Below are 56571 nucleotides of genomic sequence, written 5' to 3'. Positions count from 1 at the left end.
ACCGCGATCCAGCCCAGATCCACCGGGTTTGAGCTGGCGGGGTCATGTCCCGCGGGGTGGTGTAGTCACGGCAGCTGTTTCGGTTCCGGTTGTGGGGTGATCTGCGGTTCAGGTTTGGTTGGCTTGGTGGTGAAGAGCTCGGCCATGGAGGCTTCCGACAGGTAGCGGCGGTCGAAGACCTGCCACTCGTCGTGGAGTTCGGCTCCTGGACACCCTGCTGAACCTGCACGCCGGCGTGCGGCCGGAGATGGTCGCCACCGACAACGCCTCGTACTCCGACATGGTGTTCGGGCTGTTCTCGCTGCTCGGCTACAACTTCTCGCCCAGCTTCCGGGACCTGGACGATCAGCGGTCCTGGCGGGCCGAGCTGCCCGGGGTGGCCACCGGCGGGTACGGGCCGCTTGAGCCGCCGGCCCGCAACCGGGTCAAGCTGGGCAAGGTGGTCTCGCACTGGCCGGACATGCTGCGGGTGGCCCGCTCCCTGGTGACCGGGCAGGTCCGCGCCTACGACCTGCTGCGGATGTTCGGCCGCGAAGGCCGCCCGACCCCGCTGGAGCAGGCGTTCGCCGAGTACGGGCGGATCGGCAAGACCCTGCACCTGCTGCGGGTGGTCGACCCGGTGGACGACACCTACCGGCGGCAGATGAACCGTCAGCTCACCGCCAGGAGTCCAGGCACAGGCTCGCCCGCGACATCTGCCACGGCAAGCGTGGGCAGATCATGCAGGCCTACCGGACGGGGCAGGAGGACCAGCTCGGCGCGCTCGGCCTGGTGCTGAACGCCGCGGTGCTGTGGACCACCCGATACCCGGATGCCGCCCTCGCCGGGCTGCGGGCCCTGCCCGCCGACCAGCGCGAGCACGAGGTGCTGGACGAGGACGTGGCCCGGCCCTCCCCACTGCGGCACGCCAACCTGAACGTGCTGGGCCGCTACAGCTTCCGCGGCTCCACCCCGGCCGGCGGCGTGCTTCGGCCTCTGCGCGACCCGGCCGAGGCCTCCGAGGAGGACGGCGAGGGCTGACCCGGACACCGGTGCGCCGGTCAGCACCACGGCACGGCGTCGTCGCCGTGCTCACCGGCCTCCCGTCCGGTCCGTGCCTCAGCTGCCGCACGCGCAGCCGGCGGCGGCCTTCGCCTCGGCCGGGCTCTGGGCCGGGTCGAGGGCTTCCTCGTCCGGGGTGCAGCAGGCGGTGGTACCGCAGCATGCCTCCGGTGCGCTGTCGGCGCTCTTGCCGAGGGTGTCGGCGTCGGCCTTCACGACGTAGACCTCCCAGGGCTCCTTGCCCGGACCGGTCACCCACACCTTGTCCTGCAGCGCGTAGCAGCAGGAGGTGTCGTTCTCCTCGAAGATGGCCAGGCCCGCGTCCTTGAGGCGGGTGGTGGCGGCAGTGACCTGGCCGGTGGTCTCGACCTCGACGCCCAGGTGGTCCAGCCGGGTCTCCTCGCCGACGTCGCCCTCGATCAGGACGAGCTTGAGCGGCGGCTCGGCGACGGCGAAGTTCGCGTAGCCGGGGCGGCGCTTGGCCGGCTCGGCGCCGAACAGCTTGGAGTAGAAGGCGACGGAGCCTTCGAGGTCGGCGACGCGCAGGGCGAGCTGAACACGGGACATGGCGGTCTCCCCGATCCGAGATCCTTGTTTCGACATCTGTCGATACAGCGAGCTTGCCTCTCCGAATAGATGACTGTCAACATAGACATATGTCGAATCTGGAACTGCCGGTGCTCGGCCAGGACGATGCGGCGGCATGCTGCTCGCCGATGGTCCGCGAGCCGCTCGGCGAGGAAGCCGCCGCCGATCTGGCGAAGATGTTCAAGGCCCTGTCGGACCCGGTGCGACTGCGGCTGCTGTCGCTGATCGCCTCGCACGAGGGCGGCGAGGCCTGCGTCTGCGACCTGACCGGCCCGTTCGACGTCTCCCAGCCGACCATCTCCCATCACCTGAAGGTGCTGCGTGAGGCCGGGCTGGTCGGCTCCGAGCGGCGCGGGACCTGGGTCTACTACTGGGTGCTGCCCGCCGCACTGGCCAAGCTGTCCGCGTTGCTGCAGGCCCCGGCCAGCACCGTCCCCGCGGCGTCCGGCGGTGCGAGATGACCGAGATAGCTCCTCTCGGGCGCCGGGCTGCGGTCGAGTTCGTCGGGACCGGCGCGCTGGTCGCCGTCGTGGTCGGCTCCGGGATCCAGGCCGCCAAGCTGTCCCAGGACGTGGGCGTGCAGCTGCTCGCCAACTCCCTGGCCACGGTGTTCGGCCTCGGCGTGCTGATCGCCCTGCTCGGCCCGGTCTCCGGAGCGCACTTCAACCCGGTGGTCACCCTGGCCGCGTGGTGGAACGGGCGCCGCGACGGCGGGGACCTGACCCTGCGCGAGGTCGCCGCCTACATGCCCGCCCAGATCGGCGGCGCGATCGGCGGGGCGGTGCTGGCGGACGCGATGTTCGCCGAGCCGCTGGTGCGCTGGTCCGGCCACGCACGGTGGGCACCGCACCTGTGGCTGGGCGAGGTCGTGGCGACCGCCGGCCTGGTGCTGCTGATCTTCGGTCTGGCCCGGGCCGGCCGGGCGCACTTCGAGCCGGTCGCGATCGCCTCCTGCATCGGCGCCGCGTACTGGTTCACCTCCAGCACCAGCTTCGCCAACCCCGCCGTCACGATCGGGCGGGCGTTCACGGACACCTTCGCCGGCATCGCGCCCGCCTCGGTGCTGCCGTTCGTCGCCGCCCAGCTCGCCGGCCTGGTGGTCGGCGTCGTGTTGGTCGCGGTGCTGTTCGGCCGCCCGGCCCCGGACGCCGCCGAGGACGTCGTGGTCCCGCACGGCGAGCACCACCCGGCCGCCGCCGACCGCTGAACCCCGCCGCGCCCCGTTCCTGCCCCGAAGGAAGAACCCCGTGAGCACTCGCGCCGTCCCCTCCGTGCTGTTCGTCTGCGTGCACAACGCCGGCCGCTCCCAGATGGCCGCCGCCTTCCTCACCCGCCTCGGCGGCGACCGGGTCGAGGTCCGCTCGGCCGGCTCCGCCCCGGCCGACACCGTGAACCCGGCCGTGGTCGAGGCCCTGGCCGAGGTCGGCATCGACATCTGCGCCGAAGTGCCGAAGGTGCTGACGACCGAGGCGGTGCAGGCCTCCGACGTGGTGATCACCATGGGCTGCGGCGACGCCTGCCCGTACTTCCCCGGCAAGCGGTACCTGGACTGGAAGCTGGAGGACCCGGCCGGCCAGGGCGTTGCCGCTGTCCGCCCGATCCGCGACCAGATCGAGCAGCTCATCCGGGGCCTGCTCGCCGAACTCGGCATCGAGCCGGTCGCGTGACCGCCGCCCCGGTGGCCTGCACCGCGATGCTCCCCGGGTATGCCGAGCAGGTGCTGGCGATCTACCAGGCCGGCATCGGCGGCGGCGACGCCACCTTCGAGACCACCGCACCGACCTGGGAGGCCTTCGACGCCTCCTGGCTCACCGGGCACCGCCTGGTCGCCCTCGACGGCGGTGGCCGGGTGCTGGGCTGGGCCGCGGTCGTACCGGTCTCCGAGCGGTGCGCGTACGCCGGGGTGGTCGAACACTCCGTCTACGTCCACCCCGACGCCCGGGGCCGTGGTGTTGGCCTGGCGCTGCTGGAGGCCCTGCTGGCTTCGACCGACGCCGCCGGGATCTGGACCGTGCAGTCCGGCATCTTCCCGGAGAACACCGCCAGCCTCGCCCTCCACGCCAAGGCGGGCTTGCGCGTGGTCGGCACCCGCGAGCGCCTCGGCAAGCACGGCGGGCGCTGGCGCGGCGTCGTCCTCATCGAGCGACGCAGCCCCGTCGTCTCCTGACTCGCGGCCCGCTGCGGCGGCGTCAGCACCAAGGTCCGGTCGAGCCCGCGTCGTCCGGCGCGGGCTCGACCGGATCATCGTGGCCGTCCCCGTCGGTCCAGGTGCCGAAGAGCGGGCCGGGCACCCCGGGCTCCTCGGCACCGAGCTGTGGGGCACCGCCCTTCATCCGGTGCGGGCCCGGGGTCACGGGGCGACCTCCTCGCGGCCGGCGGCGGTCAGCACGGCGCGCTGAACAACCAGCCGCTCGCGCAGCTCGGTCTCCTCGGCGGTGAGCGGCTCGTCCGGCCGGTGGAGCCGCACGGGCGTGGGCCGCCGGGGCAGCTCGTCGTCGGCCTCGGCCGCCGCGGCGGCTTCCTCTGCCTCGGCGAGCGCCCGGCACACCGAGGCCACCGACGGGTGCTTCCCCGCGTTCTTGCCCTCCTTGATGACCGGCTTCGCCGCGATCTCCGGCACCGGGACACCCTTGGCCTTCAGCGCCAGGGCGAAGGCCAGCGAGTCGTCGTCGATCACCTTCGGCCGGCCGCCGCGGTTGCCCTTGGCCGCGGCGACCTGCTGGCCCTCCAGCGTCTTCTCCCGGATGTAGTTGCGGTCGAGCTGGGCGGCCACCGCCAGGACGGCGAAGAACATCGCGCCCATCCCGGTGGGGTCGTGCCGGTGAGCGGGCCGGTCAGCAGCTCCGGCAGGATGTCCGCCCGCTGCAGGTCGGACGACAGCTGCATCAGCTCGGCCGCGTTGTGCCAGCCGCTTCATCTCGTGCACGGTCAGGATGGCCACCTGGTCCGGGGCGGCCTCCTTGATGGCGTTGGCCAGCGCGAGCGCGGCCTCCATCTTTGGGCGCCGGCGGGCCCGGGTGGAGATCTTCTCCTGGAACACCTTCGTGCAGTCGGCCTTCTCCAGCGCGACGAACCGGCTGGCGATCTCCTGCTCGGCCATCGAGCAGCGGGCGTACCCGATCCGGATCGGCACTGCCGCCGCCGCGTCGGCGGGCCGGGCTGGCAACGGCGGGCGCTCGACCACGGCCGGCCCGGTCCCCGGTCGGCGGGCACCAGCACCTCCAGCTCCTCGCGGAGCTTGGGTACCAGGGTGAAGCGGGCGGTGCGGTACTTCGGGGCGGTCTTCCCGCCGAGGGTCCGGCACGGGCTCCCCGCCGGAGCCTCGCATTTGGGGCAATCGTGGTGCTCTACCGCATCTGCTGCCTGATCGGGTGTCAGATCCATGGCGGAAATCTCGCAGAAGTACCTCTCGGAACGCCGGAGTTCTGAGAGATGTTCTGCGAACGGAGACCCGGACAAACTGGACGCGCCCCGGGGGGCTCGCAGAACTCTCACAACTGAACACTTATGAGGATGACCGTGTGTGACGCACGGTCGGCGGCGGAGAGGTCCTCCATCATTTCTCCGCGGTGGTGAGGGTCCGCCCGCGATGGCGGCTGTGAAAATCGCTGTCCGATTGCCGGAACGCAGTGATAGAGAGTCAGGGTGACAATGACACTCGAGTTCCCCGTTCTGCTGCGACTGATCGACGAACGGTCGACTGCCTTCCGCGCCGCGATCGCCTCCGCGCCCAGCCTCGACGTACAGGTGCCGACCTGCCCCGAGTGGACGCTGTTCGATCTGGCGCAGCACATCGGCGAGGGGCGCCGCGACTGGGCCGCCACCGTCGCCGCAGGGCCTGCTCCGGACAAGTCCGCAGCGGAGGGCGCCCCGGCCGCGCCTCGGGAGCCCGAGGCCCTGCTGGCCTGGTTGGCGGAGTCCACGGAGCAACTGCTGGACGCATTGCGGAAGGCCGGCCCGGATCGCGGCTGCTGGACGTGGTGGGAGACGTTGCAGTCGCCGCACACCTCCGGTGCCGTAGCTCGGCACCAGCTCCAGCAGATGGCGGTGCACACGTACGACGCCCAGATCACCGTAGGTGCCCCGCAGCCGCTGCCGGACGAGGTGGCGCTCGACGGTGTCGACGAGTTCCTGTCCACCTGCGTCGCAACGACAAGTGCCTGGCCGCACAAGCCCGCTGCCGTCGACTTCCACGCCTCCGAGGGCCGCTCCTGGCGCCTCTCGCTCTCCGCCGACGGCGCACGGAGCGCCCGCCTCCCCGGGGCCGGCACCATGCCGGCCACCGCTGCCGGCCAGGACCCGGACGCGGCCGCCGCCTTCTTCTCCGCTCGGGGCACGGCCAGCGAGCTGGTCCTCAGCCTGTACGACCGTATCCCGGTCAACTCCCTGGAGCTCGACGGCGACCGACGTGTCTTCGAGCAGCTCAGCGCCTGGGACCCGGATGAGTAGGACGTGACGATGCGCCACCTCGTACGGCCCAGGGCATGCCTCCCGCCCACGGCTACAACCACGCCGTGGTGGCCTCGGGGCCGCGGGGGGGAGCAGACCGTCACGGCTGCGAAGCGGCTGACCAAGGCGGCGGCTCACAAGCCGATCGGTGCGCCTGGTCGGGACCTGACGCCGTCAGTTCTCAGCGCCGTCCTCGTCGTCATCGAGTCCGGCCGCGTCCGGGTCGCGCAGCGGGCGCGGGGTGCCGCCCGCCGGCTGGGTGGGGGTGAAGCTGCAGCGGCCCAGGACGTTGAGGTTCTTGTGCTCGAGCGGGGACAGCCGGGCCACGTCCTCGTCACGGATCTCATGACCCTCCGCGCGAAGCTGGACGACGGCGGCGTCGATGTAGCGGTTCGTCCAGAGCACCACGGCGTTCAGGACCAGGCCGAGTGAGCCGAGCTGGTCCTCCATCCCGTCCGTCCCGGTACGCCTGGTGGAGGGTGCCCTTCTTCCCGTGGCAGATGTCGCGGGCGAGCTTGTGCCGGGACTCCTGGACGGTGAGCTGCTTGTGCATCTGCCGCCGATAGGTGTCGTCCGCCGGATCTACCACCGCCAGGAGGTGGAGGGTCTTGGCAATCCGCCCGTACTCGGCGAACGCCTGCCCCAGCGGGGTGGGGTGGCCCTCGCGGCCGAACATCCGCAGCAGGTCATACGCCCTCACCTGGTTGGTGACCAGGGAGCCGGCCACCCGCAGCATGTCCGGCCATGCCGTGAGAACCTTCTTCACATTGACCTTGTTGCGGGCCAGCGGCTCCAGCGGCCGCCCTGGGACGTCGAGGTGGCCGCCTGGGCCGAGCGACGCCGCCTGACGGCCCGCGCGAACCGAGAGGCAGTCGGGCACGACCTGCCGCAGAGGGCGATCCCGCCGGACCCGCTCGGGGCGATCGGGCTGGCCCGCTTCCGCCGCACCCTGGCCTGGCACATCGCCCGCCGGCCAGGCGGGCTGGTCGCGCTCGCCGTCCAGTACGGTCACATGCGCACAGTCCTCGACGCCCGGACCTCCACCGGTTACGGCGACCGGGGCCGTCCCGGCGTCCACGTCGTCCTCGATATAGAGACGGTGCGTGCGGCCGCCGACACCGCCGCGAGCCTCCTGGGCCGAACTGCGGCCGGGGAGAAGATCTCCGGTCAGGCGGCCCGCCGCGCCCTCACCGGAGCCCTCAAAGCCCCGTGCTTCAAAGGGACCCTGACCACCCGACAGGCCGCCACGAAAGCTGCGAAGTTCCTCGCGCGTGACGGGGTCGTCCTGTTCGACAACCCCGACTCGTTCCTGATCTTTGCTTTCAAGCGAGACACGGCTCTGTGTGACCTGGAACCGACGGCGACAGCCCTCAACCAGTTCGCCTGCCAGCTCGGCTGCGGCAACGCAGTGCGCACCGATGCCAACGCCCACGCCCTGCGGGACCGCGCCGACTACCTCGACCGCCAGGCGGCCCTCATGCCCAGGCCGGTCGGCGACCGGCTCCGCAGCAACGCGAACCGGCTCCGCGGCATCGCCGGTACCCACGACGCCACCGCCAAGACCGCCGAGGAAGTCCTCACATGAACGAGCAGTCACAGGATGAACGCGCCCGTATCGGCGACGCCATCGACCGGCTCCTGGCCGGCAAGCCCACCCGCTCCGACGGCAGCCTCACCGTCGTCGCCCTCGCCATCGAAGCGGATGTCCACCGCATGGCACTGCAAAAACGGCACGCCGACCTCGAGGAAGCCTTCTACGCCCGCGTCCGCGCCGAGACCCCAGAAGTCGAAAAGCGTCTGCGCAAGGACGTCGCCCAACTGAAAGCGAGCCTGAAGACGGTACGTGACTCGGAAGCCGAGGCTTGGAGTCGGGCCGAGCAACTCGTCCTGGCCGCCGCCGTCCTCACCCGCCGACACGGCACGCAGGGGCCACCCGCGGCCCTACCCGACAACGTCGTCCCGATGCCCGGGCTGGAACACTGATCAACCGAAACCGGACCGGGACGAGTGGAAGCCGCGTACTCGGTTAGCGCCTGCTTGTCATGCATGAACGACAAGCGAGGTTGCCTGTCGCCGATAACTGGTCAGGATTCGTGCGCTGGCGGGGCAATCGGTAGGGTGCCAGGTCACGACCGCACCCTGCCGGATGGACGTGCTTGTCAGGGCCCTGCTGCAGCGCGTGGCACTTCCACGACTGCCATGTCGGCTCCTGCCTGCTCGGACCTTCAGACATGGGGAGCGATCTTCACGGCCGGGCAGTCGGGCTCTGGCCGACGGGTCAGGAGGAACAGTGGCACAGATCATGGCCGAGGTCTCGCGGACGTTCAACGAGTTTCTGCTTCTGCCGAACCGGACCCGAACCGACTGCTCGCCCGCCACGGTTGACCTGCGCACGCCCCTGGTTCGGCACCTTGTGGGTGAGACGTCGGCGATCGAGCTGCACTCCCCGTTCACGTCCGCGATCATGCAGGCCGTCAGCACACCGGAACTCGCGATTGCTCTGGCACGCAACGGCGGCCTGAGTTTCCTGCACCACAACCAGCCGATCCACGACCAGGCTGCGGCGGTGCGCGAGGTGAAGAACTTCAAGGCCGGGTTCGTCACCAGCGACACCAACGTTCGCCCGGACGACAGTCTGAGCGAGCTGGTCGATGTCATGCGCCGCACCGGTCACAGCACCGCGGCCGTCACCCATGACGGGACCGGCACCGGTCGTCTGTTGGGTCTGGTGACCTCGCGTGACTTCCATCCCCAGCGTCACGACTTGGACGGGCCGGTCAGCGGTCGGATGACACCCATCGCCGATCTGCCCCATGCCGGGGCTGATACCACGCTCTCCGAGGCCAACGCGCTGTTGTGGGACCAGCGGCTGGACTGCCTGCCCATTCTCGACGCCGAGGGCTCTCTGCAGCATCTGGTGTTCCGGTCCGACTACGCGGACAACAAGCGGTTCCCGAACCAGGTCGTGGACGCCGCCAAGCGACTGCGCGTGGGCGCCGGCGTCAACACCCATGACTATCGCGAGCGCGTTCCCGCGCTGCTGGAGGCGGGTGCTGACGTCCTGTGCTTCGACTCCTCCGACGGCTACAGCGACTGGCAGGCACAGGCCCTCACATGGGTGAAGAAGCGCTACCCGGAGATCCCGATCGGCGGCGGCAACGTGGTCGACGGTGAGGCGTTCACCTTCCTCGCCGAGGCCGGTGCCGACTTCGTCAAGGTCGGCGTGGGCGGTGGCTCCATCTGCATCACCCGCGACCAGAAGGGCATCGGACGCGGACAGGCCAGCGCTGTACTGGATGTGGCCGCGGCCCGCGACGCCTTCGCGGAGCGCACCGGCGCCTACGTGCCGATCTGCTCCGACGGCGGTCTGGTGCACGACTACCACGTGGCCCTGGCGCTGGCGATGGGAGCCGACTTCGTCATGATGGGGCGCTACTTCGCCCGCTTCGACCAGGCCGCCGGCGCGAAGCTCCCTACCCGCGACGGCTTCGTGAAGGAGAACTGGGGCGAGGGCTCGAACCGGGCCCGCAACTGGCAGCGTTACGGGCAGGGTGGGCAGGGGCTGATCTTCGAGGAAGGCGTCGACGGCTACGTCCCCTACGCCGGTGACCTTAACGAGGGCCTCGCCGTGACCATCGCCAAGCTCAAGACCACCATGGTCTCCTGCGGCTCCGCCACATTGCCGGAATTCCATTCCACCGCCCGACTCACTCTGGTCTCGGACCAGAGCTTCCAGGAGAGCCACGCCAACGTCACCCTGCGGGACACTCCCACCACGGTGGCCTGACATCCCTTCACCTGAAGGTGTCGAGGTCAGGCAGGGCATGCCCTGAGAGGCGGCTGCCCTGCCGCCACCGGCAGCGGGGCTGGGCCTCGGGGCGGTGGACCTGGGGCCCGGGGAGTCCGGGCGGGTGAGGACGCCTCGTCAGGCTGCGTCGAGTGCCAGACAGTAGGTGGAGACCTCGGAGCGGGGGCCGTCTGTCGGGCTGGCTTGCGCGTGAGGCGGCAGGTCATCAGGGTGACTGCTTCGACCTGGCTGGTCCTGTCTCAGGACGCCCGCCGGGAGACCCGAGAACTCTGCACAGAAGAATTTGACAGGGAACGCGCCGGTGACGACCACGGTCATCCCGGCCAGTGATCCGCCCGCACGCTCGGTGTTCTCGTCGTAGTCGCCGGTGTCGCCGTCGCATGGGGTGGGTGAGGTGGCGCCGGGTTCCGTCATGTTCATCCCGGCGGCGGCGAGTTTGTCGATGAGCGGGGCGAGTTCGGCGACGATCGAGGGGGCCGTCTCGGTGCCGATGCCCTCGACCTGCTGCATCGCTTCCGCGTCCGCGGCGCGGATGTCGTCCATGGCGGCGAAGTGCCGGGCGATACGGCGGGACATTGGTCCAACGTGAAGGAGTCACTCGCTGAGCTTGAGATGGACGAGCAGGACCAAGCACAGGAGGCGATGGTGACCATCCGCAAGAGTCGGGCCGTCATGCTCGGTATGCCCCGCGTCGGCCAGCCGGTGCCAGACGTTCGACCGGAGAGGCCCTGACCGATGAGCAAGCCCGGCTCCCGTCGCACGGAAGCGATGGTCCTTGGCCGCCAGGCCGACACCGAGCGCCGTCGCGCTCGGGTTGGCCAGGCGATTTTCGATCTCCAGGCCTCTGGTGAGGAAGTGTCGGTGACTGCAGTGGCCCGGCGAGCGGGTGTGGACCGCACATTCCTTTACCGCCATCGCGACCTCCTGACGCAGATCCATGCGGTCGAGCAGACGCCAGCCGGAGGCGCCGCGATGGGAGCGGCGGTCTCGCGGGCCTCGTTGATGGCCGACTTGGCCGCTGCGCATGAGCGCAATACGCGACTGACGGGCCGGACTACTCTCCTGGAACAACGTCTGTCGGAGTTGATGGGCGAGCAGACCTGGAGGGATTCCGGTCTGGGTGCCCCCGACGGCATCGAACAGATCCAGAAGAGAGTCGTCCAGCTTGAACAAGAGAAGGGCGACCTCAAGCTCAAGCTCGAGGAAGTACTGGAGGACCTGGAGGCCTCGCGAGCGGCAAATCGCGAGCTGACCAGGGCCCTCAACCAGCCTGGCTGATACTCCAGCCGGACTTCTGTATTTCTTCTGGTCAACGGCCTGGCGGTGGGGAGTGTAGCGGGGGTTGGGCATGCGCGGGACGGTCTTGGACAGGTCGTCCCACCAACGTGTGTCCGCGCCGCATGTAATGACAGCGCCGGGCACGTGCCTGATGACGGCGGCGCCATCGTGACCAGTTCAGCACGTGGTCACGGCGTGCAGGACGGTGGCGGGGTTGAGTTGCCAGCAGACGACGGATTTCGGCTGGTGTGAGGTCCACGAGGTCGGGTGTGTCGGCCTCGGCACCCCTTTTTCACGTTCCTGCACGGCCATCACCGCGAGGAACGCGTGGGCGAGCAAGAGCCGCACCCAAGTAGCCGTTGCCCAGGGTGCACAGACTCCCGCAGGCGTTCCTCGGCGGGGTCGTAGCCCACGTACTCCCACAGCAGTCCCGGCACTCGGGCGGTTCCCCTTCCGGTGTCCCTCCTCGCGGTCGTCACCGTTCGGCCAGCAGGCCGGTGAGGACGCGGTCCGGGGTGAGGGGGAGTTCGCGGAACCGGATGCCGGTGGCGTGGTGGACGGCGTTGCCGAGGGCGGCGGCGGTCCCGACGATGCCGATCTCGCCGATGCCCTTGCTGCCCATGGGGTTGAGGTGCGGGTCGTCCTCCTCGATCCAGTCGGCCTCGATGCCGGGGACGTCGGCGTGGGCGGGCACGTGGTAGGAGGCGAGGTCGGCCTCGGTGAAGTCGCCGAACGGGGCGTCCATGGTGCTGCCCTCGGTCAGGGCCATGCCCAGGCCCATGATCATGCCGCCGACGAACTGGGAGCGCGCGGTGCGGGCGTTGAGGATCCGCCCGGCGGCGAAGACGCCGAGCATCCTGCGGGCCCGTACCTCGCCGGTGACGGTGTCGACGGCGACCTCGGCGAAGTGGGCGCCGAAGGCGTGCCGGGCGTACGGGGAGTCGGCGTCCGCCCGGCCGGCGGTGTCGGAACGGACCAGGAGACCCTCGGCGGGCAGCGGACCCGGGTGCTCGGCGAGCCGGGCCGCCAGGGCGGCGCACGCCTCGTGCACGGCCCAGCCCCATGAGGCGGTGCCGGAGGAGTCGCCGGCCAGCGACGCCGGGGGCAGGTCGCTGCGGCCCACCTCGGTGCGCACCCGGTCCAGGGGCGCGCCGAGGGCGTCGGCGGCGACCTGGGCGAGGACGGTGCGCGCGCCGGTGCCGATGTCGGCCGCGTTCACCCTGATGAGGAAGGTGCCGTCGGGCAGGGCCTGGGCGGTCGCGGTCGACGGCCGGATCAGGACCGGGTAGGTCGCCGCGGCCACTCCGGTGCCGATGAGCAGTGGGCCCTCGGTCCGGGAGCGCGGGCGCGGGTCGCGCCGGTCCCAGCCGAAGCGGCGGGCGCCCTCGCGTAGGCACTCGGCGAGGTGCCGGCTGCTGAACGGCTTGCCGCTGCCGGGTTCCCTCTCCGGCTCGTTGCGGATCCGCAGCTCGACGGGGTCCACGCCGAGGGCCCCGGCGAGTTCGTCGACCGCCGACTCCAGGGCGTACATGCCGGGGGCCTCGCCGGGCGCGCGCATCCAGGACGGGCTGGGGACGTCCAGCGGCACCACCCGGTGGGAGCTGAGCAGGTGCTGGGCGGTGTACATGACGCGGGACGGCACCGCGGCCTGCTCCACGTACTCCCTGACGTGCGAGGTGTGCGTGGTGACCTCGTGCAGCACCGCGGTGAGGTGTCCGTCGGCGGTGGCGCCGAGGCGCAGCCGGTGCAGGGTGGGGGCCCGGTGGCCGACGACGGTGGGCATGTACCGGCGGGGGTAGGCCACCGTGACCGGCCGGCCGGTGTGCCGTGCGGCCATGGCGGCGAGGACGACGTCGGGGCGCGGGGTGCCCTTGCAGCCGAAGCCGCCGCCGACGTGCTCGGCCACCACGGTGACGTGCTCCTCGGGCAGGTCGAAGAGACCGGCGAGCACGGACTGGACGGTCGTGCTGCCCTGGCTGGAGGTGTACACGGTCAGCCGGTCGCCGTCCCAGTGCGCGGTGCTCGCGTGCGGTTCCATGGGGTGGTTGTGCAGGGGCGGCACCCGGTACTCGGTGTCCAGGCGGACGTCGGCGGCGGCGAAGGCGCCGTGCGGGTCGCCGTGTTCGAGGCGGCCCGGCTGAGCGCCCCCTTCGGGCTCGTAGGCGTCCGGGTGGTCGGGGCGGAGTACGACGTCGTGGTGCTCGGTGGCGTAGCCGACGCGGACGGCCCGGGCGGCGGCGCGGGCCGCCTCCAGGGTCTCGGCGACAGCCAGGGCGACGCACCAGCCCCGGTGCGGCACGTGGCGGTTCTGCAGGACGGCGAGGGTGGCGTCGTCCGTCTCGCCGAGGCGTGGGGCGTCGCCGGGGGTCAGCACGGCGAGGACGCCGGGCAGCGCGAGCGCGGCCGAGGTGTCCACGCCGGTGACCCGGCCCCGGGCCACGGCCGCCGGCACGGGCCAGGCGTGGACGCGGCCGGGCACCGGGTACTCGGCGGCGTAACGGGCGTTACCGGTGACCTTCTCCCGCCCTTCCCGCCGCCCGGCGGGCGCCCCGAGGGCGGTGCCGGTGCGCGGGGTGGGGTGGGGGTCCTGCTCCAGGGCGCCGGTACGGGGCTGCCGGCCCTCGCCGGACTCACCCGAGGCGGCGGAGGCGGCGCGGGTGACGAGGTCGTCGTGCGGCAGAGCGGCGCCGGCCCGCGGATCGTCCCGGGCCGGTCCGGTGGCCGCCATCGGATCGTCGTGCGGCAGATCGGTCCCGGGCAGCGGGCCGCCGTGCTCCAGTGGGTCGTTCGCCATCGGTTCTCCTGGGGTCGGCCGGGTCCGGAAGAGGTCAGGCCGTCGCGGGTGCGGGGGCGAGGCGGTTCAGGACGTCCAGGGCGAGGTTGCGGGCGAGGGGCACCTTGTAGGCGTTGTCGCGCAACGGCTCGGCGCGGTCCAGTTCCAGGGCCACGGCGCCCTCGAAGGCCTCGGGGGTCGCCGCCGCGCCCAGCAGCGCCGTCTCCGCGTGGTGGGCTCGCCAGGGCCGGTGGGCGAGGCCGCCGAAGGCGAGCCCCACCTGGTCCACGACGCCGTCCGCGACCCGCAGGACGACGGCCACGGAGGCCAGGGCGAAGGCGTACGAGGCACGGTCGCGGGCCTTGCGGTAGGCGGAGGGCACACCGGCCCGGGCGGCCGGCAGCAGGACGCCGGTGATCAGCTCACCCGGGCGGATCTCGGTGTCCCGCTCCGGACGGGCCCCGGGCAGCCGGTGGAAGTCGGCCACCGGGATGCTGCGCTTGCCCTCGGCGCCGTACAGCTCGACCCGGGCGTCGAGGGCCGCCAGGGCGACGGCCATGTCGGAGGGGTGGGTGGCGATGCAGTGCGGGGAGTGACCCAGCACGGCGTGGTCGCGGTGCACGCCGTCGCGGGCACCACAGCCGCTGCCCGGCTGCCGCTTGTTGCAGGGTTTGTCGAGGTCCTGGAAGTAGGGGCAGCGGGTGCGCTGGAGCAGGTTGCCGCCGGTCGTGGCGGCGTTGCGGAGCTGTCCGGAGGCGCCCGCGAGGAGCGCCTGGGACAGCACCGGGTAGCGGTCGCGGACCAGCGGGTGGGCGGCGAGATCGCTGTTGCGGACGGTGGCGCCTACGCGCAGCGCGCCGTCCGGCAGTTCCTCGACCGAGTCCAGCGGCAGCCGGCCGACGTCGATGAGGACGCCAGGGGTCTCCACGCCGAGTTTCATGAGGTCGACGAGGTTGGTGCCGCCGGCGAGGTAGTGGGCGCCAGGGTGGGCCGCGTAGGCCTCGACGGCCTCCTCGACGCCGGTGGGCCTGAGGTATCCGAAGCCTTTCACCCGATCACGTCCTCCACCGCCTCGACGATGCGCGGATAGGCGCCGCACCGGCACAGGTTGCCGCTGAGCCGCTCGCGGATCTCGGTCCCGTCCAGCGGCACGGGCCGGCCGGAGGGCTCCGCCGGGTCGGTGACGTGGGACGGGTGACCGGCAGCGGCCTCGGCGATCATGCCCACGGCGGAGCAGATCTGCCCGGGTGTGCAGTAGCCGCACTGGAAGGCGTCGCGTTCCAGGAAGGCCCGCTGGAGGGGGTGCGGTTCCTCGCCGTCGCCGCCGAGGCCCTCGATGGTGGTGACCTCGCTGCCGTCGAGGGTGACGGCGAGCAGCAGACAGCCGTTGACGCGGCGCCCGTCCACCAGGACGGTGCAGGCGCCGCACTGGCCGTGGTCGCAGCCCTTCTTGGACCCGGTGAGGCCCAGGTCCTCGCGGAGCAGGTCCAGCAGGACCCGCCGGTGGTCGACGAGCAGGGTATGGGGTTTGCCGTTGACCCGGAGGGTGATCTCCGAGTGCGGGTCGAGCGGTTTTTCGCTGGTCATGGCAGGGAGGGTCTTCCGGACGGGTCGTGGTATCCGTGCGCACCGCGTATCCAGGCTGCGACGCCTCACACGTCCCGTCCACTCCAGGGCACCCCGCGGCCCCCGTCGCCGGGCCGGTCGGCCGGTCCGGCGACGGGGGCGGGAAGGGCTCGGTCATCGTCCAGCAGCGACGCGGCGGACTCGACCTCGTCCCTCGGCCCGATCTCCGTCTCCAGCGCCCGCCACATCGCCGCCGCGTCCAGGTCGGCGCCGTGCTCGGTGACGAGGTTCAGCTGCTCGCTCCACAGCCGGTAGACCGCCGTGACCGTACGGGACGCCTTCGCCAGCCGCGGCTTCGCCGCCAGCCAGTCCTTGTCCGTGGCCCGCTTCGCCACGCTGATCAGCTTCACCTGCATCAGCAGCGCGAACAGCTCCAGCGCGTCATCGATCGCGGACGCCTCCAGATGCCGGACCACCGACGCCAGCGGCGCGGTGCGCTTTGGCTCCGGGGTGCGCTCCAGGTTCGGCGCCTTCGACCCCAGCCCCGTACGGGCCAGCGCCGCCAGCCGGTTCGGCGGGACCTTGTCGACCTTCACCCGACCCAGGTGGAAGGAGGAGATCTCATCGACCCGTTCCAGGGCCTTCGCCATGCCCGTGCCCGTCGTCCGCGTCGGAGGCCGGCGCAGCCGCTCCAGCTCCGAAATCCGACGGCCTTCCGGAACGTCCAGCAACGCCACCAGGTCGCCGGGCAAGGAGGCATCCGCGCGGCGCGCGGCCCCCGCCACCGTGGCGTACAGCCGCTTCTCCGCCGTCCCGCGCACCTCCGCCACCTGTCGGGCCAGCACCGAAACGCCGGGCAGCAGTACCCGGTTGCGGCGCAGCCAGCCCACCGCCTGGTTGAACAGCGCCACCGGCCCCTCGGCGTGCGTCCACGCCCTACCGTGCAGGAACGCGCGGAACTTCCGCCCCCACTCGTGGTCCTCGAACTGGTGGTAGCCGTAGGCGTCCCGGATCTCCCACGCGTGCTCGTACGCCGTCATCTGCCGCTCGGTATACCGCTTCACACACGGGGCGTCCTCCACGCCCAGGTGCTCCGCCAGGTACTCGACCACCGACCACGGCACGTCCAGCGGGTCCTCCAGGAACAGCCCGAGACAGCGGACGGTGCACATCTGGAGCGCGAAGCCGAGACGGTTGTGATCCCCTCGCCGCTTCCCGATCAGCTTCCGATCGACATCGTCGAGGTAGAAGAACCGCTCCAGCTCCGGGCGGGTCGGCTCCTCCACGAACCGCCCGTACGCCTCGCCCTGCTCATCAGTCAGAAATTCCACCGGCACGCGGCGGAAGGTAGCCCCGGAGCCGCATCCCCCAAGCGATCTTTCAACACTGCCACCAACCCGGCATCCGGTTGGCTCTTCCCCGGCCACCGGGCGGGTCAGCCGTTCCGTCCCGACCACCTGTCCGCGCTCCTGAACGAGGTCGGGGTCCCGGCCGCCGCCGCCCGCGGTGCCGCCATCCGCCAGCAACTCCTCGAACTGCCCGCCCCCGTCGTCGCGGACGCCCTCGGCTACCACGACAAGACCACCACCCGACTCCTCAAGGACACCGGCGGGACATGGAGCCGTTACGCCCGAGGCGACCACTCACGGTGACACTGCACACGCCCAGACCTGCGCCCGTGGGCAAGTGAACGGCAGGCCCGCGCATTCACCTGCTAGAGTGCCCGTCAGCAGTGAGCCTTCCTGGCGCGGATACAGCATACGCCGGGGAGGCTTTTTTCATGCCCCAGGTCCCGCTCATCCGGGGCCCAGCGCTGATCATACGGATGTCCTCCCGAGACCTGGCGCTGCCGATCCGCGTATGCGGCGCTCGCCGGTTGACCACCTCTGCAAAGGAGTCTCGTGCCAGACGTATCCATTCGCCTCGCAGGCATTGCCGACCGCCCCATAGTGGAGCGGCTGTGGCTGATGTTCCGCCATGACATGTCGGAGTTCGACGGTCTGCTGCCCAACGCGGACGGAACCTTCCGCAGCGACCGGCTCCACATGGCCTTCTCTGAGCCCGACTGGGCGCCATACCTCCTCACAAGTGGTGACAGCCCTGCTGGGTTCGCTTTCGTCCGCAGTTTGAGCGCCCCGACGCGCGTGCTGAACAGCTTTTTCGTGGTGCGCGGCGCACGGCGGACAGGGATCGGGCTGCACGCTGTTCAGGAGATCGCGGCCAGGCACCCAGGCTCGTGGGAAGTCGCGTTTCAGGATGCCAACATCTCCGCTGTGCACTTCTGGCGTCGCGTCGCCACGGAGATCGCCGACGACGCATGGACAGAGGAACATAGATCGATACCAGGTCGGCCCGACTTGCCTCCTGACGTCTGGATCGCGTTCAACACCCCCTCGCTGACTCACGACTGAGCAACAAAGCAGGGAAGCCGCCGAGCACACTCGGCGGCACGGCCCACGCCGGCCTGGGCAAGACATTGGGCCCACCGAGCCTTTTGCGGCTACACACCGTCGGCATCGCCCTTGCTTCCCCCGAGAGCTGGCGACAGTTGAATACGCGAGCCCACCAGTACCGAGGCCGGAGTCAGGGCTGCTCGGCCCAGCCGTCCTCACCCCTCAGGCCAAGCCACAAGTTCCGTTCTTCTTGGTCGAAGGCCCCGTCCACCAGAGCTTTCACCGCGCTGTCAGCCCAACTGCCGCGTCACTCCGGCACGTTGGAAAAGGCTCACTTGCACCACACTTGTTGCACGCGATACCGTCAGCAACATAAGGCATCTGAGCTGCACTTCTTGAGAGTTGACGAGTCTCGCAGAGCCGACTCTCCCCTACGGAAGCAGGGCGGCGTAGGTGATGGTGGCGCCGTCGATCTCGACCGGTTCCAGGATGGCGCGCGGGGCGATGATGCCGGTGCGGCCGACGTTCCACTCCACCTCGAGCAGCCGGGTGATCTTCTCGACGGCCGGCAGCTTGTAGGCGATCGCCCAGCGCGGGGCGCGCGAACCCGATCCTGCCGTCTGCTGGTCGGCGGCCAGGTCGGCCTTGATGACGATCCCGTCGATCCCGAACGGCAGCTCGGCCCGCAGGGTGGCGATCTCCTGCACGCGGGCCAGAACCTGCTCGACGGTGTCGGCGGTGGTGCCGGGCACCGCGGTGGTGGCGGTGGTGTTGATCCCGTACGCGGCGGCCTGAACCATGAGGTCGCTGTGCGCGAGTTCGCCCAGCCGCGCGGCGAGCGCCGTCTCGGTATTGGACAGGGGCAGCAGGCCGTAGCCGAAGAACGTCATCGGCACGGTGTAGGCACGCTCCCTGGCGCGCAGGGTGCCCGCGGCGGCGCCTCGCGGGTTGGCGAACGGCCGCCCGCCGTGCGCGGTGCGCACCTCGTTGGCGTGCTCGAACTGAGCGGTCGTCATCAGGACTTCGCCCCGGACTTCCACGGTGACCGGCTCGGCGAGTTCGTCCGGCAGGCCCTCGATGGTGCCAATCGCGTGCGAGACATCCTCCCCGGCCGTCACCTCCCCGCGTGTGATCAGCTGTCTCAGGCGGCCGCCGGCGTAACGGGCGGCGACCGCGAGCCCGTCCAGCTTCGACTCGACGCTGAACCGCTCGACCTCGTGGCCGATGCGCCGGGCCAGGGAGGCGGTCCAGGCGGTGAACTCCTCCGGCGAGAACACGTTGTCCAGGCTCAGCATCGCCACCGTGTGCGGGACATCGCCCTCCACGGCGCCGTCGGCGACCTTTCCCGTCGGAGAGCCGGGCAGCACCTGATCAGGATGTTCGGCCTCCCACGCGGCGATACCTCGTACCAGCCGGTCGTAGGCGTCATCGTCCAAGGCCGACGTCCCACCCGCGTAGTAGGCGGCCGACGCCTTCACCGCGTCCTCGACCGCCTGCGCGTAAGCGGCGGCATCCGCGATCACAGCTGCAGGTGTTGTCATGCCCGTCATCCTGCCTGCCACCACTGACATTGCCCGATGCCGCCCGTGAGCGGCCGAAGCGGTGCTGTGGGTTTCGGTGAGCCGTGTCCCGGGGCGGTTCGGTGACCTGCGTTTTCACGGCTCAATTCCGCGCTCGTGTCGGTGAAGCAGTCCCGTCTTCGTGTCGTTTTCTCACTGGATGAGGAAGTCACCGGCCGCCACCCGCTGGCGGCGGTGCTACTCGGCGGGCTCCGGTCCGCAGCGCAGGAGCCGCCCGCCGAGTAGCACCACGCAGGCCCCGACGGTCAGCAGCCCGCCGGCGAGGAAGGTGCCTCGTACGTCGGCGAGCGGCAGGATCAGTCCCCCGAGCGCGGCGCCCGCCGCGATACCGGCGTTGTATGAACCGCAGTTCGCCGCGAGGGCGATGTCCGTGCGGCCCGGTGCGCAGTGCAGCATCGCGTTCTGGCTCGTCATGAACACTGGCCCGAGCGCACTACCCATCAGCACGGGGAACAGCACTGCCGCCACTGGATGGGTGCCGGCCGCGTACAGACCGAGCAGGCCCACCGCCTGCGTGGCAACGGCAGTGGCCAGCGCGGCCTGCGGGAAGCGCTCCAGAAACACCCTGGTGATGCTCACCCCGGCCAGACACGCAACGCCGAAAGCCACGAACAGGGCGCTGACCGTGCTCGGGGAGAACCCGCTCACGTCGCCCAGGAGCTTCACGATGCAGGTGTATCGCGTGAAGGCCCCAGTGGCGGACAGGGTCCCGGCTGCCAGCACCGTCCCGAACCGGCGGGGGTCTGGTCTGGTTCCGTAGGCGGCGCGTTCTTCCTCCGGACGTGAGGTCGGCAGCAGAGCGGCGATCGTCACGAGAGATATGAGTCCCAGACCCGCCAGCATGGCGACGGGCACCTGCCAGTCACTCTGCTGGCCCAGCCAGGTCCCGGCGGGAACACCGAGCACGAGGGCGAGCGAACCGGCGACGGACAGCGCCCCGACCACACGACCGCGAACCTCGGGCGCGAACGGGCCCACCGCGACCGGCCCCATCACGGCCCAGAACAGTGCCTGGGCGAGTGCCGTCAGCAGCCGCGCCACGAGGAGCATCCAGTAGGAGGTTGCCAGGGCCACGACCAGACTGGACACGACCAGCGAGGCCAGCAGTCGCACCGCGGCAGGCGGAGGATCACCGGCAGCCGGACAGGAATCCTGTGAGGCTGTGACGATGTGCTGGTGGCTTACCGTGCGGGCTCGTACGTGGGCTGCTGGATCAAATCGTGCAAGGCCACGATGACCTCTCGGCCCATCGGGGTGGTGAAGTTGCGCACCAGGTCGGTGGCGAAGCTGACGACGCTGGTGATGCGGCCTCCGGCCGCCTCGATCTGGCGGAAGGCGGCCTGCTCGGTGCGCGGCGACAGTCCACCGCAGGCGTCGAGGAGCACGGAGACCTCAAAGCCTGCCGCGATGGCGTCGAGTGCCGTGTGCAGTACGACGATCTCGCTGGTCACGCCGCAGATGGCAAGGTTCTTTCGTCGCTGCGCGGTGATGGCCTGACGGGTGGCCGCATCGTCCCAGGCGCACGGTCCGCTGCGGACGAAGACGGGCTCTGTGGGGAGGGAAGCCTCCTTGATGACCGCGGTGCCGCCGGGGCGTGGCGCCGCGGAGACGGTGACCGGGGTGTCCAGGAGTTGGGCCAGGTGGGTCAGGAAGCCGATGGATTGCCTGATCGTGGCGGGCGGAGTCGTGCCGCTGAGCTCGATGATGCCTTCCTGGAGGTCAGCGAAGTGCAGTTGGACAGTGGCAGGGTCAAGCATGACGAGCCCCTTCGGTCACTAGCAGAATCATTCAATATCTGAATGGTTCGCCTAATGTAGCATTGTCTTTGTGGCTCAGAGCAAGGTGAACTCCAGCGTTGTTTTCCGTCTCGGCGTACTCGGGGCGATGGCGGCCGATCTCTTCGCGGCCCGTATCGAGCCCCTCGGGCTCAAGCCGAAGCACGTCGGCTTGCTGGTGGTGCTGGACACCCGGAGGGCCTCGTCGCAGCTCGAGATCGCCGGGGTGATGGGAGTGGCGCCGAGTTTGGTCGTGGCGTTGGCCGACCACCTCGAGAAGCTGGATGCGATTCTGCGGGTCAGGGATTTGGCCGACCGCCGGCGGCAGGTGCTGACGCTCACCGAGCACGGCCGGGAACTACTCATGGCCTGCGGAGAGCTGGCACACTCCGCCGACGCCGAATTGACTGCGGGACTGACCGCCAGGGAAACCGCACACCTCACCGGTCTGCTTGACCGGCTGGCCGCTCGCCAGGGCCTGCCGACGGAGGCCACCGAGCACCAATGATCTCCGTGTGATGGGCCGCCGCGGACGCTCGTTCCCGCAGTTGAGCGCGAACGATGCCGACCCGCGACATCACCCGGCGAAGGTCAGTAACGGCCTCGTTCAGGTTATGCGGTCGAGGACGAGACGGTGTCGCCGGAGACGATCGGCACGGCCCTCGGGTCGAGCCCGGCCAATGCCCGCTCCCGTGTGACCGCTTACCTTCTCCGCGGCTGACCGCACACCACTGCGGTCGGGCCCCTACCGCGGTCAGACACCCCCTTCTCCCGCCGCGTGTCGGCTTGTCGCTCCGGTTTGTTTCGATGCTCGGCGATCTATGTGACAAGGGTCGTCGGTGCGTCGTCACTCTGTGGGTGACGCACCGAGGTTGCGACGCATTGTGGTCCTCATCGCGCGGAGCATGTCCCAATCTGTGCTTGATCCTGGGCCGCAGTGGCCATCGTCTTCCCTGGCTCGGGTGCTCCTCGCTCAAGGCGTTCACCTGGCCATAGACCTTGTTCAGGGCTTGATTGACCACGCTCGCACGTGCGAGTACCTCGTCAGGGGCGATCATCTGTGCTGCGGAGTAACGATCACGATGAGCTCTCTTGGCTTCATCGAGTGCATCCCTGTCGGTTTCCTCGACACCACCTTCCCGCATGACATGCAGATGGTGGTCGAGCCCTGGGGTGAACTGGCGTGCATCGCGGTTGAGTTCCACATAGCAGGTGCGTCGGAGGAGCAGGTTCTCGCGGATCGCTTCTTGGCCGCGGACCAGCTCGAGCTCGCGACGTTTTGCCCGTTCGGCGGCTCGTGGGTAAGAAGCGATCCCCCCAGTGTTCCAGCCACGCCGGCCACAGCGGTGATCACTGCGCCGAGATCCACAGAGCCCCCTTGAAGCCGCTTGGGATCCCATCACCGCTGTTCGTTGCCGCGTTGTCAAGCGTCCGTGACGACACGTTCCGTGGCGTGATGGGGGTGTTTCACGGCCTGGTCGGCCGCCCCCGCATGCGCGGCCTCCGCGACTGGAACATGTGCGTGTGGCACCCTTCGGAGTTTCACAACGGCCCGGCGCGCGTCCTGTGGCAGTGGAAGGTCAACCAGCTGCTAAGCGAAGCCGGCATCGAGTAGGGACTGACGGCCGAAGGCGAGGGACTGGGGCCACCTCTAGGGCCCAATCTGCAAAGGGTTCTTCGCGAAGAACCCTTTGCGAAGAGTCCTTTGCGGTCTAGAGTGCCCGACATGACTGACATGGGCGCGGGACCGGATGGCCCGCACGTCGACGCGGACGCGGTTGTTCTGGATGCCAAAGGGCTGCGCGCCCTGGCGCACCCGGTGCGTGTGCAGTTGGTCGGGCTGCTGCGGAAGTACGGCCCGTCCACGGCCACCCGCCTCGCGGAACGGCTGGGCGTCAACTCCGGCACGGCCAGCTACCACCTGCGCCAACTCGGCGCTGCCGGCTTCGTGGAGGAGGACGCGGAACGCGGCAACGCACGGGAGCGCTGGTGGCGTTCGGTGCATCGGATGACGGAGTTCAACGACCGGGACCTGGCTGATCGAGAGCCCGAGGCCGCGCTGGCCTACCTGCAGTCCGTCGCCGCCGCCTACACCCTGCGCACTCAGCGGATGCTGAACGAGCTGCAGACGATGCCCCGTGCCTGGCGGGACACCTTCGACATGAGTGACTGGGCCCTGCGGCTCACGCCCGAAGAGGCCCTCGCGTTGCGTCAGGAGTTGAGGGCCGTCATCGCCCGGTACCGCAGTGATACGCCGGAGGAGGCGGCGAGTGCCCCCGAGGGGGCCGAGCGGGTCGCCGTGGTTACGCACCTCCTGCCCGAGCTGGATGCGCCCTCCCCGTCAGCCATTCCTTCCGGTCCTCAGGAAGCGACAGGAACGGAGACGTCGTGACGGAGAAGGTCCCGGACGCTGACGGCATACCTGGTAAGCGATCCTTACGTCCGCTGGGCGGGGTGCTGGCGGCCATGGCCGTGTCGCTGACCGGCACGCGGATCTCGGCCGTGGCACTGCCCTGGTTCGTTCTCGTCACGACGGGCAGCGCCACCCAGACCGGCCTGGTTGCCTTCTGCGAGATGGCTCCCTACGTGGTGGTCAAGGCGTTCACCGGGCCGCTGGTGGACCGGATCGGCCCGCGGTCCGTGTCCTGGACCACGGACCTGGCCAGCGCAACCGCCGCCGCTGCGGTTCCCCTGTTCCACGCCCTGCACCTCCTGCCCTTCCCCCTCCTGCTGGCCTTGGTCGCGATGATCGGCGCCGTCCGCGGCCCCGGCGACCTGGCCAAGGAGGTCATGGTCCCGGAAGCCGCTGAGCTTGGCGGGGTACCACTGGAACGGGCAACCGGGCTATCCGGCGTGATCGAGCGGCTCGCCGGCACCGTTGGCCCGGCGGCCGGCGGCTCCCTGGTGGCGCTGTTGGGCCCCCTGACGGGGCTCGTCGTCAACGCAGGCTGCTTTGCTCTCGGATCGCTGGTCATCGCACTGGCGCTGCCTCGCGGCATGGGGCACGCAGTAGAAGAAGCCTCATCGCAAGCCGGGGAGACGGGGCCGGGCTACTGGCGGCGGTTCGGCGAGGGCTTCACCTTCCTGCGCGGCGAGCCGTTGCTGCTCACCGTCATCGTCATGGTGGGGATCACCAACCTGCTGGACGCAGCGTTCGCCACGGTACTCATGCCCGTCTGGGCCAGAGTGTCCGGCAACGGGCCGACTGCGATCGGCCTGACGGGCAGCGTGATGGGAGCCGCGGCGGTCGGTGGCAGCCTGATCGCTGCGGTGGCCGCACACAGGCTGCGGCGCCGGATGGTGTTCTTCACGGGGTTCCTGTTGGCCGGGGCACCGAGATTCCTGATCCTCGCCTCGGATGCCCCGTTGTGGGCGGTGCTGGCCGTCTTCGCCATCAGTGGATTCGGATCGGGCTTCCTCAACCCGGTGCTGGGGGCCGTCCTCTTCGAACGGGTGCCGCGCCGGATGCTGGGCCGGGTCAACGCGCTCGGTGACTCGTTGGCCTGGGCCGGTATCCCTCTCGGTGGACTGATCGCCGGCTCCGCGGTGGCCTCTGTCGGACTTGTGCCGGTGCTGCTCGCCTGCGGGAGTGCGTACTTCCTCACCACGAACCTGACTGGACTGCGGCCGGAATGGCGCGAGATGGACCGTCCGGGTGGGCGAGGCGTCCTGAAGCGGCACGCTGAGGAAGACGCTTCACAGAACAGCGCGCAGGTCTCACCATGACGGCTCATGGGAGGGAGAAGAACCGTCTGGCCGTCCACTCCCTCCGCTCCTTCAGTCCTGGGCTGCCGGCTGCTGGTCTCCAAGAGCTCGGGGGCTGACCGCGGCGGCACCCACGGTGCGTTCCTGGCGGAGCTGATGACCGATCCCGACAACCAGGCTCGTGCCACCCTGTTGCTCATCGCGGTCATCGCCGGTTGCGACAGCGCGGAGAACCGGGCCGTGGTGCGGGCGGTGCTGCCCGCTCCGCGCCATCTGCATGACGATCCGCTGCCGTCGATCCGGTGGGCGGCAGCGGGGCTGCAGAAGCACTGCGCACCGCGGCCGGGGGGAGGAGTAAGCGAGCCGGTTCAGTCCCGTCGTGCGGCGTGGGGCGCGGACGGAAGAAGACCTGGTCCGCGCGAAAGCCCGGCCCCGGGCAAGGTCGTCAGCCCGCGTGACGTCTGCCCCGACACCGGGTTCGCTCCGCTGTCATACGGTCAGGCCCGTGCCCTGCTTGACGAGCACACGGCCGTGTGCGGGCCCGGGACGGGCCGGGATCTGCACGAGTACCGGCACTCCTCCCTGACCCATCTCGGCGAGCAGGCCGCGTCTCTGTTGATGCTGATGGCGAAGTCCCGGCACAAGAAGCCGGAGAACGTCCGCCGCTACTTCAAGCCGTCCCCGGAGGCCATCGCCGAGCTCACCAGCCCCTTGCCCCAGGCGACAGTCGACGATGAGACACATTCCTGCGCTGCGTGGGAGGGGGACGCCCCGCCGTCAGTTCATCTCTGGCCCGAACCGCTCCTTGTATGCCGACGGAGTGATGCCGGTCGCGCGGCGCATCAGCGTGCGCAAATTGGCAGCGGTGCCAAGCCCGCTGCGCCGCGCGACCACCTCAAAGCGGTACTCACCTCGCTCGATCAACCGGCATGCCAAGGCGAGTCGTTCCCCCGTGAGCCACGTCAACGGTGTCGTTCCCAGCTGTGCCCGGAAGCGGCGATGCAGCGTCGCCGCACTGACCGCCGCACGTGCCGCAAGGTCAGAGACCGTGAGCGGTGAGTCCAATCGCTCTTGGGCCCAGGCCAAGACAGGCGCCAGGGACTCGTCCGGCAGGTCGGGCATGGGGCGCTCCACAAACTGCCGCTGCCCGCCGTCCCGGTGCGCGGCGAAGACCAGCCGCCGGCTCACAGAATTGGCGACCTCCGCGCCGTAGTCGCGGCGCAGCACATGCAGCCCAAGATCGAGTGCAGCTGCGCTCCCCGCAGCGGTGAGGATGTCGCCGTCGTCCACGAACAGCACGTCTGATTCGAGGTGGACAGAGGGGAAGCGGGCCCGGAAGGAATCCGCCCACTGCCAGTGCGCGGTGGCCCGTCGGCCGTCGAGGACTCCGGCCTCGGCCAGTGTGAAGGCGCCGCTGCAGAAGCCGATCAGGCGCGTACCGCGTGCGTGCGCCCGTCGCACGGCATCGAGCACGGCGGGGCGGCGGGGCACCTCGATGTCCGGGCGGTTGGGGACGATCAAGGTGTCCGCTGCGTCGGCCGCTTGCAAATCGGCGACTCCCGTGAGCGTGAAGAACCCGTCTCGCATCAGGGTGCGGGGCTCGGGGGAGCAGAGCCTGAAGTCGTAGAGATCACGACCGATCTCCGGTCTGCGTAGACCGAAGACCTCGGTTGCGCAGCCAAGCTCGAAGGGGTTCGAGTTTTCGTCCACGATCACGACGACCCGGTGTAAGCCCACCGCCTGAACTGCGTGCGAGGATTCTTTCGCCATATGCAATTCCTAGCACTCACACCGCCCGTGCGGAACGGCTCAGGATGAGCCCATGAGTAACGAACCCATCCTGCTCAGCAAGGCTCTGGCCTCCTTCGATGCCCTGTGGAGCCCCCGCATCGTCACGCGCGTCAACGACTATGACGTCCGCATCGCCAAGGTCGAGGGGGAACACGTCTGGCACGTCCACGACGACACCGACGAGTTCTTCCTGGTGCTCGATGGAGAGCTGCACATCTCTTTGCGCGAGCCCGATGGCGAGCGCACGGTCCTGCTCCCGCAGGGGGCGGTCTTCACGGTCCCCCGAGGCACGGAACACAAGCCGTACGCTCCCTCCGGCGCCGCAATCCTTATGTTGGAGCCCACCGGGACACTGACCGTAGGCGATCGCCAAGACGAGATCCCGGGCCACGTGGACTCAACGACCGGACATGCACTCAACGCCTGAGCCGACAGGCTTCGGGCATGCCCCATCCAATGGCATCAGCCCGTCACTGGGCAGTTCCGTGCACCGACTGCCCGGCCAAAGCGGCGCGGGACTCAATCCTCGGCGGTGTCCGCATCGCGCAGGGGCCGCATTCCGCCGGGCAGGTCGGGGAGCTGGAAGGAGTACCGGCCGAGCATGTTGATGCGGAGCCGGACGAACGGGGGGAGGCGGGCCACGTCCTCGTCGCCGACATCGAATCCGTCCGCGCGCAGCTGATTCACCGCAGCGTCCATGTACCACGTGTTGAACAGCACGAGGCGTTGAGGACCAGGCCCAGGACGCCGATCTGGTTTACGCGGGCACGGCGCCGGAGTGGATCGAGACGATCAACTCGGGGCGCTTGCCGCCGTCGCGGTCATAGAGGACGTCCAGCGCGTACAGCGAGTCTCGTGGGGTGCCAGCCTCCACCTTCCCGCCCAAAACCGCCGCTTGGTCGTTGTCATGTTGAGAGGTGGCGCCGCCCCGGCGCCCGAAGTACTTCAAGTTCGGCCGGGCGTACACCGACGGCACCGGGACGACCTGCGGCTCCTCAAGCAGCGTCACACGCCTTCAGCCGACACCAGGACCGACCCCCAAGCCCCGAACGACGCGGACGATGGATGGGGTGACTACTTCTGCAACGCCTGGTGCGCGTACGCGCAGGAGCACGGGGCTTCCCCCGATGCCGCCGCCCTCGCCACGTACGTCTACGAGCGGAACCGGATCACCGGCGGCAACGGCCAGCCCATCACCGGCGCAGAGCTGGAGTACTTCGCCTCCACCTTCCAGCAGCGCGAGTTCGACGAGAGCAAGCCGCCCGCCGACGAGGAAGCCACCGAGCCCGCCGCACAGGTGCCCTCTGACGAGCCCCTCCCGCACGAGGAGGAGCGTGAGGAGGCTCCGGCCGCCGCGGGCGCGCACCCAGCCAAGGAGACGCGCAGTCCCGGGGTGAGCGCCGCCATCGAGGACCAGCCGGGTGAGGACGACGCGACGGGGGAGCCCGCCGCGCTCACCACCGTCGACCGCTGCTACCTCGCCTGGATCGAGTACCAGAGCGAGCACGGCGAGGAACCCAAGGCCGAGCGGCTCTCGACCTACCTCGCAAGCGAGAAGGGTATGACCGGCCGCGGCGGAAAGCCGGTCAGCCCGTCCACCCTGCGTCGTTACCTCTTGCCGTTCCGTGTCTACAACTTCTGGGCGGAACAGCGGGTGCGCAACGAAACCCCGTCGCTCGACGCCATTGCGCAGGAGTGCGCATCCCACGGGATCACCGCGCAGCACAACACGCCCCTGACCGCCGACTACATTGCCGAGCAGGCCGTCGACTTCGAGCGGCGCTGGCAGGCACTGACCCGCCACCACGTGCAGCAACAGCAGTGAGGAGCCGCGCCCTGCCCGTCACTGCGCACCCGCGATCCACTCAGCGCCAACAGCTGCGCAAACCGCGCGTCAACCCGGGATTGCGCAGCCAGTGCGCACACCGGCCACGCAGCGGCAGCATGCTGCCCGGCGGCTTACTCGGCCTGCCCGGAGTGTGCCGCGTCCTTGACCGGTGTGCTCCTCTGCTCGGCGGGGTTGGGGGCGGTGTAGAAGACGGAGGCGCCTTGCTTGGTCCGCTTGGCCTGGTTCTTGGCCACGAGTCCTTCGAGGGTGGTGCGCACGACGGTGGTCTTGATGCCGCGCTCGGGATGGGCCTTGTCGAGTGCGGTGGCGACTTCGGCCGCGGAGCGTGGCTCGCTCTGCTCGGTGAGGTGACCACGGACGAGTTCGACCAGCGTGGGCTGGGCCGCCTTCGCGGCTGCGGCCTTGTCCGTGGGCTTCTTGGCCGCCGACTTCTTGCTGGTCGTGACGCCCTGCGTGTCGGCCGCCTTCTTCACTCGCGTCCGCTTGCGGACTCCGGACTCGGCAGAGGCCTTCTTGCGCGGAGCAGGTGCCGCGGCGCCGTCCGGACTGGCTGCAGGCTGAACGGGCGCCGGCGCAAAGCCAAGGACCTGTTGCACCTGGATCAGCACGGAGTGGTCATGCTGCAGCGCGGTCAGCTGCTCCTGCAGCGCGGTGATCTCCGCACTGATCCGTTCCTGCTCCTTGGCATTGCGTTCGAGGTCGCTGGTCACCTGTGCGGCGTACTGCGATGCCAGTTCAGTGCCAACAGTCGTGGTTTCGGACATGGGCCGACCTTTCTCTCGGTTTCCTGACCGGGCGTGCAGAACCTGTGACGCACGCGCCCGAGCGCCTGTGTTCTCGGGCTGGGATTCGAGCGGCAGTGGAGATGACTGCTGCGCGTGGCCCGGCGTAGAGATAGTACGGATAGGTGGAGTCTGTTGTTCCTCTTGAGTGAGGTCTCTTTCTCAACCTGGGCGTTCACGATCACAATGAGTGACGCTGATGGCGCCTGCGGCGGGATGACTTGGAGCTGGTTGGTGGGGGAGTTGCCACAGGACTTCGTCGGTGTCTTGGGTGTGCTGCCAGGCGGTCAGGGTGCGGCTGCCCGTCAGTCGGTCCAGCAGTTCCGCGGTCTGGGGAGGGGAGTGTCCGCACAGGCGGGCGGGGACGTCCATGTCGGTGCTGTGGTGGACCTGGGTGAGGGTGTGTGCGTCGAGCGCGAGCGCGGTCAGCCGCAGAGCATGCGGTGCGGTGGGCGGCACGAGCAGTTGGGCGGGGCGCAGTGCCCAGTGCGCGGCACGACGGCGTGCGCAGCGACCGGGAGCCTAATCCAGGACCGCCGCATCGAGCAGCCGCACCCTCAAATGGGCCGGTCTGAGAGGGTGGTACGTGACTTGATGTCCGTCTCGGGCTTTCGGGAGGAGTGTGCGGACCGGCCGTGACGTCGCCTGGCGGTTCCGGCCGCGGCTGGGTGAACAAGCCCTGCTCGGTCTCGACCAGGATCCCGCGCTCGGCGAGCCGCTTGAGTTTCAGGCGGGTGTTGTTGATGTTGTCGGGTGCGATCTCCAGGTCCATCGCCTCGCACACCTGCCGCGCTCGTAGCGGCATGTCGGCTGCGGCGAACCCCGTCATGATCTGCTGGTAGGCCGGATGGTCCGGCAGCTTCGGCGCCGGCGGCCCGGGCGGCTGCGGATCGGGCAGCGCCAGCAGTGTCTTGCGGGTGATTGGGACCTCCTCGGCGGCCCGGCCGAGTTCGTCCAGCCGTGCGGTCAGCTGCGCGATCTGCTCCCTCGTCGCCTCGGCCTGCACGGCGAGCTCCCCTTTCCTGCTCTTCCAGCCGCGCCAGTACCGCCCCGAGAGTCAGCTCCCCGCCGGTCATGTGCTGCGCCGGGCCGCAGCGGTGGCCCCGGTCAGCCGGCGCAGTATCACCGCGGTCATCGCCCAGTACACCCGCGACTCGGAACTGCGCGGCAGGTGCTCGTAGTCGCGCACCAGCCTGCGGTGCAGCATCAAGATCCCGTAGGCGCGCTCCACGATCCACCGCTTGGGGATGGGCACGAACCCGGTCTGCGCCGGGTTGCGCTCGACGATCTCCACCTCGATGCCCACCTTCTGGCCGTGCGCGACGACGGTGTTCTTGAAACCCTGGTCGACCAGGGCTTTCTGAACGGTGTCGGTGTCGGCGGCGACCTTGTCCAGCAGCGCGATGCCTGCGGCGTTGTCGTGCACCGACGCGGCGAGCACCACCACCGCGATCACCGGGCCCAGCACGTCAACGGCCAGGCCGCGCTTGCGGCCCGGTACTTTTTTGCCGCATCACACCCCCGTCGACTGTGCAGGCACCCCAGCCGCCGCGTGCACGCTCTGGGTGTCGAGCACCACCAGACTCGGGTCCGCCTTCCGCCGCGCCTTCTCCCGCACCTGTCAGCGCAGCAGGTCGTGGATGATCCGGTCGGTGCCGTCATCGCGCCACTTGGTGAAGTAGTACATCACCGCACCGCGCGGCGGCGGGTCGTGCGGAAGCAGGTCCCACTGGCAGCCGGTGCGGCCCTGGTAGAGGAGCGCGTTGACGATCTCCCGCATCTCGTACCGGCCCTGGTGACCGCTGACCGAGCGGTGTGCGGCCTTCCATGCGGCGATCACCGGCTCGACAAGCGCCGACTGCTCGTCGGACAGGTCGGTCTTGTAGGGCTTGCGCTCGCTCACGGTGCTCAGCCCAGCACGCCCGAGCCCGCCGACCGGCCGGGATACCGTGCTGCCACACGTTCAGGTGACGGCAAATCGCCTATGCACTTACATACCGCCCTCCGAGGAGTCCAATGAGTCGGTGGCGCGAGGGTGACATCGTCACCCCTCTCGACGACCCGGAGCAGGAAGACGACCCCGTCGGCGTCGTGGTGATGGTTACGGCCGACGGGGACGTGCTGGTGGACTTCCCCCTCGGAGGCGGAGGTTCATACCGGTCGGAGGAGCTGAGGGCAGCCGACCGGTCCTCCCTCCTCAAGGAGTGCCCGTGGACCCTCGGTGACACAGTCGCGCCTGACTCGGTATATGGGCACCCCGGCGAGGTCACGGATCCCGACGACCCCGAAGGCTGGACGCCTTGCCCGGCCGACCACACGGTCGGGCAGGTGATTGGGGTCAGCGAGTGGGGATATGCCACGGTTCAGTTCCCATGCGGCCACCACCAGGTTTATGCGCCGGAGTCCCTGTCGCCCCCGGGATACCGCCGGTAGGCCGCGAGGAGGATCTGCCGCCGAAGAAGGTCGAAGCCGGCCCGGCCGTACCCGCCCTGCGGTCGTCCTTGCGGATCGCCCTTACTCTTCCCGCTCGACCCGTGGGCGCCTCCGTCGACGCGGCATCCGTGCCGTTATCCCGCAGCCCGCCGACCAGATCGGCCACCGTCTGCGGCGAGGCCGCGCCGGAGGCCGCCCGCCCGGCTTCGACGGTCAGACCTACAAAGAGCGCAATGCCGTCGAGCGGTGCATTGCTCGGATCGAGCAGTGGCGGGGCCTTGCAATGCGGACGGACAAGCTTGCTGTCGCCTACCAGGCCGCACTGCACCTGGCCGCCATCCTTATTTAAACGGCAGGCCGTGCTCGGTGGGCCTGGACTTGGCCATCTTCTTGATCTCGCGGCGCTCGGGCAGGGTAAAGGTCTTCGGCCGGCCACCCTTGTACTTCAGGTAGAGCGAGGCGAAGCCGTCGGTGTTGAAGTTGTGGATCACGTCGCGGACCCGGTCCGTGCTGGTGAACGACACCTCGGCGATCTTCGCCACCGGCATCCTCTGGGCTGAGAGCAGCACCATCTGGGCCCGCCGCCAGGTCACCACCGAGCCGGTGCCGCGGCGGATGATCCGCAGCAGGCTCCGGCCCTCCTCATCGTCAATCTCGCGCACGCGCACCGGTTCAGCCACCAGGCCAGCATGGCCGATGCGCGCCGCCCACCCCTGCACCCACCGCACGTCACATCCGCCTGGCGCCGCTTACATTCACTTCGGACTCACCCGGTGGGGGCCGAGGTCCTCGATGACCTGCCGCATCTCCTCCTCATCGGCTTCGTAGACCGTCTCGCCCAGGCGGGGGTCACGGGCATGAAGGGTGTGGATGAGCGGTCCGTTCGCCGTGCCGAGCTGGACCAGGGAGGCCGAAGGGCCGTGCACGGCGCGCTCGGTGCCGGGCCGGGCGGTCAGGTCGATGCGGCTGACCACCCCGGGCGTGACCCAGACCGTCGCCTGCTCCAGATGCCCCAAGATCTGAAGGTGAAAGTGGCCGCAGAGGATGAGCTGCACATCGGTCCCGCGGATCACCGCGGCCAACTCGTCGGCATTCTGCAGCCTCAGCGCCCGCTGCACCTCGACCTCCAGCGCAATCGGCGGGTGATGGAAGCCCAAGATCGTTCCACGCGGCGCAGGCGCGGCCAGTACCTCGCGCAACCAGTCAAGCTGGGCACGGCTGATCTGGCCGTACCCCTTGCCCGGCACGAGCGAGTCGAGGGTGACCACGCGCCAGCCGTCGATCGTGCTCGCCGCGGCCCGCTCGCCGTCGGGCCCGTCGCAGACCGCGTCGGGGCGGGTGTGGCCGCAGCCGAGCACCTCGGTGAACGCCGCCCGCTCGTCGTGGTTCCCGGTCGCGTAGAACACCGGTGCGCCCCGCTCCTTCGCGTAGCCGCCAAGGAGTTCACGAGCTCGCGAGTACCCCTCACTGGATCCGTCGTCCGCGACGTCTCCCGTAACGATGACAGCATCAAGGTCGCTCAGGTGGACCAGGTCGGCGAGCAGGCGCCGCAGTGCCGCGGTGCCATCGGCACCGTCGGCGTCCGGGCCTCCTGCACGGTCGAGGTGCGTATCGGACAGATGAAGAATCTTCATCTCGTCAACCTAACGGGGAGTCCGTCGGGAGATCACCCTTCATCCGAGGCAAACGTTGCCTGACACGGCACCAGCTCCAGCGCCGCATCGACCCCCGCACGAGCACGGCAGCACCCAGGACCTGCCGCGCCTGAAGGCCGCGCCAGGGCGTATGCCATGGCGTCGGGCCAGGGTCTGGCCTTGTCCCAGCTCCACTCGTGCAGGGTGGCCCGGTCACCCGGCGGTACGTCGGGGCACCCGCTGGGCCGGCCCGAGCGATCTGACCACCCGCGCCGCCGACTCGCTGTCGAAAGGATGACGGGCGGGATCCACCTCGTCCCAGGTCAGATTGCGGGGGGGACAGCTCCATGATCACCGCGCAGGTCTCTGCGCCCACCGGTACGGATTCAACCCGATGACCGGCCGGTTGCCCGAACCTGTTTGAGCGTGCCACCCCGGCCTCTGGAGGGCGTGCTCGCGGCCGCCGCCCGCTGTGCTGCCCACGCAGGCGTGTACCTCCGGGCGGTGCACGGACTCCGGCTCAACGTGCGCTCGGCGGTGGAGCGCCTCCTCGCGGGCATGCAGCCCGACCTCCGCGACCCTCCTGGGCTGCGGGAACGGGCGAACACCGCGCGGGCGACCTGTCCCGGCAGGTACTGGGTGATCCACCGCACCCGTGGATCGTCCCAGGACCCCGCTGGCGCGACGAACCCCGAACCGCGCCCTGGTGTGCAAGACGAAGCCTTCCGCTTCGGCCTGGATACGCCGTCCGGCCCGTATCCGGGGCTGCCACCGAGCCAGGACCGCTTCCTCGAGAGCCCGGGCCTGCGGTGGACCTGGCGGGCGCCGCGCTGCGGGATCCTTCGTCACCCACCGCTGCACGGTGCGCTGCGACACCCCCAGCCACCAGCGTCGTCACCAGGTTCGCAGCGCGCCGGCCGAGAAGAATTTCCGGATGCCTGTCACATCTTGGTGCGCTGTTCCGTCAGTGCAGTGAAGTCGCCGACCAGGCCGATGCGAAGGAGTGCAGTCATGGCGAATACCTCGATCTCCCGTATGCCGAACCCGTCGGAGTTCGTACCGGAGTTGAACGACATCAGCGCTGCTCTGTTCAAAGCCACGGGCAACCGGTCGGTGCCGCGCACCACGATGAGCCTCGTCCACCTGCGTGCCGGGCAGATCGTGGGCAATACCTACCTGACGGTCCTGAATACGGGCTTCCTGCGCAAGGCCGGGGTGTCCGAGGAGCGCATCACCGCAGTCTCCTCCTGGCAGGACGCCCCCTACTTCAGCGACGCGGAACGTGCCGCCCTCGCCTTGGTGGAGGCCACCCTCCAGCCGGCTCCGCACGGTAAGGAGCGCGTTCCCGACGCACTGTATGCCGAGGTGGCGAAGCATTACGACGAAAAGGCGCTGGCCACCCTCACCATCGCGATCGGCCAGATCAGCTTCTTCATCGCCCTGGCCGTCATCGGCAAGCCGCAGCCGGTCAGCTCTCTCGCCAACGAGCAGTGGGACTGACCTGATCCGTTCGTCACGCACCTGCTGGAACCACCCGCAGCGTTCACAGTCCTGGCCAGGTGGGTGGGTGCCGTTGCAGCGGAAATCGCACCTTGAACTGCACCCACCACGGCCGCATGGGGCTACGCCCAGTCCACGCCCAGCTCGGTGAGCGCTGCCCGTTGGGGCTCGGTGAGCTTGTCGCGGCGGCTGCGGAGGTTGCTGTACCAGATCCCCAGCCGGTGCCCGTGGTTGTGGCCCTCCACGGCGATCTCTTCTGTGTGGGTTCTTGGCACACGGTGGTGGCCTTCGCGGGCAATGTACTGGGCGAGGGCCGCCAGGCCGCGATGGAAGGCTGCCGACGGCCTTCCGGCTGCGTTCGCGGCGCCCTTCGACGAGGCTGGGGTGGGCCGCTCGGCGGGTGTCATGCCCAGCGCGGGCAGTCGCCGCTGCTGCTCCTCGGACAGCTCCGACCAGGCATTGGCCTGCCTCTGGATCCATCGTCCGAGGTCGTCGCCGTCCATCAGCACGCCGGGGGCGATGTCGGGCAGGTGGCCGTGGGGTTCGTCGGCGGCGAGGTCGGCGAGGATGCGGTAGTGGCGCTGCCAGTCCAGCGGCCAGAGGCAGTTCCAGTCCTCATCGATCGCGGCCAGCTGCTGCGCGCGCGTGGCGGCCCACTCCGGGTCTTTCCCAAGGCCGTCCCATGTGCCGACTCGCTGGCACTTCTTCGGGGTCAGGTGCGGTGAACACATCGACCAACAAGCTCATCCGCGCAGTGGACCACGCCCTTGCCTATGCGCTCCATGTACTGCTGTCCTTTGAAGAATGAGGCTGTGTCGTTGACGAGTCGCTGGGCGGCGGCTTTCTCCGCTGGGGTCGCGGGCACACGGGCGGCGACCCATTCGTCGACGGTGGGCTGGGCGCTGTCGCTGCGGGTGTAGGCGGGGGAGGGAGCGATCGCACGCTGCGCGGTCGGCGACGCGAGCGGTATGGCGGAGGAAGATGCCGCGGGGGTGCCGGTGCGGCTGGGGGAGTGCCGGGGCGCAGCGGGGGGTGCACTGTCCACGGTCGGGGGCCGGCTGCTCGAGGCGGAGGTGTGGTTCTGGGCGTGTCTGAGGAATGGGAGGCGGCCACGGCACCGCCGAGGCTGCCGAGGACGGCAGCGGCTGCGCCGACTGCCAGATACAGCCGGGCGCGGCTGGGACGGCGGGGCGGGGCAGGCCAGGCGGGATCGTCTTGGGGCGGCAGGTCCCAGTGCAGGCTGACGAGATCGGATATCAGCGTGGGCGGCTGCTGGCCGGTGGGGGAGAGGACGGCTGTTGCCTGCTCCGCCAGCAACCTCGGTGCAGCTCCGTGCGAGTTTGGCGGCAGTCGGCCGGTCGGAGAGCTCCTTGGACAGGGCCTTTTCAATCAGGGGACGAAGGTCGGCCGGTAGGCCGTCCCGGTCCGCATCGGCTGATATGACGCGGAAGGCCACCGCGTCGGGAGCGCCGGTGCCGAAGGGTAGACGGCCGGTTGCGGCGTAGGCGGTGAGCGCACCCCAGGCGAACACGTCTCCTTCCGGGCCCACTGCGCCCGTTCGGTAGTGCTCGGGGCTGATCCAGCCCGGCGTGCCCGTCATCACTCCGGTGCGGGTCACGGAGGTGCCGTCCAGGGCGTGGGCGATGCCGAAGTCCAGCATCTGCGGCCCGGAGGGGGCCAGGATGAGGTCTTGTGGTTTGACGTCCCACGTCCACGACGACCAGACCGGGCTCCGAGACGTGCACTTCGTTGATCGCGTCCACGCCTTTTCACGACGGGCTTCTTGCGGTTACGGGTTCTGCCTGGGGCAGCCTTTCACCCGCTCGGCGCAGCAGGGTGCGCCATGAGCGCGCGCTGCGGGCGCGCGTGGTGCGGCGGTGCTTCGGGGTGGTTGTCTTCTTCTTCGGTCGTTTCGCTGGCTGCGCTTTCTTGGGTGTGTGCACGTCGTGGCGGGGTGCGGGGTGGGTGTCTTTCCGGCCCGGTGGCCGGCCGGGGCCGGGGCGGGTGGGTTTCGGTGCTCTGGCCGGGCAGGCGGCCTGTGGGCGGATGTGCCGGAAGTCCCGTCGGACGCTGACGCCGACAAGTCGGGCCAGGTGGTGCTGCAGTGGCGGCTGCCGGCGGACTGCTGCAGGCGCTGGCCGGGGATGGCCAGAGCGCCGACCAGGGCGAGCCCTTCACCGATGAGCTGGCGGTGAAGGTGTGGTCGTCGGGCGGCAAGACGCTGACCGCCGGCGCTTCGGTCACCTTCACCGTGACGCAGGGCGACGCGGTGTTCTCCGGCGGCAGCCAGTCGGCGTCCGTGACGACCGATTCCACCGGCCTGGCCACCGCCCCGGTCCTGACGGCGGGGACGAAGACGGGTCCGGTGAAGGTGACCGCGCAGGCGGACAGCGCCCAGGCGGTTCTCCCCTCAGGTGACCCCGGCGTTCGAGGTCGCTCCGGGCGGCCCGCCGGATGTGGAACTGCTCGGTGGCGGAGGAGTGGGAAACCCGGGAGTGAAAGTCCTGACGGACAAAGATCAGTGAGGGAATGTTCCGTATGCCGATGATGTCGATCTTTCGGCTATGACACTGACGGTGGTCTGGTGGAGGCTGGCGTCGCTAGTCCGTGGGGAGGAAGCGGGGATAAGGCCGACCACCAGGCGGCTGTCGGCGTCGATGACTACCTGCAGGTTGGTCGAGTACCGGTAGTTCTTGCTCGAGGCGGCGATGCTGCCCTCGCGGGTGGGCACCAGGGTGCCGTCCACGATGTAGACGGCGTCCTTGCGCGGCCTACGGGCCGGCGAGAGGGCCAGCAGAGGTGCGAGGTGATCGAGGACGCGGTCGGCCGCCGACTTCGAGACCCCGAACAACGGCGCCACCTGAGGTACCGGTCGTGGGGCCCGAGGACGACGGGGACGGCTTCATCGTTGAGTGGGGCGTCTGGGACTGGACCGGGAACCGGCCCGCGCTGTCTCTTGGACGACTGCTGGCCGTCAACGAGGACGACGATCGGCAGGATCCGTACTGGCAGCCCCAGTACTGGAAGGTGGGGTTCCAGGCATGCTTCACCGACAACCCCGCCTGGGCGGACCTGCACATCAGCGGTGGCGGAAACAGTGGCTTCGATCGGGCTGCCATCGGCAAGCCCAGAGCGGACGCGCTCGCGGCCATACGCCGTTACATCGACCAGGACCCGCTCCTCAGCGTGATGTGGCAGTCAGTTCCGACCGACATCGAAGTCACGCTCGACCGGGCAGGATAGCTGCACCTCCGGGTCATCTGTCCGACCAGATGAAGCAGCCGGCGACAGATCTCCTCCGGCCGGGGTTGCCGCGCTCGGCGAGATGGGCCTCGAGGGCCTGGACAGCGAGCGGCACCAGGGACACCCGCTTGTCGATGCCGCCCCTCACCACCCGGCCGGGGTTGCCGCGCTCGGCGAGACGCGATGTGGTTCCACCGGCCGTTCCGGGCCGACGAGTGGCTGCTGTACGACCAGAAGTCCCTGTCGGCATACGGCGGCCGCGGCCTCGGTCAGGCCCGCATCTACACGCGGGACTGGCGCCTGGCCATCTCGGTCATCCGGGAGGGCGTGGTACGGGTTCCGCGGGAACACTGAGGGACATGGCGAAAGCTCTGCACCCGGACCGGCGGGACACCGGCGCCGGAAGTACCCTCACGGTCGTCGTCGCCGCCCTCGCCAACCTCGGCATCGCGATGGCCAAGGTGGCGGCCGGCCTCATCAGCGGCTCCAGCGCCATGCTCTCCGAGGCCGCGCACTCGGTCGCCGACACGGTCACCCAGGTGTTGCTGCTGACGGCGCTCAAGCGCAGCCGGAAACCCCCCGACGAGGACCATCCCCTCGGATACGGCCCCGAACGCTACGTCTGGGCGCTGCTCGCCGCAGTCGCCACCTTCGTCGGCGGCGCGGTCTTCTCCCTCTACGACGGCATCCACACCCTGACGAGGGGCGAGACGCTCGGTGACCCGCGGGTGTCGTACATCGTCCTCGCGGTCGCCTTCGTGCTGGAGGGCTTCTCGCTGCGGACCGGGGTGCGCCAGGCGCGCGGTGACGCGGACCGCCGGGGGATGCCCTTCCGGCTCTATCTGCGGCACACGCCCGACACCGCCGTGAAGGCGGTGGTTCTGGAGGACTCGGCTGCGCTGATCGGCCTGGTGCTGGCGGCGGGCGGCCTGCTGGGCGGGCAGCTCACGGGATCCGGGGTCTGGGACGGCATCGCCTCCCTGTCCATCGGCGTGCTGCTGCTGTACGTCGCCTGGGTGCTCGGCCGGTCGAACGTGGAGCTTCTCATCGGGCGGCCGCTGCCCCGGCCGGTGCGGGAGCGGATCCGGGCGGAACTCCTGCAGGTGGAGCACATCGAGGCGGTACTGGAGCTGACGACGCTGGTGCAGGCGCCGGGGGAGGCCCTGGTGGCGGCCAAGGTCGACTTCCGTGACCTGTCGACCGCCGCCGAGGTCGAGTGGGCCTGCGAGCGGGCCGAGCAGCGACTGCACGAGGCGTTCCCGGCGGTGTGCCGGGTGTATCTGGACCCGACGCCCGGGCATGCGCAGCGGCGCTCCGAGGGCCTGAACCCTGGTTCGTGAAAACGGCTTGTGCGTGCGAGGGCTGGTCGGGCACATGTTCTGGCAGGAGCTCACGCTGCCCGGGATGGGACGTCCTCGGACACACCGCTGATGTGGCCCTTCTCCAGCCGCGTGTACCACTCGGTGCTGACCCCGGCCAGCACGGCGACCTCCTCGCGCCGCAGCCCGGGAACGCGGCGGCGGCTGCCGCTGGGCAGCCCGGCCTGTTTTCGCACGCCGCTCCGCAACCGGGACCCGGCAGGTCGGCCGTCGCGCCGTGACGTCGGCAGGACGTCCGTCGTTGTCCTGGCTGGTGCCGCCCCGTTGAGGCGCTGTGACGGTGCCCGGCCGAGTGCCGCGTCAGCCCACGACTGACGCGGACAGGCAGGCCCCAGACGCGGCGCGTCACTCACAGAGCCCCGCGTGTGGCCACGCCACCCAGCAGGCGCCGGATCGTGGGACCGGCCATAAGAACGGCACGGCCATGACCTCCACCCACCCGCGCAAGCGGCCACGGCGGCGCGGCGAGATCCCTCACGGCCCGCAGCAGGACACGGGCCTGCAGCAGATCCGCGACGCCCTGCCGCCCGCGCCCGAACCCTGCACCGTCGAGCCAGCCCCGCGCCCGGTGGGCGAGGAGGTGCCATGGGAGCTGCTGGCGCTGGTGACCCACCACTGCCGCCGCATCAGCGCCTACCTCGCCTGTGTCCAGCGCCTGCAGACCCTGCACGGTGACAGCATGAAGCCGTGGCAGCGCCTGGTCCTGTACGCCCTGACCGACGCGCTCGCCGACAACCACCTCTTGGTCGGCACCCTTGCCGCCTACCTCCAGCGTCAGGACCTCGACGCCGACCTGCTGCGCCGCTATCTGCAGTCCCCGGACCCCGACCGCTACATCACCTGCGAGGCCGTCCAGCACCTTGACGGCCTCACCGGCGCCGTACCCGAGGAAGCGGCCGAGCCGGTCTGGACCACCGTCGGTGGGCACGTCGCCCGCGACGGCAGCTGACCGGACCGGGCAGGACACCCATGCTCACCTTCGGTGGCGAGGTCACCGCGGGCGCCAGTACGCGTGTGTCTGACGTACGTCAGCGTCGATCACATCGCGCAGGAGCTCGCGATCGTCTGCGGGCAGGTGGCCGCCGAGGAGGTTCGCGGACAGCCGGTACGCCTCGGTCAGCTGTGGATCGCCGGCCGCGAGGACGCTGGAGAGCAGTGGTCCGTCCCGCCGGCTGGGCGTCAAGCCGCTCGAGGTGCCGGCCGCCGGGCGTGTGGCGAAGGGGCCCAGCTAGGCGCAGCAAGCCTTCCAACACGGACTCGCCGCACTCACACGGTGGGTCGAACGGGAAGGCAGGCGGCCCGTACCCCGCAGCACCGTCGTCCAGCTCGCTGTCGAGGGCGAGGCAGAACCGGTCCCCCTCAACTGGGCGTATGGATCTCCGACACTCGCGCCAGGCGTGGCAAGCTCACCCCCGACCAACTGGCCGCACGACGAAAACTCGGGGTGGGGTAGGCGTAGACCTGCGACGCGACACCGGCGATCCGACACGGCATGTGCGCTTCTCGTACGGCATACATGCGTTATGTGTACGCATGCCGTACGAGGATGTAGGCAGGCACCTAGGCCGTTAAGCGGGGCCCACGGGCCGACTCGAGGATCAGCGCGGGCCCCACCCCACGGGCATGGCCGGTCGGCGCGAGCGAGAGTCGTTCCTGCTGCTCGCCCGACAGCAGCTTCCAGGTGGCCGGTTGTTTCTGCCGGTGGAGCCAGCTGCGATGTGCCGGTTCGCTCTCGCCGTCGACGACGTCTCCTCTCCCTCGGTCGGGGGGAGGCGTTCCCCTCGCGCGCGGGATCTTTTCGTGCTGTGCGGCGGCTGTACTGAAGTGGCTGAACGCCACGGCCGCGGGCGAGGGCACACACCATCCCCGCCCGCGGCTATGACAGAGGGGAGTTTCCTATGGGTACCTGGACGCGACGGCGTCTGCTGCTGTCGGGCGCGGCCTCGGCGGCGTCCGCGGCCGGCCTCGCCACCAAGGCGACCGCATCAGCCGCGGCGGCCGGCCCGGCCAGGGCGTCCGCAGTCACCGGACCGGGACGGGACGACGTCGTGGAGGGGCTGCGTGCCCTGCCCGGGCTGAGGATCACCGAGGAGCGGCAGGGCGCCGAGGAGGGCTACCGCTTCTTCGTCCTCTCCCTTCGCCAGCCGGTCGACCACCGAAACTGGGCAGCCGGCACGTTCGAGCAGCGCCTGGTCCTCCTGCACACCTGCGCCGACCGTCCGACCGTGCTGTTCACGACCGGGTACGAGGCCGCGCTCACGCCACGCCGGGCGGAACCCACCGTGCTGCTGGGCGCCAACCAGATCCAGGTCGAGCACCGGTATTTCGGCACCTCGCTGCCGCTGACGCCTGCACCCGACTACTCCTTCCTGACCATCCGCCAAGCGGCCGACGACCACCACCGCATCGTCCGACTCCTGCGCACCTTGTACACCGGCGCCTGGATTTCCACCGGTGGCAGCAAGGGCGGCATGGCGAGCGTCTACCACCGCCGGTTCCACCCCCACGACGTCGACGCCACCGTGGCCTACTCAGCCGTGAACAACGTCGACGACCGCGACGACTCCGCCTATCTGCGCTTCCTGGACACCGTGGGCAACACCGCGACCCGCGACGCCCTCAAAGCCGCGCAACGCCGGCTCCTGCTCAACCGCACCGATCTGGTCGCCCGCTACCAGGCCTGGGCTGCCGCCGCGGGGACCGGGTTCGACATCGTCGGCAGCGCCGACAAGGCGTTCGAGATCGCCGTACTGCGCGCACCGTTCATGTTCTGGCAGAACGGTGAGAGCGCGGGCACCTCGGCCGTCCCCGGCCCGGACGCGAGCACCGACACGCTGTACGCGTGGCTTGAGGACACCGCCGCCCTGCCCGTCTACGCCGACTCAATCGCCCGGCACTACATCCCCTACTTCTACCAACTCGGCACCCAACTCGGCTACTTCGACGTCCCCACCGCCCACCTCGCCGATCTGCTGCGCCACCCGGACGCGATGCAGCCGCGCACCTTCGTCCCGCGCGACATCCCGATGCGCTTCGACCCCGCCGCGATGCCGGACATCGACCACTGGGTCAGCCGTAACGCCCACCGGCTGCTGTTCGTCAACGGCACCCAAGATCCCGCCGTAGCCGAGTCGTTCCACCCCCGCTCCCGCGACTCCCGCGTCCTGTGGGCCCCCGGCAGCAACCACCACGCCACCATCTCCGGCCTCGGCTCCAACGACCGCGCCGAGGCCCTCGCCCTCCTCACGCGCTGGACCAGCACCCGCTGAAGGCAGGCACGGCCTCGAGCGTACGCACACCGCACGGAAGACGGCCGCAATGCGTTCGTTCCAGGTGCGGCGGGCTCCAGGGCTGGTGTAGCTCCGGCGCTTCAGTACTACAAGGCGCAGCACTGACAGACGGTCCGCAGTTCGTTGAGCCAGGTGCGGATGTCCTTGGCGGTGAGCTTGGTGAGCTACTTCCGTCCGAGGCCTGGGATGAGGTACTGCTCGACGACGGCGGTGTAGCGGGTGTGGGTGTTCGCGCGGAGCTGGTGGACGGCGACGTTTTCCAGCCAGTGAGCTCTTTCAGCGTGGCCACTGATCGGGTGACGGGATCGATGCCCGCAACGCACGAGGCTCCCGTGCCGTTGGGGGAGGTGTTCGAAGTCTCAACCCACAGGCACAGGAGCCGCGTTGGTTCCGTATTCTGCCGCACTCGACCTGCCCCACGCCCTGGTCGAGTGGGTCACCATGCTCATCGTCACCCGCGAGGGTGACCGCCGCCGCAAGCTTCCCCCGCACCAGCGTGCCCTGGTCGGCCTGGTGTACCTGCGCCGACACGACACCCTCGCCCAGCTCGCTGCCGGGTTCGGCATCTCCGTCGGCACCGCCCACGCCTACACGACAGCCGTCGTCGACCTGCTCGCCGACCGCGCACCCGGCCTGCTACGCGCCCTGCGCGAGGCCAACCCGGACCACGTCCTCCTCGACGGCACCCTTGCGGAGTGCGACCGGGTCGGCGACAGCGGGGCCGACTTCTCCCACAAGCACCGCCGACACGGGGTAAACGTGCAGGTGGTGACCGACCCTGTCGGACAGTTGCTGTGGATCTCGCGCTCCGCCGGCGGTGGGGGCAGCCTCGTGGGGACGTCGTCGTACGAAACGCCAGGCACGGGCTTCACATGGTCGGGGGCCGTCACCCACCACCACGTACCAGGCGGGATCCACCCCGCCTTCAGGCGTGTTCCGCCAGGCCGGGATGGCCACCTTGTACAGCCAGGCGTCCGGGACTTGCTGGCGCTCCTGGAGGCGGCCGGTGACCTCCTGGCCGTCGGGAAGGACCACGGTGATGGGCGGCGGCTCGTGCGGCGTGTCCGCCACGGTTACGCCGCCTCCTGGCCCTCGCCGTCCCCGGGTTCGAGGGCGTGCTTGAGCTGGGACCGGGCCTCGGGCCGCCCGGGTGCGGCGGCCTCGCTCCAGAACGAGTGTGTGAGGATCACGGCAGTGAGGTCGCGTTCCCTCTCCCGCAGCGCGGTGACCTCCTTCTGCTCCTGCTCCGACCAGCCCGGCGAGTCCGGATACGACGGGGACGTGGCGAGCCAGTAGCCGTCGGGGCGCTCCCATGCCTCCATGGCATCCACGGAGTACGGCAGCGTCTTGACCAGGGCTTTGAGGCTGGTGCGCACCTCATTCAGGGCCTTCTGCGCCTCGAGGAGATCGTCGGGATAGGCGTACGTCGTCACGGCCCAACAGTAGTTCGACCCGCCCACAGTGTGCCTTTGCATGACGCTTGGCGAGTCGGTATCGCGTCACCGCTGGTCAGCCCCGAACGCTGCATGACAGTTGGCGAGGTTGTTGCCCGACAGTTGGCGAATTCGGAGTTGTTGGGTCCAAGAACGCCAGCCACGGCTCTCAGCCCAAGCTGTGGTGCCCAGCTCCGGTGTTGGAGAGGTAGGGCCCGGATATGCGTTTACGGCAGCACGCGTGTGTCCGTCCGTACAGCCAGGGGAGTACTGCGCCTATCTCGCGCGTGTTTTCCCTGGGGTCCGCAGAGTGAGGAGGGCGACGTCGTCGTCGTTGTCGGCGGGGCGGACCCGGCGCAGGAGCTGGTCGGTGAAGGAGGCGAGGGGGCGGTGGGCGAGGGCGGCGGCGTGCTGGCGCAGCCTGGCCAGGCCTTCGTCCAGGGAGTGTCCGGCTGCTTCGATGAGGCCGTCGGTGTACAGCAGGAGGGTGGATCCGGGCGGCAGTGCGGCGGTGGCGTCGGGGCGGGTTGTGCGGGTCTCGGTGCCCAGGAGGATTCCGTGGCCGTCGGTGAGGTAGCGGGTGAGGCCGTCCCGGCTGACGAGCAGGGGTGGCGGATGGCCGGCGTTGGTCCAGGACAGTTCCCAGTGGCCGTTGTCCGCCTGTTCGAGGCGGGCGAAGATCATGGTGACCATGGGGACGTTGGTGATGTGCGTGAGCGCCTCGTCGAGCCGCTGGACGATCCGGCTGGGGGGTTCTTGCTGGGACCAGGCGTAGGCACGGAGCACGTTGCGCACCTGCGCCATGCCGGCTGCTGCCTCCAGGTCGTGGCCGACGACGTCGCCGACGGCCAGGGCGGTGGCGCCGTCGGACAGGCGGAAGGCGTCGTACCAGTCGCCGCCGACCTGTGAGGCGTGGGGTGCGGGCAGATAGCGGGCGATCATCTCCAGCCCGGGCACGCGGGGCAGCTGGGGCAGCAGGTGGTTCTGCATGGTCTCGGCGACCTTGCGCTGACGCTGGTAGAGGCGGGCGTTGTCCAGAGCGACCGCGGCCCGGCGTGCGATGTCCTCGATCAGCGGCAGGTCGGCGGTGGTGAAGTCCCCCGCCCTCTCGGCACGGCCCAGGGTCAGGGCCCCCAGGACCTCCCGGGTGCTGCGGATGGGGACGATGGCCGCGGAGCGGATGCCGGTCGTCTCGAACAGGTGGCGCTGTTCGACCGCGATGCCGGAATCGGGTGGCTGCTGGTAGGTGTTGGGACCGGCAAGGGTGGAAGCGACCCCGCGCAGCGCTCTGGACAGTGGCATCGGGGATTCTTCCGGCACGGGGGGCATCGGTCCTTGAAGCTCTTCGTGGTGCACCAGAGTGCCGCCTTCGGCGTGGACCACGGCGGTGCGCCACACCTCGTCGCGCTCCGTGATCAGGTCGACGACCACCCAGTCGGCCAGCCGGGGCACGAGCAATGCCACGAGCCGGCGCAGCGCCTCGTTGGTGTCGAGGGTGGAAGTCAGCTGTGTCGTGGTCTCCGCCAGCAGGGCCAGCCGCTCGAGCTCGGTCAGCGCCTCAGCCACCGGCTCCGGCCGCCGGCCCGCTTCCTGCGGTGGCTGGTCGCAGTGGAAGACAACGAGCGTGGCGGCCTCCCGGCCACCGGTGTCGTAGGGAGTGATCACCCAGTTGATGGGCAGCAGGGAGCCGTCACCGCGGGCGAACCACTCTCCTTCGGCCTGGGCGGTGCGTCCGGCGTGGAAGGCCTGCCGCATGCTGCATCGGCTGGTCGGCATCGGCTGGCCGCGGGCATCGCGGTGCAGCAGATCGTGCGCGTCACGGCCGACGAGGTCCTCGGCGGGCCGGGCCAGCAGCTGCTCGGCTCGGGCGTTGACCGCGATGATGCACCCCTTCTCGTCCACTACGTACGCGCCCGCGCCGATGGCGGCCAGCGCCCCGGCCACAGTGGTGTCAGCCGCCTCACGGGATCGCTGATCCATGCTCTCGGTCCGCTCTGGCTCCGCCACGCGTGTGCCTCCTTCATGATCGCCGGTCGTGCCGCCCGCTGCGCACCCGGACGCTGCGTACTGTCCTGTCCTGCGTTCTTTTCCGCTACCCCCTTGTGCAGGCATACCGGCCCTTGCCCCCCTGAGGTTCCCCCGCAGTAGCGAACCGGAGCGCGCCACCACGCTCACCCACCAAGTCCAGCCGGCCATCACACAGAACACCACGGCGGCCAGCGGCAGCAGCACCACCGGCGCCCACCGGTTGGTGTCGCCCTCGGGAAGCCGCCGGCCGGTCCAGTGGGAGAGCCGGACCAGCCACACCAGGTACAGCGGCACGCCGATCACGATCAGCACCCACGTCGCAATCCGCAGTGCCCGCACGGTCTGTGGAGGAAGTCTGCCAGGGCTTCGGTCTTTTTTGGTTGGTGGTGTAGGGCCGTAGGTAGGCCCACTCGTCGAGCGGGGTGCGGTGGAAGCGTTCGACCTTGCCGTTGGTCTGAAACCTCCAGGGACGCGTCCAGCGCGGGCTGATGCCCAGGTCGCGGCAGGCATCGCCCCAGGTGTTCTTGGTGTAGGCCCAGGCGTTGTCGGTCAGGTCCCGCTCGACGGTCATGCCGCTTGCGGCGAACCAGGCGACCGCTCGTCGCAGAAAGGCTGCGCAGGTGGCGACCTTCTCATCGGGCAGGTGCTCGGTGTATGCCAGGCGGGAGTGGTCGTCCAGGGCGGTGTGCAGGTAGGCGTATGCGGTGCCGTTGCGGCGGTCCTGGTTGGCCCGGCCGGCTGCTCGACCGATGACTTTGTGGCCACCGCCGTGGGGGATGCGGCCGAGTTTCCTGACGTCGATGTGGACCGGTTCGCCGGGCCGCGAAGGAGACGGCCCGCAAGAACGGCGGCCGCGCGGCAAAGGCGAAGCTCCATGCTGGGACACCGGTCCGGCGGGACGTGCGCGCCCCGACGGGTCTGGGCGACGTGCTCGGTGCATTGGTCACCGAGCGGGCCTGGGAGCTCCCGGCCGCCGACGCCACGCTACGCGAGCGGAGGGCAGCCATCGCCCCACAGCTCGCCGGACACGTCGCAGCCGTCGGGTACGCCGTCGAATCCGGCCGCCTCACCGTCTGCCCGAGTCCACGGCGTGGGCGGCGGTCAGTGCAACCACGGTAGCCGTGCGGGGCGATCAGCCGAGGGCCACGGAGTTGTCGTGGAGACGCTGCGGGTCGCCCGCTGAGCGGGCCGCAGTGAGTTCGCCGTCAGCCGCCGTCGCTGTCCTCCGGGGTACCGACCACCCACCATTCCTCGGTGTCGTCGTCGGACGACGGTGGCGCGAAAGCGTCCGGTGCTTCCACGACGTCGTCCCGGCTCGCGGGTTCCACGATGACGCTCTCGGCGACCTCGACGATCCGCTGGGCCAGGCGGTACACAGCCCGCTGGTAGTCGGTCCGGAACGAGGCGATTCTTGTCAGCCCGTAGAGCCCCAGCTCGTGGTAGCGCTCTCCCAGATCCGGGTGGACGAACTGCAGCTGTTGAGCCGGTAGGGGCAGGTCACGAGCCTCGATTGGCGTCCAAAGGATGGGGACGATGGCGCTCGGTGAGCGAGAGTTGTCGAATCGGAGATGGCTTCGGCGGTGGGTGAACGCAGCCCATTCCCTGCCGCACCAGTTGCTGGTGAAGTAGCGTGGTGAATAGAGCGGCACGAAGACCCGACAGGTGGCGAGCGCGTCGGACATCTCTTCGCTCCAGGGCTGTCCCACCCCAATCGTCGATCGGTCCATGAACCCTGCTCTGAGCCCTGCTCCGGCCCCTCTTCCGAACCTTGCTCTGTCGGAAGGCGGCCCGGTCAAGTTCCGAATGTGATCGTTCAGATCGCGGAAGAGTCGGCTGATTGGTGCATTGGGGTCCAATGCGCTTGCGTCGCCTCGGGGAGTGTGCGCATAGCTCAGGTAGAAGTAGGGAGCTGGCTCGCTTGAGTCGTCGTAGGCGGTGCGGGCAGAGCTCGGGAACTTTGCCGCCGGTTTCTCCGATTGCAGGGCGGCGAGCGCCTGCCGGTAAGCGGTGGCCATTGCCGTCTGCCCTAGTTCCTGGGCCAGGGTTTCGAGAACGCGTTGAAGCTCGGCGTAGTCGTCCAGGTCGGCCGCTGTCCTCCCTTGCTCCACCGCCTGGGCGATCAGGTCCACGACTCGACTGATATCGGTGCTGCCGCTGGTGGCGACGGCCTCGTGGACCCAGTCCAGACGGGGGGCGCGGATGCGGTCCAGGACCGGGTTCAGCTGCTGTGTCAGAGAGGCGAGCGAGACCAGCTGGCCACCCTGAGGGACGGGCCGGCCTGGGACGGCGCTTCCCAGCGGGAGGTCGGCGCGGGCGCGTAGCGCTCCATGAGGATCCGCGACGAGGGCTGCGCCTGCCTGGGTCGCTCTGTGCTGCTGTTCCAGGTATTCGGTCACGTACTGGTGCGTGGCGCGCTCGTCGGAGCGTCGTACGAGTTCCCGCAGTGATTCCGCGACGGCAGGAGGGAACGCGAATGAGCGTCGGTCCCAGGGCATTGCCTCGTGCGGGAGTGGATCCCCTCCGTCCGCCGTTACGGGAGTGTAGGCCGTCAGCATGCCCGCGAGGAACACCTCAGCCAGATGTTCGGGACCTGACCCCGGTACCGCGGAGTGCTGCACCAGCCGCATGAGAGGGACGCTCAACGCCGTCCCCGCACTCGCGAGATGGGCGGCCAGTCGGCGGGCGTTGTCCGACGCATAGGCCAGGAACTCCTCCAGCGCATCCTCGGCGGACGGCTCGGCCGCCGCGTCGCCGGGCACGAATGGTGCTGGAGTGCTCAACTGGTCCGGGTCATAGAAGTGGAGAGCCGACTCGCCTGCCGGTGCCCCGACCAATTGGGCCCATGCCCGGGCCGAGGTACCGCGCATGATGTCGATCACCGGGATCGGCGGGGAGGGCAGGGGCAGAAGACCCCGGGGCAGTCGAGGGTGGCGCAGCCGGATGTGGCGGTTGGGGACGGCGGGCCGGGGAGCTGAGGCCATCAACCGCAGGGTGGGCAGACCCGTGCCCGGCCACATGTCCTCGGGAAGGACTTGGAAGACCGCGGTGGACGCCTTCGCTGCCCAGAGCAGCGCGTATTCTTGCGCCTTGCCGGTCTGCCAGGCCTGGCCCACTCCGTCAGTCAGGAACACCACGAGGCATCGGTTGCCGACAGCGGGGTGGACCGTGGCGGCGCTGTGACGGAATGGTTCGGCCGTGAACCAAACCCGCTCGGGGTCGTCGGTGTTCATGCCGACGAGGCGGGTGCGGCGGAACGCCTTGAGCCGGTGGAGTTCCTGGTGCAGTTCCTTGGCCACGTCGTGCCACACCGCCATGGAGATGCCGTCGTCGACGACTAGTGTCAGGTCCAGCGAAGGTTCGCGCGTGGGCGTGAGGACGATGTCGTTGAAGCCGTCGGCGAGTGCCGCAACAGTGGCTGCGATGTCGAGGTGGAAGCGGGTCCGTGAAGGAACCATGGAGCGTAGCGGCCGCAGAGCTCTGGTCATGACTCGGGCCTGGGTGAGGGCTCTCGGTGTGGGGATGCGAGTGGGTGAGACGGCCGCGCCGACTGCTTCCGACCAGTCCACCGAAGCGTAGAGCGTGCAGCTGTCGGCCTGCCCCGTCCCGGTCATCTGCGCGTCGCTGCTGCCCCTGCCGAGGCTTGGCACGGCAGGACCGCTCACCGTGAGGGGCTCACCGCCGAGCGACTGGCGGAGCGGTCCGCTGTCGGGCTGCACCGCCAGCCATAAGATGTCGGCGAGTTCTTCCGGTGTCGGGTCGTATCCGGCTGTGGCCAGCGCCGAGCGCAGGGCTGCGATCACGGGGCGTCGTCCGTGTTGTCGAGCGGTGTGAGCACGGCCTTGAGTACATGCGGGTCGAGGCCGACCGCATTCAGCCGCAGGTGGATGGCGTTGAGCAGTTGATCCGTGGCCAGCCTCCCACGGCGTCCCGCTTCACCGAACTTATTGATCATCTCTTCCACGGCGGCCAGGGTGCCCTCGTCGGCGCTGGTGAAGTCGTCCCCGAACTGGGCTTTGACCACATCCTTGAGGTGTTCCGGTTCCGGATCCTTCAGATCGAGACGCACACAGCGCCGCAGGAACGCCGGCGGGAAGTCCCGCTCGCCGTTGCTGGTGATGATCACGACCGGGAACTCCTGGCAGCACACCCACCCGTCAACCACGGTCGCCGACGGGGGCTGCGGCCCGTCCTCCGCCGTTTCACCGACTGTGTCCGGTGCCCGGTAGGGGGCCGGGCGGGTGAGTGCGACCTGGGCTGTCGCGGCGCCTGTCTCCAGGGCCTGGCGGCTGAGCTCCGGTATTTCGAAGGCACCGTCCTCGAACACGGTCAGAAGATCGTTGGGTAGGTCGATGTCGCCCTTGTCCAGTTCGTCGATCAACAGGACGCGAGGGCTGCCGGGCACGGAGGCCAGGGCCGTGCCGAGGGGACCCAGGACGACGTACTCCTCCACGGGCAGGCGGCGGCCCGAGTCCGCGGATGCGGTGGCATCCCGCAGGCGGGACACAGCGTCGTAGCGGTACAGCGCTTCGGTGAGAACCGAGCGGGAGTTGACCGCCCAGTGCAGGACCTCACCGAGACCGAGGTCGTCGGCGATCGCATACGCCAGCGATGACTTGCCGACGCCCGGGAAGCCGGTCACGAGCAAAGGCCGGCGCAGTTGGAGGGCCGCGTTGACCACATCGGTGTCCTCGGGCCGGATGACGTAAGCCGGGCGTTTGGGCCGCTGTGGTCCGAACCGCCGCCACGGCGGACCTGGAGGCAGCTGAACCGGCAGTGCGTCATGCGGATGGCCGAACAGTCCTCCGGGGGAATCGGCGCCGTTCACGAGCGGGGGATCCTTCCAGGAACACGGGGGCGGATCCGGGGTGGTACACGGCCCGGATCGTCCCACAGGAGAACCAGATCATTTCTGCTGCGCGCAGTCGCCTCGTCCGCTTCGCCGCGCAACTGCCTGACCTCCTCCGGAAGACGACCCGGGTGGACGACCGTCCGCAGGTCGGTGAGGTCGTCATCGCACCGTTTGCCGTCGATTCGGCGATGCCATGTCATCACCGGCACCCCAGCTTCGGCGCAGTAGGCAAGTGCCGGCGTGTACTCCGGCCAGCTGCCCGTGAGTTCGACGCAGCCCACCTGCGGCCGGCCATCGAGGGCGGCCTTGAGGGCCGGCAGATCATTCGCGTCATGCCGAATCCAGTGGTGATCGCCGGGAGTGTTGTCCTGGTGGCACGCGATCCATCGGTGATGCCAGGCCGTGCGGCGTCCGGCGCAGCGGACGACGACCGTCGCGATCTGGCCCAGCGGAAGGTTGTCCACCTCGCGATGGCACACGGGGATCCGCTCGACCTGCAGTTCCAGCTGGCTGTGCGGGAGGAAGAATTCCACACCGAGGTCGACCTGCCCTTCCGCGCCCTCGTGCCGCATGTCGATCAACGGCTCGATCAGTTCCGCGAGTGCCAGTTGTGTGTGGCGCCAGGTGGCGAACTCCTTGCCGGACTCACTTGCCAGTGCCTGCGGGTGGCTGTTGACGGAATCGACGAGCCAGGCGGAATGGATGTAGCGCCCGCGTCCTGTCGGGGCCTCCGGGTCTTCGACGTCGAGACGCACCAGCAGCCACGCCTTGTCGCCGCGCCGACGTGCGGCCTCCTGCCGTGCCGTGGCCAGTCGGGAGGTCAAGGCACCCTCATGTCCGGTTCGGTGCGCCACACGTGAGCCCCATTCGACGAGACCTGTGGCGTCGCTCTCATGGGCTTCTGCTTCGGCGGCCAGGAGCGAGGTGAAGCGGAACAGCGGCGGGATCGTTCCTGTGCCCTTGCGGCACCCGGCGGCCTCCAACGAGCGCACAAGCGTATCGGTGTCCCCTGCCGCGGCGACGTGGTGGCGCAGCCTTCTGTCGTACAGTGCGGTGGCACGAGGATCGGGCAGTCCGGCGGTGGCCAGAAGAACGATGAGCTGGGAGTGCTCCTCGCTCGTGAGGAACTCATTGGGCCGCAGTTCCTGCCCTGCCTGTCGGGCGGCGTGCAGGGTGTGGGTGTCCACCCGGGCCTCGGGCAGCACGGTCAGCAGGTCGAGCAGGGTCGGCACGCCGTGCGGTGTCCGGGCCGCGGCAGTGACGATCTGCTGGCAGGTCGCCGCCTGCGCGCCGATGCTTACCGGCACCACGACCGGGACCAGCTCCGTGAGCCGGGCGACGCACGCCTGACGCGCTGAAGCATCGGGCAGCACCGCGTCGAAAAGCGCAGCCAGCTGTTGCTCCTCGGCAGTGGGCGGCACGAGGAACTCGCCGGTGGCGATGGTCCGGCCGTCCCAATTGCGCCGCAGCAGACTCGGTTTCTGCCAGGTAAGCCGTTTCTTGCGCAGGACATCGAACTCGGCGTCGATGCGGTCGCTGACCTGATGGAGATCTGGCAGGACGTTGCGGGTGCCATCGTCGAGGAACCGCAACAGGGCCTGGGGGAAAAGACTGGCGGCTCCGCCCCGGGCCTGATCGCCGCGTCGCGCGACGCGCGCGCGCTGACCCGTGCTGCATGCGTGCATGACGAACAGGCCGCGCTCGGTGACGTAGCTGTGCCGCACGCCCACCTCGACCTTGCTGATCCAGTCCTCGCGTGGCTGGTTCTGGCAGGCGTTGACGGCGACGGCGACTTTCAGTACCCCCCGGCCTCCCCGTGCCCCCAGTCTGGTGGACTGCAGTGCCAGTTGCAGTGCGTCGACGTCCACGACTCGCTTGGTGTCCCTGGAGCTGTCGGACAGCACCAGGACGTGACTGCCGCTGCTGTCGATGAGGCCGTGGCCTGACCAGAAGACCCACAGGAGGTCGGCCTCCAGGTGTCGCATGCCCTCTTGGAAGTGACGTGAGATGACACCGGAGGATGCTTCCTGTACCCGCATCTCCGAGGGGAGGGTGGGGACGCCGCCAGGGCTGGGCAGGCTCACCGCGAGGGGAGAAGCGAAGAGGGTGACATTCGTGGCGGGCACTTCGCACTGGTCGACCAGCCAGGAGATGAACGCGCAGGCATCCGCGTAGGGTCCCGCGACGTTCCACTCGCTGTCCTCGTAGGCCTCGATGGCGACGACCAGTGCGTGAGTGCGCCGTGGATCAATCGCGTGCGGCATCGAAGAGCTCTTTGTCCAGCCACTTGTAGAACGGGGCATGGTCCCAGTAGGCGGAGTGCGCGCGTAGCAGCGGGCGGCGCGTGTTGAACGCAACGTCCTTGACCCGGCTTGCACCGAAGACCCCGGCGCCGACGTAGGCGAGTGGGTCGCGGGGGTCATACACGTTGATCCACTGTTCCGGGAAGAACGAGGGCAGCGGGTCACCGTAGGACAGCGAACTCAAGGCGTCGAGTTCGTACAGGAAGGGAGCTTGGGAGCCCACCGTCACCAAGGCCTTGACCCGATCACGGTGGTCCTCGGTGGCCAGCAGGTCGACACATGCGACCCCACCCAGGCTGTGGGCCAGGACCACCACGGGTGGGGGTGCTGTTCGCAGGACCTGGGAGATGTGCTGACGGAGTCCTTCACCTCGAGTCTGATAGCGGAGGATGTCCCCGATGGGCGGAGCGGCCTGACGGCTGAGGTTCGAGCGGCGCCGGCGCACACGCCAGGAGGCCGTCCATTCCGCGCTGCGCCAGAAAGGCAGCCACACTGGCCGTGTGACGTCGGAGACGATACCGAGGGCCGCCCCCGGCTCGCCGAGCGCGCTGAGCACCACCTCCAGCAGGGCGTCGACGGCGGCGCCGTCCAGGCTCGCTCCTGCGGCGTCCCACTGCTGGTCCGCCGTGGCCAGCATCGCCGCGACGACGGCACGCGCGGCGACCTGACGCACCGTCGACAGCGGCGAGGTGGTTTCCCTCAGCGTCGTCGCCAGGATGTGGGCAACCTCGCCGGCCGCGCTGACAACCTCGGGGACCGGCACACCGTAGGCCTTGGCTGCTTCCGCGACCGCAGGGTCGTCGGCCAACTCGTCAAGGCGCGGGCACAGGTCCTCCGCCGGGCTCTCGTCCTGAGGCACGTACCTCTCGGCGCGGCGATCGTCCTCCTCGGCCAGCAGAAACAGCTCCGCGAAGGGGTCAGCGTCCAGGAGGGCCCAGGATGCCAGCCGCACCTCCTCCGCGGCCGGATCCGGTGCCCGGGCGTCGGCTTCACCGGGCTTGGGTGGCAGCGAGGAGCCGTTGCAGTGCAGACGCGCACCGTGCTCCTCCCCCCAGAAGCAACGCACTGGTGTCAAGTCGCGGCTCAGCTTTGCCAAATGGCCGGAGACCAGATCGAAAAGCGACGTGTAGCCGTCCTCGCGGACGCCCGTTCCATGCACCAGGACAACGCTCGTCATGCAACCCCCCGCTGTCATTGCTTGCGGCCAGCTTGGCAGAACTGCCCTGGTTTTGAACCCTCGTTGCACAGATGAGGTAGCGCGGTTCGATTGGGCCTTTCCGAAATGCAATGCTTCGGGTGCGAGACCCCTGGGCACTGGCGGCCGCCCCGTCTGCGCTGGGTGCTGGAGCAGTTCCACTGGATACTGCGCCGAGGGCGAGGTGTTCGCGAACTCCTCCAAATGGGGCGGCGCGCCGGGCTAAGCTGCTGGACGGCGAGGCGTGGGAGCAGGCCGAGCCCGCCGTGCTGGCCTCCGTGGGACTGCCCGCCGATGCGGGCGGGCACCTGGCCGCGCCGGCCGCGCTGCTGGACGGCACCTACCGCAAGATCGCCGGACGGGTGCCGGCGAATTCCCATATCGTGCCGAACCGGCCCCCTACGCAATGTGCGGGAAGCGGCGGAGGCCGTGCTGCCCCGCGTCGACATGCCGAAGGCCCAGCTGGAAGTGTTTTCGTGGACCGGCGCCGACCAGGCGTTCAGGGGTTGGGCCGGGTTTGCCGCGGTCTGTATGAGGGCGTTGCCCAGGCTGCCGAGAACACCGGCGGACTCCGCACCCCGCTCGCACAGGAAGGCAACGGCCTCCCCGCAGCCCATCGGGGGGTAGTACTCGATCTCGATGCCGTCGTCCTCGAAGCACCGGTCGAGTGACTCCCGGCCGATGCCGACCAGCAACTCGACGACGTCGGCCCGGTCGGGCGTGGCGCCGTCGGCGGCCGGCTCGAACAGAAAGTGCAGGCTGGCTGCCGTGGGGAGGGCGGACTGCGCTGGAGGGCGTACGGACGGCGACTGACGCGAGTTTCGTTAGAGGTGTGCGCCTTCGCGCCGCAACCCCGCGCGGTAGGGCGATAGCCCAGTGGGGGAGCATCTGCTCAATCACCACCTGATCCATGAGCGGTCGTCATGCCTTCCGCCCACTACGCCGCGTCGTCTGTCCTGTTCACGTGCCTGTTGCTGGCCGGCTGATCGCTCAAGCTGGGCGACGGCACGGCCGGGTCGCTGGGCGCGACGCCGACGTCGCAGGCGTCGGCCACGTGTGCGGGCGGGGCCTCCCGGTCCGCGATCGCCGTCGGTGCCGGACCCCAGGCGAGGTACGCCGTTCAGCAGCAGCAGCCGGCGGGCAGCTGCCCCTACCGGTACGAGAACGGTGAGCCGCTTCCAGATCCGAAGTGCACACCCGGAGCCGTCTCTCCGGCTGTCACTCAGGCGAACCTGAGGTCGACGATCTGCCGCAAGGGCGGCTATACCAGAGGCATTCGGCCGCCCGTCTCCGTCACGAGCAAGCAGAAGAAGCTGAACGCCGCCTCCTATGGCTACACCGGCCGCCCGGGCGATGCCGAGTACGACCACCTCATCTCGTTGCAGCCAGGAGGCGACCCCAACGACGAACGCAACCTGTGGGTTGAACCCGCCGGCCCCGGCCACAAGTCCGGCGGCGGCATCAACAACAAGAAGGACCCGGTGGAGACGAAACTGCACACCGCGGGCTGCGGCGGCAAGGTAACTCTCGCCGCCGCCCAGAAAGCCATCGCCAGCGACTGGACCACGGCCCTGGCCAAGCTGGGCCTGAACTGCCCAGCCGGGCTGGCGCAGACGGCACTGCGGCCGTCGGCGCTCGCCCAAGTGTGTGGACAGGGCTGCCCTGAAGAGACTGCGTGCGTGCCGAGGGTGTGGCACCCTCGGTCTTCGCGTTTACGGCAAGTCGAAAACCCACTCGTACTTAGGGTTGTCCAACTCTCGCTGATCGACAACAACGTCGGTGCCCGATGTGAAGTCGCCATCTTTGGCGGTGACGCTGAGGTTGAAAGGGTGGGGTGACAGCGGGCGTTGGCGGTGCTAGATCCTCGTCATGAGGTACGCGGATGGCGGCGGCCTGACCGCCGCGG

The 56571-nt window shown here is 69.6% G+C and carries 45 protein-coding genes and 17 pseudogenes; 30 read left to right on the top strand and 32 right to left on the bottom strand.

All coding sequences use genetic code 11. From position 1 onward, the window contains the following. Window positions 1-196: 196 nt before the first annotated feature. A pseudogene (locus ABZ876_RS12055) lies at window positions 197-1020 on the top strand (Tn3 family transposase); the annotation flags it as partial. A 78-nt stretch (window positions 1021-1098) separates the two neighbouring features. Here the strand turns inward: ABZ876_RS12055 and ABZ876_RS12050 are convergent. After that, window positions 1099-1608, bottom strand: a complete 510-nt coding sequence (locus ABZ876_RS12050; protein ID WP_361778261.1) for an ArsI/CadI family heavy metal resistance metalloenzyme — start codon at window positions 1606-1608, stop codon at window positions 1099-1101. Between the two features lie 149 nt (window positions 1609-1757). Here ABZ876_RS12050 and ABZ876_RS12045 point away from each other — a divergent pair, with 149 nt between their 5' ends. The 4 genes from ABZ876_RS12045 to ABZ876_RS12030 are packed head-to-tail and all read left to right on the top strand — an operon-like array spanning window position 1758 to window position 3796. Next, window positions 1758-2090, top strand: coding sequence for a metalloregulator ArsR/SmtB family transcription factor (locus tag ABZ876_RS12045; RefSeq protein WP_361779017.1), 333 nt, complete (start codon window positions 1758-1760; stop codon window positions 2088-2090). After that, complete coding sequence (locus tag ABZ876_RS12040) at window positions 2087-2836, top strand: aquaporin (RefSeq protein WP_361778258.1); 750 nt, start codon at window positions 2087-2089, stop codon at window positions 2834-2836. Before ABZ876_RS12045 ends, ABZ876_RS12040 begins: the two co-directional genes overlap by 4 nt. Before the next feature lie 40 nt (window positions 2837-2876). Then, on the top strand, window positions 2877-3296 hold the full coding sequence (locus ABZ876_RS12035) for an arsenate reductase ArsC (RefSeq protein ID WP_361778255.1): 420 nt from the start codon (window positions 2877-2879) through the stop codon (window positions 3294-3296). Window positions 3297-3322: 26 nt separating this feature from the next. Further along, a complete protein-coding gene (locus ABZ876_RS12030; RefSeq protein ID WP_361779014.1) occupies window positions 3323-3796 on the top strand; it encodes an N-acetyltransferase family protein in 474 nt (157 codons plus the stop codon). 22 nt (window positions 3797-3818) lie between these two features. Here the strand turns inward: ABZ876_RS12030 and ABZ876_RS12025 are convergent, their stop codons facing one another. After that, window positions 3819-3983 carry a hypothetical protein gene (locus ABZ876_RS12025; protein WP_361778252.1) on the bottom strand — a complete coding sequence of 55 codons (165 nt, stop codon included), beginning with the start codon at window positions 3981-3983 and terminating at the stop codon, window positions 3819-3821. Next, a complete protein-coding gene (locus ABZ876_RS12020) occupies window positions 3980-4813 on the bottom strand; it encodes a recombinase family protein (protein ID WP_361778249.1) in 834 nt (277 codons plus the stop codon). Before ABZ876_RS12020 ends, ABZ876_RS12025 begins: the two co-directional genes overlap by 4 nt. A gap of 461 nt (window positions 4814-5274) precedes the next feature. On the opposite strand from ABZ876_RS12020, the gene ABZ876_RS12015 reads away from it, so the two are divergent. Next, complete coding sequence (locus ABZ876_RS12015) at window positions 5275-6078, top strand: maleylpyruvate isomerase N-terminal domain-containing protein (RefSeq protein ID WP_361778246.1); 804 nt, start codon at window positions 5275-5277, stop codon at window positions 6076-6078. A 174-nt stretch (window positions 6079-6252) separates the two neighbouring features. On the opposite strand, the pseudogene ABZ876_RS12010 reads toward ABZ876_RS12015, so the two are convergent. Further along, window positions 6253-6865: pseudogene (locus ABZ876_RS12010) on the bottom strand (Tn3 family transposase); the annotation flags it as partial. 225 nt (window positions 6866-7090) lie between these two features. On the opposite strand from ABZ876_RS12010, the gene ABZ876_RS12005 reads away from it, so the two are divergent. The 3 genes from ABZ876_RS12005 (at window position 7091) to ABZ876_RS11995 (ending at window position 9865) form a co-directional block, all read left to right on the top strand. Beyond that, on the top strand, window positions 7091-7663 hold the full coding sequence (locus ABZ876_RS12005; RefSeq protein ID WP_361778243.1) for a hypothetical protein: 573 nt from the start codon (window positions 7091-7093) through the stop codon (window positions 7661-7663). Further along, window positions 7660-8061: a hypothetical protein gene (locus ABZ876_RS12000; RefSeq protein WP_361778240.1), complete on the top strand. Its 402-nt coding sequence runs from the start codon at window positions 7660-7662 to the stop codon at window positions 8059-8061. The genes ABZ876_RS12005 and ABZ876_RS12000 overlap by 4 nt, the downstream gene beginning before the upstream one ends. Window positions 8062-8368: 307 nt before the next feature. Next, window positions 8369-9865, top strand: coding sequence for an IMP dehydrogenase (locus ABZ876_RS11995; protein ID WP_361778237.1), 1497 nt, complete (start codon window positions 8369-8371; stop codon window positions 9863-9865). 315 nt (window positions 9866-10180) lie between these two features. On the opposite strand, the pseudogene ABZ876_RS11990 reads toward ABZ876_RS11995, so the two are convergent. After that, window positions 10181-10462: pseudogene (locus ABZ876_RS11990) on the bottom strand (helix-hairpin-helix domain-containing protein); the annotation flags it as partial. A 159-nt stretch (window positions 10463-10621) separates the two neighbouring features. On the opposite strand from ABZ876_RS11990, the gene ABZ876_RS11985 reads away from it, so the two are divergent. After that, window positions 10622-11164, top strand: a complete 543-nt coding sequence (locus ABZ876_RS11985; protein ID WP_361778234.1) for a DUF6262 family protein — start codon at window positions 10622-10624, stop codon at window positions 11162-11164. 475 nt (window positions 11165-11639) lie between these two features. On the opposite strand, the gene ABZ876_RS11980 is transcribed toward ABZ876_RS11985, so the two are convergent. From ABZ876_RS11980 to ABZ876_RS11965, 4 genes and pseudogenes are all read right to left on the bottom strand, one after another. Beyond that, window positions 11640-13958: a xanthine dehydrogenase family protein molybdopterin-binding subunit gene (locus ABZ876_RS11980; RefSeq protein WP_361778231.1), complete on the bottom strand. Its 2319-nt coding sequence runs from the start codon at window positions 13956-13958 to the stop codon at window positions 11640-11642. 34 nt (window positions 13959-13992) lie between these two features. Further along, window positions 13993-14988 carry a xanthine dehydrogenase family protein subunit M gene (locus ABZ876_RS11975; RefSeq protein WP_361778228.1) on the bottom strand — a complete coding sequence of 332 codons (996 nt, stop codon included), beginning with the start codon at window positions 14986-14988 and terminating at the stop codon, window positions 13993-13995. After that, the gene (locus ABZ876_RS11970; RefSeq protein WP_359553583.1) at window positions 14985-15524 is read right to left on the bottom strand and encodes a 2Fe-2S iron-sulfur cluster-binding protein; all 540 of its coding nucleotides are present in this window, start codon (window positions 15522-15524) and stop codon (window positions 14985-14987) included. Before ABZ876_RS11970 ends, ABZ876_RS11975 begins: the two co-directional genes overlap by 4 nt. Window positions 15525-15685: 161 nt before the next feature. After that, window positions 15686-16840: pseudogene (locus ABZ876_RS11965) on the bottom strand (DUF4158 domain-containing protein); the annotation flags it as partial. 564 nt (window positions 16841-17404) lie between these two features. Here ABZ876_RS11965 and ABZ876_RS11960 point away from each other — a divergent pair. Next, entirely contained in the window at window positions 17405-17914 is a 510-nt protein-coding gene (locus ABZ876_RS11960) for a GNAT family N-acetyltransferase (RefSeq protein WP_361778225.1), read from the top strand. A gap of 428 nt (window positions 17915-18342) precedes the next feature. Here the strand turns inward: ABZ876_RS11960 and ABZ876_RS11955 are convergent. The 3 genes and pseudogenes from ABZ876_RS11955 to ABZ876_RS11945 form a co-directional block, all read right to left on the bottom strand. Next, window positions 18343-19446: pseudogene (locus tag ABZ876_RS11955) on the bottom strand (NAD-dependent DNA ligase LigA); the annotation flags it as partial. Between the two features lie 207 nt (window positions 19447-19653). Further along, window positions 19654-20589 (bottom strand): MFS transporter, encoded by a 936-nt coding sequence (locus ABZ876_RS11950; protein ID WP_361778223.1) that lies wholly within the window; start codon window positions 20587-20589, stop codon window positions 19654-19656. A 68-nt stretch (window positions 20590-20657) separates the two neighbouring features. Beyond that, window positions 20658-21233, bottom strand: a complete 576-nt coding sequence (locus ABZ876_RS11945; protein ID WP_361778220.1) for an isochorismatase family protein — start codon at window positions 21231-21233, stop codon at window positions 20658-20660. A gap of 70 nt (window positions 21234-21303) precedes the next feature. Here ABZ876_RS11945 and ABZ876_RS11940 point away from each other — a divergent pair, with 70 nt between their 5' ends. From ABZ876_RS11940 to ABZ876_RS11915, 6 genes and pseudogenes are all read left to right on the top strand, one after another. Next, complete coding sequence (locus tag ABZ876_RS11940) at window positions 21304-21759, top strand: MarR family transcriptional regulator (RefSeq protein ID WP_361778217.1); 456 nt, start codon at window positions 21304-21306, stop codon at window positions 21757-21759. 574 nt (window positions 21760-22333) lie between these two features. Then, window positions 22334-22633: a hypothetical protein gene (locus tag ABZ876_RS11935; protein ID WP_361778214.1), complete on the top strand. Its 300-nt coding sequence runs from the start codon at window positions 22334-22336 to the stop codon at window positions 22631-22633. Then, entirely contained in the window at window positions 22630-22866 is a 237-nt protein-coding gene (locus tag ABZ876_RS11930; RefSeq protein ID WP_361779074.1) for a hypothetical protein, read from the top strand. The genes ABZ876_RS11935 and ABZ876_RS11930 overlap by 4 nt, the downstream gene beginning before the upstream one ends. Window positions 22867-22977: 111 nt before the next feature. Then, window positions 22978-23643: a helix-turn-helix domain-containing protein gene (locus tag ABZ876_RS11925; protein WP_361778211.1), complete on the top strand. Its 666-nt coding sequence runs from the start codon at window positions 22978-22980 to the stop codon at window positions 23641-23643. Next, the gene (locus tag ABZ876_RS11920; RefSeq protein ID WP_361778208.1) at window positions 23640-24977 is read left to right on the top strand and encodes an MFS transporter; all 1338 of its coding nucleotides are present in this window, start codon (window positions 23640-23642) and stop codon (window positions 24975-24977) included. Before ABZ876_RS11925 ends, ABZ876_RS11920 begins: the two co-directional genes overlap by 4 nt. 411 nt (window positions 24978-25388) lie before the next feature. After that, window positions 25389-25693 (top strand): annotated as a pseudogene (locus ABZ876_RS11915) (site-specific integrase); the annotation flags it as partial. A 40-nt stretch (window positions 25694-25733) separates the two neighbouring features. Here the strand turns inward: ABZ876_RS11915 and ABZ876_RS11910 are convergent. After that, window positions 25734-26726 carry a helix-turn-helix domain-containing protein gene (locus tag ABZ876_RS11910; RefSeq protein WP_361778205.1) on the bottom strand — a complete coding sequence of 331 codons (993 nt, stop codon included), beginning with the start codon at window positions 26724-26726 and terminating at the stop codon, window positions 25734-25736. A 52-nt stretch (window positions 26727-26778) separates the two neighbouring features. On the opposite strand from ABZ876_RS11910, the gene ABZ876_RS11905 reads away from it, so the two are divergent. Continuing rightward, entirely contained in the window at window positions 26779-27174 is a 396-nt protein-coding gene (locus tag ABZ876_RS11905) for a cupin domain-containing protein (RefSeq protein WP_361778202.1), read from the top strand. Window positions 27175-27266: 92 nt separating this feature from the next. Here ABZ876_RS11905 and ABZ876_RS11900 read toward each other — a convergent pair. Beyond that, a pseudogene (locus ABZ876_RS11900) lies at window positions 27267-27747 on the bottom strand (Tn3 family transposase); the annotation flags it as partial. On the opposite strand from ABZ876_RS11900, the gene ABZ876_RS11895 reads away from it, so the two are divergent. Then, a complete protein-coding gene (locus ABZ876_RS11895) occupies window positions 27655-28572 on the top strand; it encodes a hypothetical protein (protein ID WP_361778199.1) in 918 nt (305 codons plus the stop codon). The pseudogene ABZ876_RS11900 and the gene ABZ876_RS11895 overlap by 93 nt on opposite strands. A 134-nt stretch (window positions 28573-28706) precedes the next feature. On the opposite strand, the gene ABZ876_RS11890 is transcribed toward ABZ876_RS11895, so the two are convergent. Further along, entirely contained in the window at window positions 28707-29360 is a 654-nt protein-coding gene (locus ABZ876_RS11890) for a hypothetical protein (protein WP_361778196.1), read from the bottom strand. A 1090-nt stretch (window positions 29361-30450) separates the two neighbouring features. Continuing rightward, window positions 30451-31281 (bottom strand): annotated as a pseudogene (locus ABZ876_RS11885) (IS5 family transposase). A 113-nt stretch (window positions 31282-31394) separates the two neighbouring features. Between ABZ876_RS11885 and ABZ876_RS11880 the strand changes: the two are divergent. Further along, on the top strand, window positions 31395-31811 hold the full coding sequence (locus ABZ876_RS11880) for a hypothetical protein (RefSeq protein WP_361779071.1): 417 nt from the start codon (window positions 31395-31397) through the stop codon (window positions 31809-31811). Beyond that, window positions 31732-32160, top strand: a complete 429-nt coding sequence (locus tag ABZ876_RS11875) for a transposase (RefSeq protein WP_361778193.1) — start codon at window positions 31732-31734, stop codon at window positions 32158-32160. The genes ABZ876_RS11880 and ABZ876_RS11875 overlap by 80 nt, the downstream gene beginning before the upstream one ends. On the opposite strand, the pseudogene ABZ876_RS11870 reads toward ABZ876_RS11875, so the two are convergent. Then, a pseudogene (locus ABZ876_RS11870) lies at window positions 32159-32491 on the bottom strand (helix-turn-helix domain-containing protein); the annotation flags it as partial. The gene ABZ876_RS11875 and the pseudogene ABZ876_RS11870 sit on opposite strands and share 2 nt — an antisense overlap. A 75-nt stretch (window positions 32492-32566) precedes the next feature. Next, window positions 32567-33445 (bottom strand): metallophosphoesterase, encoded by an 879-nt coding sequence (locus tag ABZ876_RS11865; RefSeq protein WP_361778190.1) that lies wholly within the window; start codon window positions 33443-33445, stop codon window positions 32567-32569. A gap of 1011 nt (window positions 33446-34456) precedes the next feature. Here ABZ876_RS11865 and ABZ876_RS11860 point away from each other — a divergent pair. Next, entirely contained in the window at window positions 34457-34945 is a 489-nt protein-coding gene (locus ABZ876_RS11860; protein ID WP_361778188.1) for a carboxymuconolactone decarboxylase family protein, read from the top strand. Window positions 34946-35067: 122 nt separating this feature from the next. Here the strand turns inward: ABZ876_RS11860 and ABZ876_RS11855 are convergent, their stop codons facing one another. The 4 genes and pseudogenes from ABZ876_RS11855 to ABZ876_RS11840 all read right to left on the bottom strand — a co-directional run. Then, entirely contained in the window at window positions 35068-35676 is a 609-nt protein-coding gene (locus ABZ876_RS11855; protein ID WP_361778185.1) for a helicase associated domain-containing protein, read from the bottom strand. Then, on the bottom strand, window positions 35658-35990 hold the full coding sequence (locus ABZ876_RS11850; RefSeq protein WP_361779069.1) for a hypothetical protein: 333 nt from the start codon (window positions 35988-35990) through the stop codon (window positions 35658-35660). Before ABZ876_RS11850 ends, ABZ876_RS11855 begins: the two co-directional genes overlap by 19 nt. A 348-nt stretch (window positions 35991-36338) precedes the next feature. Then, a pseudogene (locus ABZ876_RS11845) lies at window positions 36339-36605 on the bottom strand (serine/threonine protein kinase); the annotation flags it as partial. A gap of 972 nt (window positions 36606-37577) precedes the next feature. Further along, window positions 37578-37814, bottom strand: a pseudogene (locus tag ABZ876_RS11840) (IS5/IS1182 family transposase); the annotation flags it as partial. A gap of 5 nt (window positions 37815-37819) precedes the next feature. Between ABZ876_RS11840 and ABZ876_RS11835 the strand changes: the two are divergent. The 3 genes and pseudogenes from ABZ876_RS11835 (at window position 37820) to ABZ876_RS11825 (ending at window position 39528) form a co-directional block, all read left to right on the top strand. After that, window positions 37820-38188: a hypothetical protein gene (locus ABZ876_RS11835; protein WP_361778182.1), complete on the top strand. Its 369-nt coding sequence runs from the start codon at window positions 37820-37822 to the stop codon at window positions 38186-38188. Between the two features lie 180 nt (window positions 38189-38368). Further along, window positions 38369-38542: pseudogene (locus ABZ876_RS11830) on the top strand (acyl-CoA thioesterase II); the annotation flags it as partial. Window positions 38543-38547: 5 nt separating this feature from the next. Beyond that, window positions 38548-39528, top strand: a complete 981-nt coding sequence (locus ABZ876_RS11825; protein WP_361778179.1) for a cation diffusion facilitator family transporter — start codon at window positions 38548-38550, stop codon at window positions 39526-39528. A 68-nt stretch (window positions 39529-39596) separates the two neighbouring features. Here ABZ876_RS11825 and ABZ876_RS11820 read toward each other — a convergent pair. Then, a pseudogene (locus ABZ876_RS11820) lies at window positions 39597-39755 on the bottom strand (helix-turn-helix domain-containing protein); the annotation flags it as partial. A gap of 236 nt (window positions 39756-39991) precedes the next feature. Here ABZ876_RS11820 and ABZ876_RS11815 point away from each other — a divergent pair. Then, window positions 39992-40516 (top strand): hypothetical protein, encoded by a 525-nt coding sequence (locus ABZ876_RS11815; RefSeq protein ID WP_361778176.1) that lies wholly within the window; start codon window positions 39992-39994, stop codon window positions 40514-40516. Window positions 40517-40558: 42 nt separating this feature from the next. Here ABZ876_RS11815 and ABZ876_RS11810 read toward each other — a convergent pair whose 3' ends face one another. Next, entirely contained in the window at window positions 40559-40750 is a 192-nt protein-coding gene (locus ABZ876_RS11810; protein WP_361778173.1) for a hypothetical protein, read from the bottom strand. A gap of 31 nt (window positions 40751-40781) precedes the next feature. Between ABZ876_RS11810 and ABZ876_RS11805 the strand changes: the two are divergent. Both ABZ876_RS11805 and ABZ876_RS11800 read left to right on the top strand, forming a co-directional pair. Beyond that, window positions 40782-41020 (top strand): annotated as a pseudogene (locus ABZ876_RS11805) (helicase associated domain-containing protein); the annotation flags it as partial. 445 nt (window positions 41021-41465) lie between these two features. Continuing rightward, window positions 41466-42836, top strand: a complete 1371-nt coding sequence (locus tag ABZ876_RS11800) for a S28 family serine protease (RefSeq protein ID WP_361778170.1) — start codon at window positions 41466-41468, stop codon at window positions 42834-42836. 116 nt (window positions 42837-42952) lie between these two features. Here ABZ876_RS11800 and ABZ876_RS11795 read toward each other — a convergent pair. Beyond that, window positions 42953-43126 (bottom strand): annotated as a pseudogene (locus ABZ876_RS11795) (site-specific integrase); the annotation flags it as partial. Window positions 43127-43241: 115 nt separating this feature from the next. On the opposite strand from ABZ876_RS11795, the pseudogene ABZ876_RS11790 reads away from it, so the two are divergent. Continuing rightward, window positions 43242-43661: pseudogene (locus tag ABZ876_RS11790) on the top strand (transposase family protein); the annotation flags it as partial. 269 nt (window positions 43662-43930) lie between these two features. Here ABZ876_RS11790 and ABZ876_RS11785 read toward each other — a convergent pair. The 7 genes and pseudogenes from ABZ876_RS11785 to ABZ876_RS11755 form a co-directional block, all read right to left on the bottom strand. Next, entirely contained in the window at window positions 43931-44290 is a 360-nt protein-coding gene (locus ABZ876_RS11785; protein WP_361778167.1) for a nucleic acid-binding protein, read from the bottom strand. Window positions 44291-44566: 276 nt separating this feature from the next. Further along, window positions 44567-46270: a SpoIIE family protein phosphatase gene (locus tag ABZ876_RS11780; RefSeq protein ID WP_361779011.1), complete on the bottom strand. Its 1704-nt coding sequence runs from the start codon at window positions 46268-46270 to the stop codon at window positions 44567-44569. A gap of 433 nt (window positions 46271-46703) precedes the next feature. Further along, window positions 46704-47138 (bottom strand): annotated as a pseudogene (locus tag ABZ876_RS11775) (DDE-type integrase/transposase/recombinase); the annotation flags it as partial. A gap of 385 nt (window positions 47139-47523) precedes the next feature. Then, complete coding sequence (locus ABZ876_RS11770) at window positions 47524-50118, bottom strand: TIR-like protein FxsC (RefSeq protein ID WP_361778164.1); 2595 nt, start codon at window positions 50116-50118, stop codon at window positions 47524-47526. Next, window positions 50115-51143 carry a MoxR family ATPase gene (locus tag ABZ876_RS11765; RefSeq protein ID WP_361778161.1) on the bottom strand — a complete coding sequence of 343 codons (1029 nt, stop codon included), beginning with the start codon at window positions 51141-51143 and terminating at the stop codon, window positions 50115-50117. Before ABZ876_RS11765 ends, ABZ876_RS11770 begins: the two co-directional genes overlap by 4 nt. After that, a complete protein-coding gene (locus tag ABZ876_RS11760) occupies window positions 51140-53035 on the bottom strand; it encodes a hypothetical protein (RefSeq protein ID WP_361778159.1) in 1896 nt (631 codons plus the stop codon). Before ABZ876_RS11760 ends, ABZ876_RS11765 begins: the two co-directional genes overlap by 4 nt. 379 nt (window positions 53036-53414) lie before the next feature. After that, window positions 53415-54647: a hypothetical protein gene (locus ABZ876_RS11755; protein WP_361778156.1), complete on the bottom strand. Its 1233-nt coding sequence runs from the start codon at window positions 54645-54647 to the stop codon at window positions 53415-53417. Between the two features lie 1397 nt (window positions 54648-56044). Here ABZ876_RS11755 and ABZ876_RS11750 point away from each other — a divergent pair. Next, entirely contained in the window at window positions 56045-56503 is a 459-nt protein-coding gene (locus tag ABZ876_RS11750; protein ID WP_361778153.1) for a hypothetical protein, read from the top strand. The last annotated feature ends 68 nt before the right edge of the window (window positions 56504-56571 follow it).

The organism is Streptomyces sp. NPDC046931, assembly GCF_040644655.1.
In the GTDB taxonomy this organism is placed as follows: Bacteria; Actinomycetota; Actinomycetes; order Streptomycetales; family Streptomycetaceae; genus Streptomyces.
The sequence above is the reverse complement of the archived record's forward strand: the minus strand, read 5'-3'. Positions and strand labels throughout refer to the sequence as shown.

Coding starts and splice junctions, on each gene's coding strand:
- ABZ876_RS12050 (WP_361778261.1), bottom strand. CDS start 1,608: ATGTCCCGTGTTCAGCTCGCCCTGCGCGTCGCCGACCTCGAAGGCTCC.
- ABZ876_RS12045 (WP_361779017.1), top strand. CDS start 1,758: ATGGTCCGCGAGCCGCTCGGCGAGGAAGCCGCCGCCGATCTGGCGAAG.
- ABZ876_RS12040 (WP_361778258.1), top strand. CDS start 2,087: ATGACCGAGATAGCTCCTCTCGGGCGCCGGGCTGCGGTCGAGTTCGTC.
- ABZ876_RS12030 (WP_361779014.1), top strand. CDS start 3,323: ATGCTCCCCGGGTATGCCGAGCAGGTGCTGGCGATCTACCAGGCCGGC.
- ABZ876_RS12005 (WP_361778243.1), top strand. CDS start 7,091: ATGCGCACAGTCCTCGACGCCCGGACCTCCACCGGTTACGGCGACCGG.
- ABZ876_RS12000 (WP_361778240.1), top strand. CDS start 7,660: ATGAACGAGCAGTCACAGGATGAACGCGCCCGTATCGGCGACGCCATC.
- ABZ876_RS11985 (WP_361778234.1), top strand. CDS start 10,622: ATGAGCAAGCCCGGCTCCCGTCGCACGGAAGCGATGGTCCTTGGCCGC.
- ABZ876_RS11980 (WP_361778231.1), bottom strand. CDS start 13,958: ATGGCGAACGACCCACTGGAGCACGGCGGCCCGCTGCCCGGGACCGAT.
- ABZ876_RS11970 (WP_359553583.1), bottom strand. CDS start 15,524: ATGACCAGCGAAAAACCGCTCGACCCGCACTCGGAGATCACCCTCCGG.
- ABZ876_RS11945 (WP_361778220.1), bottom strand. CDS start 21,233: ATGCTTGACCCTGCCACTGTCCAACTGCACTTCGCTGACCTCCAGGAA.
- ABZ876_RS11935 (WP_361778214.1), top strand. CDS start 22,334: ATGAGCTCTCTTGGCTTCATCGAGTGCATCCCTGTCGGTTTCCTCGAC.
- ABZ876_RS11925 (WP_361778211.1), top strand. CDS start 22,978: ATGACTGACATGGGCGCGGGACCGGATGGCCCGCACGTCGACGCGGAC.
- ABZ876_RS11910 (WP_361778205.1), bottom strand. CDS start 26,726: ATGGCGAAAGAATCCTCGCACGCAGTTCAGGCGGTGGGCTTACACCGG.
- ABZ876_RS11905 (WP_361778202.1), top strand. CDS start 26,779: ATGAGTAACGAACCCATCCTGCTCAGCAAGGCTCTGGCCTCCTTCGAT.
- ABZ876_RS11895 (WP_361778199.1), top strand. CDS start 27,655: ATGTTGAGAGGTGGCGCCGCCCCGGCGCCCGAAGTACTTCAAGTTCGG.
- ABZ876_RS11890 (WP_361778196.1), bottom strand. CDS start 29,360: ATGTCCGAAACCACGACTGTTGGCACTGAACTGGCATCGCAGTACGCC.
- ABZ876_RS11880 (WP_361779071.1), top strand. CDS start 31,395: ATGAGTCGGTGGCGCGAGGGTGACATCGTCACCCCTCTCGACGACCCG.
- ABZ876_RS11875 (WP_361778193.1), top strand. CDS start 31,732: ATGCCACGGTTCAGTTCCCATGCGGCCACCACCAGGTTTATGCGCCGG.
- ABZ876_RS11865 (WP_361778190.1), bottom strand. CDS start 33,445: ATGAAGATTCTTCATCTGTCCGATACGCACCTCGACCGTGCAGGAGGC.
- ABZ876_RS11860 (WP_361778188.1), top strand. CDS start 34,457: ATGGCGAATACCTCGATCTCCCGTATGCCGAACCCGTCGGAGTTCGTA.
- ABZ876_RS11855 (WP_361778185.1), bottom strand. CDS start 35,676: ATGTGTTCACCGCACCTGACCCCGAAGAAGTGCCAGCGAGTCGGCACA.
- ABZ876_RS11825 (WP_361778179.1), top strand. CDS start 38,548: ATGGCGAAAGCTCTGCACCCGGACCGGCGGGACACCGGCGCCGGAAGT.
- ABZ876_RS11815 (WP_361778176.1), top strand. CDS start 39,992: ATGACCTCCACCCACCCGCGCAAGCGGCCACGGCGGCGCGGCGAGATC.
- ABZ876_RS11800 (WP_361778170.1), top strand. CDS start 41,466: ATGGGTACCTGGACGCGACGGCGTCTGCTGCTGTCGGGCGCGGCCTCG.
- ABZ876_RS11780 (WP_361779011.1), bottom strand. CDS start 46,270: ATGGATCAGCGATCCCGTGAGGCGGCTGACACCACTGTGGCCGGGGCG.
- ABZ876_RS11755 (WP_361778156.1), bottom strand. CDS start 54,647: ATGACGAGCGTTGTCCTGGTGCATGGAACGGGCGTCCGCGAGGACGGC.